Below are 55,242 nucleotides of genomic sequence, written 5' to 3' on the forward strand. Positions count from 1 at the left end.
CCATCGTGGCGTGCGCCCGGCTGATCGCCTCGGTTTTACCCTGTTCCTGGCGGCGCTGATCCACCTAGCCCTGCTGCTGGGCGTCGGGTTTGCCACGGTCGAGCCCAAGCAGATCAGCCAGACCCTGGAAATCACCCTGGCCACCTTCAAGAGCGAGACCAAGCCCAAGAAGGCCGACTTCCTCGCCCAGGAAAACCAGCAAGGCAGCGGCACCCTGGAAAAAAAGGCGATCCCCAAGACCACCGAGATCGCGCCATTCCAGGATACCAAGGTACAAAAAGTCACCCCGCCGCCAGCCGCCAAGCCCGAGGTGCAGGAGACGGCGCCCAAGGCCGCCGTGACCACCGTGGCGCCAAAACCGAAAAAGGCCCCGGTCAAGGAAGAGGTCAAGCCTGATCCCAAGCCCAAGGCCCCCGAACCCACTTTCGACAGCTCACAGTTGTCCAGCGACATCGCCAGCCTGGAAGCCGAACTGGCCCAGGAGCAACAGCTCTACGCCAAGCGCCCGCGCATCCATCGCCTGAGCGCCGCTTCGACCATGCGCGACAAGGGCGCCTGGTACAAGGACGAATGGCGCAAGAAGGTCGAGCGCATCGGCAACCTCAACTACCCCGACGAAGCCCGGCGCAAACAGATCTACGGCAACCTGCGGCTGATGGTCTCGATCAACCGCGATGGCTCGTTGTATGAAGTGCTGGTACTAGAGTCCTCCGGCCAGCCGCTGCTGGACCAGGCCGCCCAGCGGATCGTGCGCCTGGCTGCGCCGTTCGCGCCGTTTACCGGGGATTTGTCGGACATCGACCGACTGGAAATCATCCGCACCTGGAAGTTTGCCCGTGGCGATCGGCTTTCGAGCAATTGAACGAGAGCGGCGTGCCTCGCCCAACTGCATGCAGTGAGCGAGTCGGGCCGCCAGGCTGGCCAGCACAAACCCGACATTAGCCATTGGCAGCAGGGCCTTGCCAGGTCCGGGCGAGGAGGAAAACCTAACTGTTCTGTCTGTGGCACCCGACGATGGCCGCCCGCACAATGCCTGACGATGCCAACCCAGGTGTACGTCATGTCGACTGTTGAAAAGCAATTGCTTTGTCGCTATCACTACGACCCCTTGGACAAACTGGTCGGCCAGCAGGTGCCAGGCCAACCCGACCTGCAGCGCTTCTACTGTCGGCACCGCCTGGCCACCGAAATCCAGGGCGCCCTGCGGTATTCACTGGTCCAGCAAGCAGACTTGCTCCTGGCTCAACAGAGCCAGCCAGGCGAGACGCGCCTGTTGGCAACCGACCAGCAGCGCTCGATCCTGCACACGCTCGACAGCGCGGGTGAACGCAACCCCGTGGCCTATTCGGCCTATGGTCATCGCCCTGCGCAAAACGGCCTGCTGAGCCTGCTCGGTTTCAACGGCGAACGCCCGGATCCCATAACGGGCCATTATCTACTGGGCAATGGCTACCGGGCTTTCAACCCAGTGCTGATGCGCTTCAACAGCCCGGACAGCTGGAGCCCCTTCAGGCCGGGTATCTTGAACAGCTATGCCTACTGCCTGGGAGACCCAATAAACAGGAGGGATGATAATGGTCATTTACCAGTAAAATGGATAATGAGAATTCCTTTCAGGAAAATTAAACTTCATTTTTTAAGCAAGAAAATCAATCGTGCCACTACAAATACAATCCGCACATTCCGCACATATAAAACATCCACAGATGAACAACTACAGAAGCTTATTAACGAAGGTATACCCGGCGCCTTGGAGAGTGCCCACCGAGGAATATCTCTTCAGAATTTAGCCGCGAATAAATTTTTTTTAACCCATCGGGCATATGGGGACCAACTTAAAAAATTTTCTTTGCCAATGCAGGAGGAAATTATTTCGCAGATTGAAGCGACTAGACTCAAATACAGCAACTACAAGGGCTCTGACAACTGGGTAAAAGGCAAAGTCTATCGTCTACAGTCACATCTAGTAAAAGACCAGCCACGCCAACCTGCAACAACATGGTCCTTGCAACTCCAAGATCTCCTAGATTCTCCTGAAACAACCAGTTCCATGATTAAGGACGTCAGCGCACAAGACATTGAGTGGATAGCCCAAAACCTATCAACTCCAGATCGCGTCCCCTACGATGAAGCGGTGAAGAGGTTCAATCAGCTGCATGAGCTGAGAAATAAAGTGCGCGGTCCTCGACAACGAGGTTAACGTCTATAAAACACATTCCTTCGAGGCGCACGCCCTTGTCAGCTCGACAAGGCGGAGCCTACCGGCCCGCGCAATGCTTGCCGGCCATGTCGCTGACACCGCTTGTCAGCCGCCCCGCCCAGCGCCACACTAGCGCCTATGAAAAACGTCAGCCCCACCTACCTCAAGCATCACTTCCTGATTGCCATGCCGCACATGGCCGATCCGAATTTTGCCCACACCTTGACCTACATCGTCGAGCACACGGCCAATGGGGCCATGGGGCTGGTAATCAATCGCCCGCAGGAATTGAACCTGGCGGACATCCTGGAGCAGTTGCGCCCCGAGGTCGAACCGCCACTCTTGTGCCAGCACGTGCCGATTTTCATCGGCGGCCCGGTGCAGACTGACCGCGGTTTCGTGCTCCACCCGTCGGGCCCCAAATACCAGGCCACCGTGGACCTGGACGGGGTGTCACTGTCCACCTCCCAGGACGTGCTGTTCGCCATCGCCGACGGCGTCGGCCCGGAGAAAAGCCTGATCGCCCTCGGCTATGCCGGTTGGGAACCCGGGCAACTGGAAGCCGAACTGGCCGACAACGCCTGGCTGACCTGCCCGTTCGACGCCGATATCCTGTTCAACACCAGCAGCGAACTGCGCCTGGAAGCGGCGGCCAGCCGGCTGGGGGTCAACCTCAGCCTGCTCACCAGCCAGGCAGGACACGCCTGATGGCGCTGCGCTTGCTGCTGGGCTTCGATTACGGCACCAAACAGATCGGCGTCGCGGTCGGCCAGGTCATTACCGGCCAGGCCCGTGAGCTGTGCACCTTGAAGGCACAGAATGGCGTTCCGGACTGGAACCAGGTCGAAGCGCTGATCAAGGAGTGGAAACCCGACGCCGTGGTGGTCGGCCTGCCGCTGAATATGGACGGTACGCCCAGCGACATGTGCCTGCGCGCCGAAAAATTCGCCCGCCGGCTCAACGGTCGCTACAACCTGCCCTTCTATACCCATGACGAACGCCTGACCACCTTCGAGGCCAAGGGCGAGCGCCTGGTGCGCGGTGGGCAGAAAGGCAGTTACCGCGACAACCCGGTGGACGCCATCGCCGCCGCCCTGCTGTTGCAAGGCTGGCTCGACGCCAACGCCGCCCTGTTCGAAACCTGATTTTTTACAAAGCGCCGCCAAGGCGCTTTCTTTTAGCGATAAGCCGCGCCGCTCACCACCGGCGCGGGAACCTGAAGGAGCCAGCATGAGCCTGCCCAATCCTGCCGAACTGATCAGCCAGATGGCGATTCGTCTCAAGGCACACCTGGAACACCGCGGCATCAGCGACCCGCGCTACATCGGCATTCGCACCGGGGGTGTCTGGGTCGCCCAGGCCTTGCTCGAAGCACTGGGCAGCCAATCACCACTGGGCACCCTGGACGTGTCCTTCTACCGCGACGACTTCAGCCAGAACGGCCTGCACCCGCAAGTGCGCCCCTCGGCCCTGCCGTTCGAGATCGAAGGTCAGCACCTGGTGCTGATCGACGATGTGCTGATGAGCGGCCGGACCATCCGCGCCGCCATGAACGAACTGTTCGACTACGGCCGCCCGGCCAGCGTGACGCTGGTGTGCCTGCTGGACCTGGACGCCGCCGAGCTGCCGATCCGGCCGAACGTGGTCGGCGCGACGCTGACGCTGGCCGCCCATGAGCGGGTCAAGCTCTCCGGGCCGTCGCCACTGCAACTCGAACTGCAAGACCTTGCCCTTTAACTGCCCTTGTAAGAGTCCATCGCGATGACGCCTCTCGAAACCAAGCGCCCGCTGCAGCTCAACGATCAGGGCCAGCTGCGGCACTTCCTGTCCCTCGACGGCCTGCGCCGCGAGCTGCTGACGGAAATCCTCGACACTGCCGACTCCTTCCTCGAAGTGGGTGCCCGGGCGGTGAAGAAAGTCCCGTTGCTGCGCGGCAAGACCGTGTGCAACGTGTTCTTCGAAAACTCCACCCGCACCCGCACCACCTTCGAGCTGGCGGCCCAGCGGCTGTCGGCGGACGTGATCACCTTGAACGTGTCCACGTCCTCGGCGAGCAAGGGCGAAACCCTGCTCGACACCCTGCGCAACCTCGAAGCCATGGCCGCCGACATGTTCGTCGTGCGCCACGGTGATTCCGGCGCCGCGCACTTCATTGCCGAGCACGTCTGCCCACAGGTGGCGATCATCAACGGCGGCGACGGCCGTCACGCCCACCCGACCCAGGGCATGCTGGACATGCTGACCATCCGTCGACACAAGGGCAGCTTCGAAAACCTGTCGGTGGCCATCGTCGGCGACATCCTGCACTCGCGGGTGGCCCGTTCGAACATGCTGGCCCTCAAGACCCTCGGCTGCCCGGACATCCGCGTGATCGCGCCGAAGACCCTGCTGCCCATCGGCGTCGAGCAATACGGCGTGAAGGTCTACACCGACATGACCGAAGGCCTCAAGGATGTGGACGTGGTGATCATGCTGCGCCTGCAACGCGAACGCATGACCGGCGGCTTGCTGCCCAGCGAAGGCGAGTTCTACCGCCTGTTCGGCCTGACCACCGCCCGTTTGGCCGGGGCCAAGCCGGACGCCATCGTCATGCACCCGGGACCGATCAACCGCGGCGTGGAAATCGAATCAGCGGTGGCTGACGGGCCACACTCAGTGATCCTCAACCAGGTGACCTACGGCATCGCCATCCGCATGGCCGTGCTGTCCATGGCCATGAGCGGGCAAACGGCCCAGCGCCAATTCGACCAGGAGAACGCCCAGTGAAGCTCAGCATTCTCGGCGCACGCGTGATCGATCCAGCCAGTGGCCTGGATCAAGTGACTGATATCCATATCGATGCCTGCAAGATCGTCGCCCTGGGCGCCGCTCCGGTCGGCTTCGTGGCCGTCGAGGTCCTCGACGCCCATGGCCTGGTGGCCGCCCCTGGCCTGGTGGACCTGAACGTCGCCCTGCGCGAACCGGGCTACAGCCGCAAAGGCAGCATCGTCAGCGAAACCCGGGCCGCCGCCGCCGGGGGCGTGACCAGCCTGTGCTGTCCGCCGCAGACCAAACCGGTGCTGGACACCTCGGCCGTCGCCGAACTGATCCTCGACCGTGCCCGCGAGGCCGGCAACACCAAGGTCTTCCCGATTGGCGCACTGAGCAAGGGCCTGGACGGCGAGCAACTGGCCGAACTCATCGCCCTGCGCGACGCCGGGTGCGTGGCGTTCGGCAACGGCCTGAACAGTTTCCGCAACACCCGTACCCTGTGCCGTGCCCTGGAATACGCGGCGACCTTCGGCCTGACGGTGATCTTCAACTCCCAGGACCACGACCTGGCCGAAGGTGGCCTGGCCCACGAAGGCCCGACCGCCAGTTTCCTCGGCCTGCCGGGCATCCCGGAAACCGCCGAAACCGTGGCCCTGGCCCGGGACCTGCTGTTGGTCGAGCAAAGCGGCGTACGCGCCCACTTCAGCCAACTGACCAGTGCTCGCGGTGCGGCACTGATCGCCCAGGCCCAGGCCCGCGGCTTGCCGGTGACCGCCGATGTGGCGCTGTACCAGTTGATCCTGACTGACGAAGCGCTGATCGATTTCAACAGCGTCTACCACGTCCAGCCGCCACTGCGCACCCGCGCCGACCGCGATGGCCTGCGCGAGGCGGTGAAATCCGGGGTGATCTCGGCCATCTCCAGCCACCACCAACCCCATGAGCGCGATGCCAAGCTGGCACCGTTCGGCGCCACCGAGCCGGGCATCAGCAGTGTCGAACTGCTGCTACCGCTAGCCCTGACGCTGGTGGAAGACGGCTTGCTGGACCTGCCGACCCTGCTGGCACGCCTGAGCGACGGCCCGGCCCAGGCGCTGCAATTGCCGGCGGGGAAACTGGCGGTGGGCGCCGCGGCGGACCTGGTGCTGTTCGACCCCGCCGCGTCCACCGTGGCCGGGGAAGCCTGGCGCTCCAAGGGTGACAACTGCCCGTTCATCGGCCATAGCCTGCCGGGTGCGGTGCGTTACACCCTGATGGATGGGCGGATTACTCACCAGGCCTGATACCGCGCCGCACCTATCGCGAGCAAGCTCGCTCCCACAGGTGGATCTTTGGTGAACACATGATGTGTGAACACCTCAATCCAGTGTGGGAGCGAGCTTGCTCGCGATGCAGGCGACCAGGTCTTACTGAAAAGCCCCACGCTTCTGCGCATTACGGATCGACACCTGATCATTCAGCGTCCAGAAGTCATATAGCACCCCCAGGAAAAATACCCCGCCAGTCAGCAAGTAAAGGATCCCGCTGAGCCATTTGCCCTGGTACATGCGGTGTACACCCAGCACCCCGAGAAACGTCAGCAGAATCCACGCCACGCTGTACTCGATAGGCCCCGGGGTAAACCGCAGGTCCGCTTCGCGATCCATGGCCGGGATCAGGAACAGGTCGATCAGCCAACCAATGCCCAGCAGGCCGAAGGTGAAGAACCAGATCGTGCCCGTGACCGGCTTGCCGTAATAGAAACGGTGGGCGCCGGTAAAACCGAAAATCCACAGCAGATACCCAATGACTTTGCTGTGGGTATCGCGGATTGCGTCCTGCTGATAGCTGTTCATGAATGGCCTCTTTTGCCTCGATAGATAAATTTTTTCGGAGTTTTTGTGACTTTTTCGTGTCCAGCCGACAAGCGGTCCTGGGCGATTCGAACCGGCGAAAGCCCCGTGATATAGGGGTTCTGTCGGACAATCAGGTCAACTTGTCGCATTTCGCCGGGTTTTTCGCTGCGTTTCGAATCGACAAACGGCCTCGGAATGGCAAAAAAAGCTGTTATAAAGTTGCGCGCCAACCTTTAAGAGCCTTGCCTAATGCGTCCATTTTTCAAGACATGGCTAACCATTTGCCTATTATTGCCACTGGCCGCCCACGCCACCAATCGTGAGCAACGTCTTCCCAACGTCAACGGCTATACCCCGAAATCCCATGTCTCTGCCTCCTTGAGCAAGGACAAGCCAAGCGCCCAGCGCGTGAGCACGACCAACAGCAAGCTGGTCCCGCCGATGGCGACCAAAGCGAGCAGCAATGTGTTGAGTCGCGCCGTGAATGTACTGGGCACACCTTATCGTTGGGGCGGCAGTAGCCCAAGTAAAGGTTTCGATTGCAGCGGACTGGTGAAATACGCCTTCAACGACGCCACCTTCGACCTGCCGCGCACCTCCAACGCCATGGCCGCCGGTCATGGCGAGAAAGTCGAGCGCAAGGACCTCAAGCCCGGTGACCTGATCTTCTTCAAGCTCAAGAGCCGCCGGGTCAACCACGTGGCCATCTACCTGGGCAACGACCGCTTCATCCACGCCCCGCGCCGTGGCAAGTCGGTGAGCATCGACACCTTGAACAAACCGTACTGGAACACCCATTACGTGGTGGCCAAGCGCGTGCTGCCGAAAGAGCCGGGTGGGATGCGCGTGGTTCAGCGCTGATCTGAAGCGCTCACCGGCCCCCCCTGTGGCGAGGGAGCTTGCTCCCGCTGGGTGGCGCAGCCGCCCCAAAACAGACCCATGATCTCTGTGGACCCAATTATTTTGGGTCCGCTTCGCGGCCCAGCGGGAGCAAGCTCCCTCGCCACAGGGACCGTATCAGGCCTTACTGACCGTTTCCCCGCCTCAGAAATTATCCGGCGTACGCGCCCGCTCCCGCGCATGTTCGCGGCTGATCAAGCCTTTGTTCACCAGTTCCTTCAGGCACATATCCAGAGTCTGCATTCCCAGCGAACCCCCCGTCTGGATGGCCGAGTACATCTGCGCCACCTTGTCTTCACGGATCAGGTTCCGAATGGCCGAGGTGCCCAGCATGATTTCATGCGCCGCGATCCGGCCGCCGCCGATCTTCTTGACCAGCGTCTGGGAAATCACCGCCTGCAGTGATTCCGACAGCATCGAACGAACCATGGACTTCTCGTCGCCGGGGAACACGTCCACCACCCGGTCAATGGTCTTGGCCGCCGATGTGGTGTGCAGGGTGCCAAACACCAGGTGCCCGGTTTCCGCGGCTGTCAGCGCCAGGCGAATGGTCTCCAGGTCGCGCATCTCCCCCACCAGGATCACGTCCGGGTCCTCCCGCAGGGCCGAACGCAGGGCCGTGGAGAAACCCTGGGTGTCGCGGTGCACCTCACGCTGGTTGATCAGGCATTTGCGCGGTTCGTGAACGAATTCGATAGGGTCTTCGATGGTGAGGATGTGATGGTGCTTGTGGCTGTTCAAGTAATCGATCATGGCCGCCAATGTGGTGGACTTGCCTGAACCGGTCGGCCCGGTCACCAACACCAGTCCGCGAGGCGCCTCGGTCACTTTGCGAAATACCTCGCCCATCCCCAGGTCTTCCATGGTCAGGACTTTCGACGGAATGGTCCGAAACACGGCCCCCGCACCGCGATTCTGGTTGAAGGCGTTGACCCGGAACCGCGCCACGCCCGGCACATCGAAGGAAAAATCGGTCTCCAGAAACTTTTCGTAATCTACCCGTTGCCGGTCGTTCATGATGTCGTAGATCAGTTCATGAACCTGCTTGTGGTCCAATGCCGGCAGGTTGATGCGCCTGACATCGCCATCGACGCGGATCATCGGTGGCAGCCCGGCGGACAGGTGCAGGTCCGACGCGCCCTGCTTGGCGCTGAACGCCAGTAACTCAGTGATATCCATAGCGCTCCTCAATTCCAGTAGAATGCCGCGAACCTCACCGCTGGCGCTTCTTTATGTCCACGATAGCAGACAACATCGCTCAGGTTAGTTCGCGCATCCGCGCTGCGGAGCAGGCCGCCCAGCGTGCCGAACACAGTGTTCAGCTGCTGGCCGTGAGCAAGACCAAGCCCGTCCAGGCCCTGCGCGAAGCCTATGCCGCCGGCCTGCGGGACTTCGGCGAGAACTACCTGCAAGAAGCCTTGGGCAAACAGCTCGAACTGACCGACCTGCCCTTGATCTGGCACTTCATCGGCCCCATTCAATCGAACAAGACGCGCGCTATCGCCGAACATTTCGACTGGGTGCATTCCGTGGATCGCTTGAAAATTGCACAGCGTCTGTCCGAGCAGCGTCCGGCCGACTTGCCACCGCTGAACATCTGCATTCAGGTCAACGTCAGCGGTGAAGCCAGCAAATCCGGCTGCACCCCAGCGGACCTGCCCGCCCTGGCCAGCGCTATCAGCGCCCTGCCCCGCCTGAAACTGCGCGGATTGATGGCGATTCCCGAACCCACCGAAGACCGCGCCGCCCAGGATGCTGCCTTCGCCGCGGTCCAACGCTTGCAAGCCAGCCTGGCGCTACCGCTGGACACCCTTTCCATGGGCATGAGCCACGACCTTGAGTCAGCGATTGCCCAAGGCGCCACCTGGGTGCGCATCGGAACGGCCCTGTTCGGCGCCCGCGACTACGGTCAATCCTGAAACATGGCCGACTCATCTCTTTATAAGGACCTGTCATGAGCAACACGCGTATTGCCTTCATCGGCGCCGGCAATATGGCCGCCAGCCTGATCGGCGGCCTGCGGGCCAAGGGCCTGGACGCTTCCCTGATCCGCGCCAGCGATCCGGGTGAAGAGACCCGCAACCGGGTGAGCCGCGAACACGGCATCCAAACCTTCGCCGACAACGCCCAGGCCATCGACGGCGCGGACGTCATCGTGCTGGCGGTCAAGCCGCAAGCGATGAAAACCGTCTGCGCGGCCCTGCGCCCAAGCCTCAAGCCTCATCAACTGGTGGTGTCGATTGCCGCCGGCATCACGTGCGCCAGCATGAACAACTGGCTCGGCGAGCAGCCGATCGTACGCTGCATGCCCAACACCCCGGCACTGCTGCGCCAGGGCGTCAGCGGCCTGTTCGCTACTTCCCAAGTGTCCGCCGCACAACGCCAGCAGGCCGAGGAACTGCTGTCGGCTGTCGGCCTGGCACTGTGGCTGGACACCGAACAGCAATTGGACGCCGTCACCGCCGTCTCCGGCTCGGGCCCGGCGTACTTTTTCCTGCTGATCGAAGCCATGACCGCCGCCGGTGAGAAACTCGGCCTGCCCCGGGAAACCGCTGCCCAACTGACCTTGCAGACCGCACTAGGCGCCGCACACATGGCTGTCTCCAGCGACGTCGACGCGGCCGAGCTGCGCCGCCGCGTGACCTCGCCGGCCGGCACCACCGAAGCGGCCATCAAATCGTTCCAGGCCGGGGGCTTCGAAGCCCTGGTGGAAAAAGCACTCGGCGCCGCCGCGCACCGCTCGGCCGAAATGGCCGAACAACTGGGCCAATAAGGAGTTATTCATGATTGGATTGAACACTGCAGCGGTCTACGTGCTGCAAACCCTCGGCAGCCTGTACCTGCTGATCGTGCTGCTGCGTTTCGTGCTGCAACTGGTGCGCGCGAACTTCTACAACCCGCTCTGCCAGTTCATCGTCAAGGCCACCCAGCCGCTGCTCAAGCCACTGCGCCGGATCATCCCAAGCGTGTTCGGCCTGGACATGTCCTCGCTGGTACTGGCGATCCTGGTGCAACTGGCGCTGATGGCCCTGACCCTGCTGCTGACCTACGGCACCACCGGCAACCCGTTGCAACTGCTGATCTGGTCGCTCATTGGCGTGACCGCGCTGTTCCTGAAGATTTTCTTCTTCGCCATGATCATCAGCGTGATCCTGTCGTGGGTCGCGCCGGGCAGCCATAACCCAGGTGCCGAACTGGTCAACCAGATCTGCGAACCGGCCCTGGCGCCGTTCCGTCGTATCGTGCCGAACCTTGGCGGCCTGGATATCTCGCCGATCCTGGCGTTCATGGTGCTCAAGCTGATCGACATGCTGGTGATCAACAACCTGGCGGCGATCACCATGATGCCGGAAATCCTGCGCCTGCTGATCTGACCCCAGTGAGCTACTTTCGCTGGGATGGCGACGACCTGATCCTGGAGTGTCACCTGCAACCGGCCGCCCGCAGCGATGATTTCGCCGGGCTGCACGGTGACCGCCTGAAGATCCGCCTCACCGCCCCGCCGGTCGAGGGCAAGGCCAACGCGTACCTGATGGCGTTCCTGGCCAAGGCGTTTGGCGTGTCCAAGAGCCAGGTCAGCCTGATCAGTGGCGAGTTGAACCGGCAGAAGCGGGTGCGGATTCATTCGCCGAAGAAGCTGCCGGAGTTGCCGGGCCTCGTCCGGCCCACCTGATGAATGACCAACCCTGTGGCGAGGGAGCTTGCTCCCGCTGGGCTGCGAAGCAGCCCCCAACCAGGCAACGCGCTATTACCTATGGTACGGGACATCGGCCTGATAGGGCCGCTTCGCGCCCCAGCGGGAGCAAGCTCCCTCGCCACAAGGAAACTCATCCGGCACAGGGTTTTCACTCAAGGAACAATCAGCGCCGCCCGTTGCTTGCCGCCTGCCACAGCGGTCTTTAGACTTACGCCTCATTTCAACGCGAGCAGGGTCGATGCCAGCTGCCTTTCCCCCCGATTCCGTTGGTCTGGTGACGCCGCAAATGGCGCATTTCAGCGAGCCCCTGGCCCTGGCCTGCGGCCGTTCGTTGCCAGCCTATGACCTGATCTACGAAACCTACGGCACCCTCAATGCCACGGCGAGCAATGCCGTGCTGATTTGCCACGCCTTGTCGGGGCATCACCACGCCGCCGGCTACCACAGCGTCGACGACCGCAAGCCCGGCTGGTGGGACAGCTGCATCGGCCCGGGCAAGCCCATCGATACCAGCAAGTTCTTCGTGGTCAGCCTGAATAACCTGGGCGGCTGCAACGGCTCCACCGGCCCCAGCAGCCTCAACCCGGACACCGGCAAACCTTTCGGTGCCGACTTCCCGGTGCTGACCGTGGAAGACTGGGTCCACAGCCAGGCACGCCTGGCCGACCGCCTCGGGATCGGCCAGTGGGCCGCCGTGATCGGCGGCAGCCTGGGGGGCATGCAAGCTTTGCAGTGGACCATCACCTACCCGGACCGCGTGCGCCACTGCCTGGCAATCGCCTCGGCGCCCAAGCTGTCGGCGCAGAACATCGCCTTCAACGAAGTGGCGCGCCAGGCGATCCTCACCGACCCCGAATTCCACGGCGGCTCGTTCCAGGAACACGGCGTGATCCCCAAGCGCGGGCTGATGCTGGCGCGGATGGTCGGGCACATCACCTACCTGTCCGACGACTCCATGGGCGAGAAATTCGGCCGTGGCCTCAAGAGCGAAAAGCTCAACTACGACTTCCACAGCGTCGAGTTCCAGGTCGAGAGCTACCTGCGTTATCAGGGTGAAGAGTTCTCCGGGCGTTTCGACGCCAACACCTACCTGTTGATGACCAAGGCACTGGACTACTTCGATCCGGCAGCGAACTTCGACGATAACCTGGCGAAAACCTTCGCCAATGCCACCGCCAAGTTCTGCGTGATGTCGTTCACCACCGACTGGCGCTTCTCCCCGGCGCGCTCGCGGGAGCTGGTGGACGCGCTGATGGCCGCGCGCAAGGACGTCTGCTACCTGGAAATCGACGCGCCCCAGGGTCACGACGCCTTTTTGATCCCGATCCCGCGCTACCTGCAGGCGTTCGGCAACTACATGAACCGTATAACGCTGTGAGGATGCCATGAGAGCCGATCTGGAAATCATCCAGGAATGGATCCCCGCCGGCAGCCGCGTGCTCGACCTGGGCTGCGGCAACGGCGAACTGCTGACCTGGCTGCGGGACAACAAGCAAGTCAGCGGCTACGGCCTGGAAAACGACCCGGACAACATTGCCGAGTGCGTCGCCAAGGGCATCAACGTGATCGAGCAGGACCTGGACAAGGGCCTGGGCAACTTTGCCAGCAATAGCTTCGACATCGTGGTCATGACCCAAGCCCTGCAAGCGGTGCACTACCCGGACAAGATCCTCGACGAAATGCTGCGGGTTGGGCGCCAGTGCATCATCACCTTTCCCAACTTCGGCCACTGGCGTTGCCGCTGGTACCTGGCGAGCAAGGGCCGCATGCCGGTCTCGGAGTTCCTGCCCTACACCTGGTACAACACGCCGAACATCCACTTCTGCACCTTCGAGGATTTCGAAGCGCTGTGCCGCGAGCGTGAAGCCAAGGTCATCGATCGCCTGGCCGTGGACCAGCAGCACCGCCACGGGTGGGCCAGCAAGCTATGGCCTAATCTGTTAGGTGAAATAGGCATCTATCGGGTCAGCAGCCCAGGCCTTACCGATTATCAGGTCGCGGTGTGAGCCCCGGCCTCACCAGGAGCACGACATGAACCGTCTAGCGTTGTTTCTCATCACCGCTTGCCTGAGCGTTGGCGCCATGGCCGCCGATGTCATCAAGGGCGAGCGCAAGGAAGTGTTCGGTGATATCACCGTGCACTACAACACCTTCAACTCCACCTTCCTGACACCGGATATCGCCAAGGCTGCCGAGCTGATTCGCAGCAAGAACCAAGGCGTGATCAATGTCTCGGTGATCAAAAGCGGCAAGCCATTGATCGCCGACGTCAGCGGCACGGTGAAGGACCTGACCAGCAAGACAGTCCCCCTCTCCTTCCGCCAGATCACCGAACGAGGCGCGATCTATTACATCGCCCAGTATCCAGTGGACCAACAGGAAACCCGCACCTTCGAGATCAAGGTGAAAACCGGCGACAAGATCAACACCATCAACTTCAACCAGGAACTGTTCCCGGGCCAATGATCAATTTCACCCAACTCGTACTGGCCAGCCACAACGCCGGCAAACTCAAGGAACTGCAGGCCATGCTCGGCGGGTCGGTGCAGTTACGCTCGATTGGTGAGTTCAGCCAGGTGGAACCGGAAGAAACCGGCCTGTCGTTCGTCGAGAACGCCATCCTCAAGGCCCGCAATGCCGCACGCATCTCGGGCCTGCCAGCGCTGGCCGACGATTCCGGGCTGGCCGTGGACTTCCTGGGCGGCGCGCCAGGCATTTACTCGGCCCGTTACGCTGACGGCAAAGGTGACGCGGCGAACAACGCCAAGCTGCTCGACGCCCTCAAGGACGTGCCCGAAGCCGAGCGCGGCGCGCAGTTCGTGTGTGTGCTGGCCCTGGTCCGCCATGCCGATGATCCGCTGCCGATCCTCTGCGAAGGCCTGTGGCACGGGCGCATTCTCACCGAAGCCAGCGGCGAGCACGGTTTTGGCTATGACCCGTTGTTCTGGGTGCCGGAGCGCAACTGCTCCAGCGCCGAACTGGGCCCGGTGGAAAAAAACCAGCTGAGCCACCGCGCCCGTGCGATGGCCCTGCTGCGTCAACGCCTGGGCCTGCAATGACCATTGATTCTCCCGCACCGCTGATTCACGGCGGTGCACCAACACCTCGGGTGCCACTGCCAGTGCTGCCGCCCCTGGCGTTGTACGTCCACATCCCGTGGTGCGTGCGCAAATGCCCGTATTGCGACTTCAACTCCCACACCGCCAGCCCGCAGTTGCCGGAAGAGGAATATGTCGACGCCTTGCTGGCCGACCTCGACCAGGATCTGCATGCGGCCCATGGCCGCCCGTTGAGCTCGATCTTTTTTGGTGGCGGCACCCCGAGCCTGTTCAGCGCCCAAGCCCTGGGGCGGTTGCTCAAGGGGGTCGAGGCGCGGATACCTTTCGCCCAGGACATTGAAATCACCCTGGAAGCCAACCCCGGCACCTTCGAGCAAGAAAAATTCGTCGCTTACCGGGCCTTGGGCATCAATCGCCTGTCCATCGGCATCCAGAGTTTCCAGCAGGCCAAGCTCGAGGCCCTGGGACGGATCCACAACGGTGACGAAGCGGTACGCGCCGCCGGCATGGCCCGTCAGGCCGGGTTCGATAACTTCAACCTGGACCTGATGCATGGCCTGCCCGACCAGTCCCTCGACGACGCCCTGGGCGACCTGCGCCAAGCCATCGCCTTGAAGCCGACCCACCTGTCCTGGTACCAACTGACGCTGGAGCCGAACACGGTGTTCTGGAACCAGCCGCCGACCTTGCCCGAAGACGACACGCTGTGGGACATCCAGGAAGCCGGGCAAGCCCTGTTGGCCGAGCACGGCTACGCTCAATACGAAGTCTCGGCCTACGCCCAACCCGGTCAGGCGGCGCGGCATAACCTCAATTATTGGAGTTTCGGCGACTTCATCGGCATCGGTGCCGGAGCCCACGGCAAGCTCAGCCATCCGGACGGGCGCATCGTACGCACCTGGAAGACCCGCCTGCCCAAGGACTATCTCAACCCGGCCAAGCGCTTCCTGGCAGGGGAGAAAACCCTGACCAACGAAGAGCTGCCGTTCGAGTTCCTGATGAACGCCCTGCGCCTGACCGAAGGCGTTGACGCGCAACTATTTCCGCAGCGCACCGGCCTGCCCCTGCAAAGCCTGGCCGAAGGCCGGCGCGAGGCCGAACAAAGCGGGCTGTTGCAGGTCGAACCGACACGTCTGGCGGCCACCGAGCGCGGACAGCTGTTTCTCAACGACTTGCTGCAGACATTTTTGAGCTAATTACCCAAACAAGGAAATCGAATGGATCTGGTACTCGACCTGCTCGCCACCGTGTCCCGCTGGAGCCGCAGCAACCTGTCGGAAATCTCCCTGGCCTTGGTAGGCTGCCTGCTGGTGTTGTTTGGTGCCGACATCAAGGGCTGGGTCGAGCAACGCCTGGGCAGCATCGCCGGCGCCTTGCGCGTACCGTTGATCGCCCTGCTGTGCATGATCGGCAGCGGCGCGGCACTGATCTATGCCACGCCGTGGGTCGTCCGGGGCTTGAGCCAGTTCAACAACTACAGCCTGGCGCCGGTGTTGTTGGTGGTGCTGGTGTTGATTGGCGTGGTGGCGGATCGGCGCTGATCCCTCAGACACCACAAAACAACTGTGGGAGCGAGCTTGCTCGCGATGGGGCCATAACATCCAACATCAATGTTGACTGCTATGCCGCCATCGCGAGCAAGCTCGCTCCCACAGGAGATCCCATTTCAACAGGATCTTCGGGTTTTACGCCAACTTCTCGAACTTCAAATCCCAAACCCCATGCCCCAGCCGCTCGCCACGGCGCTCGAACTTGGTGATCGGCCGTTCAGCCGGGCGCGGGACGCACTTGCCGTCTTCGGCCAGGTTGCGATAGCCCGGCGCGACGTTCATCACTTCCAGCATGTATTCGGCGTAGGGTTCCCAGTCCGTGGCCATGTGCAGCACACCACCGACCTTCAACTTGCTGCGCACCAGCTCAGCGAACGACGCCTGGACGATACGGCGCTTGTGGTGACGGCTTTTATGCCAAGGGTCCGGAAAGAACAGCATCAGTCGGTCGAGGCTGTTGTCGGCCACGCAGCGGTTGAGCACTTCGATGGCGTCGCAATCGTAGACCCGCAGGTTGGTCAGCCCTTGGGTCAGCACGCCGTTGAGCAGCGCACCGACACCGGGACGGTGGACTTCCACACCGATGAAATCCTGCTCCGGCGAAGCGGCGGCCATTTCCAGCAACGAATGCCCCATGCCGAAGCCGATTTCCAGCGAGCGCGGGGCCGAGCGGCCGAACACCTGGTCAAAATCCACCGGCGCATCGGCAAGCGGCAGGACAAACAGCGGCGCACCCTGCTCCAGGCCGCGCTGCTGGCCTTCAGTCATGCGCCCGGCGCGCATCACGAAACTCTTGATGCGGCGGTGCTGGCGCTCTTCGCCTTCTTCCGGCAGGACCGGCGTGTCGTTCGATTCAGTCATCAATGGCTCTTACTTGATCAGACCATCCAGCGGCGAGGAGGCGCTGGCGTAAAGTTTTTTCGGCATGCGGCCAGCCAGGTACGCCAGGCGACCGGCGACAATCGCGTGTTTCATCGCTTCGGCCATCAGGATCGGCTGCTGGGCGTGGGCGATGGCGGAATTCATCAACACCGCTTCGCAGCCCAGCTCCATGGCGATGGTGGCGTCGGAGGCGGTACCGACACCGGCATCCACCAGCACCGGGATCTTGGCTTCTTCCAGGATGATCTGCAGGTTGTACGGGTTGCAGATCCCCAGGCCCGTGCCGATCAGGCCGGCCAGCGGCATGACCGCGATGCAGCCGATTTCCGCCAACTGGCGGGCGATGATCGGGTCATCGCTGGTGTAGACCATCACGTCGAAACCTTCCTTGACCAGGGTTTCGGCGGCCTTGAGGGTTTCGATCACGTTGGGGAACAGGGTTTTCTGGTCCGCCAGCACTTCCAGCTTCACCAGGTTGTGGCCGTCGAGCAGTTCACGGGCCAGGCGGCAGGTGCGCACGGCCTCGATGGCATCGAAGCAGCCGGCGGTGTTCGGCAGGATCGTGTAGCGATCCGGCGGCAGGATATCCAGCAGGTTCGGTTCGCCCGGATTCTGGCCGATGTTGGTCCGGCGCACGGCGACGGTCACGATTTCGGCGCCCGAGGCTTCGATGGCCAGGCGGGTTTCTTCCATGTCGCGGTATTTGCCGGTGCCTACCAGCAAGCGCGACTGGTAGGTACGACCGGCCAGGACGAAGGGCTTGTCGCTACGAACGATGCTCATGGGAAATCCTCTGTTGGGGTGAGGTTCTTGCGAAAGGCTGCGAAACCGAGGCGACTAGCCGCCGCCGATGGCGTGGACCACTTCGACGCTGTCGCCGTCGTTCAAGGTGGTTTCGGCGTGCTGGCTGCGCGGGACGATATCCAGATTGAGTTCCACCGCCACCCGACGCCCGGTGAGTTCCAGACGGGTCAGCAGGGCCGCAACGGTTTCACCGTCGGGCAGATCAAGGGGTTCGCCGTTCAACTGAATGCGCATGCCGGATGCCGCCATCATTTTTAGGGGCTGGCATTCTAGCCCGATCAGTCTGGGGGACCCAAGCCATTCGTCATGAAATGGACCGCCCGGTCAGCCCAGCCGCCCGGCGGCAAGGCTCGGCTTTCAGGACGCACCTCAACCACCCGTGTCGTAAACGGGGACTAACCCTGAAACAACTTCACGGTTCAAGCCGCGCCATACCCCACCTATATTCTTTGCCTCCAAATGAATCTCACAAAAGGAAGAACCACGAGAGGCGCCTGTGGCCAGCACTCAGCATATTCCCGCCATCGACGGCTTGCGCGCATTTGCAGTCCTGAGCGTGATCATTTTCCACGCCGACTTTCTGAAGGCTTTGCCCGGTGGATTTACCGGCGTCGATATCTTCTTCGTCATCTCGGGCTACGTCATCAGCCAGTCGCTGTCCGCTCGCGCCAACCTGAGCTTCGTGGCCTATCTGGCGGATTTCTATCGCCGACGATTCCTGCGTATCGTGCCGGCCTTGCTATCAATGCTGCTGGTGTGCGGGATGCTCTCGGCGATGTTCGTGCCGCAAGCCTGGCTCAGCGCCCAGAATGACCGCACCGGGCTGGCCGCCTTCTTCGGCCTGAGCAACTTCGTGCTGGCGTGGAACACCGACACCTACTTCTCACCTTCCACTCAGCTTAACCCCTACACCCACACATGGACCCTGGCGGTAGAAGAGCAGTTCTACCTGGTTTTTCCTCTCATCCATTTCCTCTGGTTGCGCTACCGGGAACGCAGCAAACTGGTCTGGACCTTGCTGCCTCTGCTGGCGCTGGTATCACTGGCCTATAGCGCCTTTGAGACACGGGACCACCCTCATGAAGCCTTCTATCTGCTGCCCAGTCGATTCTGGGAGTTGGCCGCAGGAGCGATCCTCTTCCAGATGATCGCAACAGGACGCCTCGCTCCAACATCGCCTTTCGTATCCCAGGTCGCCTTGCTCGGCGGACTCGCATTGGTGACCAGCGGATTGTTTCTCGCCGATGAAAGACAGTTCCCCTTCCCCTGGGCGCTCATCACGGTTTCGGGCACGCTGTTGATCATTGCAGCCGTGGCGCAGGAAACCGCGCCCTCATCGCGGCTGTTGCGATTGCTGCAATCGTCGCCCGCGACCTACATCGGCCGGCTGTCCTACTCCCTGTATCTCTGGCATTGGCCGGTTCTGGTGCTCCTGCGCTGGACCACCGGCCTGGAGCTGCTGGTCGTGCAATTGGCCTACCCGGTGATCGTCATGGCATTGGCTGCTGCCTCCTATCACTGGGTCGAGACCCCGCTGCGCACCGGCGATTCGATGTTCCAACGCCGCGCCTGGATCACCATTACCTCAGGGCTTTGCGCGCTCGCCCTGTCATGGTCAGGTGCGCGCTGGGTCAGCGAAAACCCCGAAGCCGTGTCACTGAGCCAGACCCGCGATGCCTACACCTGGTTCTCCAGGCGGCTACCGCAACGGCCGGCCAGCGAATCCATCAATGACTCGCCATTGCAGGGTCGCCAGTTGTTTGTTTTCGGTGATTCGCACGCGGCGGCCTATCGCACAATGCTGAGCCTCGCCTCACGACAACTCGGCATCAGGGTCGTGGAATACGAGCGCGGCGGCTGCCCGGTGGCCAGTCTTATCGCACCCGACCCACAGGGTGCCTGCGCCCCAGCCCGGGAAAAGGCCTTGCGCGACATCGAGGCGCGGGCCAAACCGGGTGATATCGTCTTTCTCGCCTCTTTACGCATGCCGGAGCTGGCAGGGCGCGAATGGGCACGGGGCGAGGAAACCGTGTTCAATGACGTGCTTGCTGAGCTCACGCCCGGGAAGATGGAGGAGGCTCGGATTTCTGCTGAAACGGTCCTGAGGCGCTTGATGGCTGCCGAGGTGCGGGTGCTGATCAATGCGCCCATGCCGCTGTTCAAAGCCCCGCCCTATCGCTGCTCGGACTGGTTCAACCGGATGAACCCGATCTGCACCCCCGGGTTCACCATCACGCGAGATCGACTTGATCAGCTACGGGCAGCTCAAATGGCGCTGCTCGACCGCTTGGCCCGTCAATATTCGATGCTACGCATCTGGGATCCGCTGCCGCTGCTGTGTCCAGGCCCGACTTGTTCGGCCTATCGCGACGACAAACCGATTTTTCGCGACGGTGATCACCTCAGCGGCCATGGCAATCGCCTCCTTGCGCCTTCTTTCATGAAAGCCCTGCTCAATGGCTGAAAGCGTGCAAATTGTCGGCACCGTTAACCGAGGCGCCAGGCGGCAAGACCCAGGCACAGCCAACCGATCAGGAACGCCACGCCGCCGAACGGTGTGATGATGCCCAGCTTGCTGATGCCCGTAAGCGTCAACAGGTACAGGCTGCCGGAGAACAACAGGATGCCCACCACAAAAGAGACCCCAGCCCAAGTGACGATGCGCCCGGGGATGTGCGTGGCCAGCAGCGCAACGCCCAGCAACGCCAGGGTATGCACCAGTTGATAGGTGACCCCGGTGTGGAAAATCGCCAGGTACTCGGCGCTCAGGCGGTTTTTCAGGCCGTGGGCGGCAAATGCTCCCAGTGCCACGCCCGTGAAGCCGAAAAAAGCAGCCAGCATCAGAAAGCTACGCAACATGAGAACTCCAATCAGACTCGGTGGGCAGGGTCTGTATAATGGCCCGCTCGACGGGTTCGGCCAAGCCATCTCTATGCTGCGTTTACTGTTTCGACGATTCGTTAAAGCCCTGCTCTGGTTCGCCGTCGGCAGTGTTGTGCTGGTGCTGTTGTTTCGCGTGGTGCCGCCACCGTTCACGGCGCTGATGATCGAGCGCAAGGTTGAATCCTGGTTCAGCGGCGAACCGATCGACCTGCAGCGCACCTGGCAGCCTTGGGACCAGATCTCCGATAGCCTGAAAGTGGCAGTGATTGCTGGCGAAGACCAGAAATTCCCCGAGCATTGGGGCTTCGACATCGGCGCGATCCAGGCGGCGTTCGCCCACAACGGCCGTGGCGGTTCGATTCGCGGCGCCAGCACCCTCAGCCAGCAAGTGTCCAAGAACCTGTTCCTGTGGTCGGGCCGCAGCTGGCTGCGCAAGGGGCTCGAGGCTTGGTTCACCGCACTGATCGAGGTGTTCTGGCCCAAGCAGCGGATCCTTGAGGTGTACCTCAACAGCGTCGAGTGGGATGACGGTGTGTTCGGGGCCGAAGCCGCAGCACGGCATCATTTTCGCGTCAGCGCCGACGCGCTGTCCCGGCAGCAGGCCAGCCTGTTGGCGGCGGTCTTGCCTAACCCGCGGAAATGGAGCGCCAGCCGGCCGAGCCCTTACGTGCTGCGCAGGGCGAGCTGGATTCGCCAGCAGATGAGCCAGTTGGGGGGCGACAGTTATTTGCTGGGGCTCAATGATTCGCGGCGAGCACCTTGGGCGCAGTAGCCACTCGCTTTATGATCGTTCCCACGCTCCGCGTGGGAATGCAGCCTGAGACGCTCCGCGTCCCCTCAAGAGCCGAACGCAGAGCGTCCGTGGAGGCATTCCCACGCAGAGCGTGGGAACGATCACACAAACAAAAACGCCCCGATCATCGCTGATCGGGGCGTTTTTATGGCTGCTATCGCAGGTCAAGCCGCAATCGACACCTTGAGCTTGTTCATCGCGCTCTTCTCAAGCTGACGAATCCGCTCGGCCGACACGTTGTACTTCTGCGCCAGGTCGTGCAGCGTGGCTTTTTCCTCGGCCAGCCAGCGCTGGTAGAGGATGTCGCGGCTGCGCTCGTCCAGCACTTCCAGGGCTTCGTGCAGGTTGGTGTTGGAGTTGTCGCTCCAGTCGGCATCTTCCAGTTGACGTGCCGGGTCGTACCGGTGGTCTTCCAGGTAGTTGGCCGGCGATTGGAAAGCGCTGTCGTCGTCCGCTTCGGCGGCCGGGTCGAAGGCCATGTCATGGCCGGTCAGGCGGCTTTCCATCTCGCGCACTTCCCGCGGCTCTACGCCCAGGCTTTCAGCCACGCGGTGGACTTCTTCGTTGTTCAGCCAGGCCAGGCGCTTCTTCTGGCTGCGCAGGTTGAAGAACAGCTTGCGCTGGGCCTTGGTGGTCGCGACTTTCACGATGCGCCAGTTGCGCAGGATGAACTCGTGGATTTCCGCCTTGATCCAGTGCACGGCAAACGATACCAGGCGCACGCCCATTTCCGGGTTGAAGCGCTTGACCGCCTTCATCAGGCCGACGTTGCCTTCCTGGATCAGGTCGGCCTGGGCCAGCCCGTAGCCGGAATAGCTGCGGGCGATATGTACGACAAAACGCAGGTGGGCGAGCACCATCTGCCGAGCCGCCTCAAGATCCTGCTCATAATAGAGACTCTCGGCCAGTTCACGCTCCTGCTCGGGGGTCAGCAAGGGGATGCTGTTCACCGTGTGCACATAGGCCTCCAGGTTCGCACCCGGGACCAGAGCATAAGCAGGTTGCAAAGAAGTGGTCATACGAAAAAACCTCCGACTCACATAACTCGTGCAGTTCAGCACTGCGAAAATTGACCGGGAACCGTAGGACAAGTTCCCACAAAAACCGAAAGGTCAATACGCGCAAAAAAACTCTATTTTGGCGCAAGCTCACGCAAGTGGCGTGCGACCGCAATCCATGCACCGATATAACCCAACAGCACCGCGCCAAGCAAGAGCGATAGACCGTCGGCGACTGGCACTCCGGCCAGCGCAAAATCACTGCCGTACAAACCGGCCAGCCCCACAACCGCATCGTTCAGCCAGTCCAGGCCAAACGCCAATACGCCCCAGGATAGAATCCCGGCACCGAAGCCATACAGCGCCCCCATATAAAGGAAGGGCCTGCGTACATAACTGTCCGTACCGCCGACGAGTTTAATCACTTCTATCTCGGTGCGGCGGTTTTCAATATGAAGACGAATGGTATTGCCTATCACCAAAAGTAATGCAGAAACCAGCAGCACCGTCAGACCGAATACAAACCGGTCGCCGAGCTTGAGGATCGCCGCAAGACGCTCGACCCAGACTAGATCAAGTTGCGCCTGTTGTACCTTCGGCAACTCGGAAAGTCTTTGTCTTAATGCTTCAAGGGTCGGCTTGTCGACCTCATTCGGCGTCACCAGCACCACGCCCGGTAGCGGATTCTCCGGCAGCTCCTTGAGGGCTTCGCCCAGGCCGGACTGCTGCTGGAACTCCTCAAGCGCCTCTTCGCGCCCGATGTATTCGGCATCGGCTACGCCCGGCATGGCCTTGATCTGCTCGCGCAGCGCCTGGCCTTCACCGGGGCTCGCGTCCATCTGCAGGTACAGGGAAATCTGCGCCGCGCGCTGCCAGGAACCGCCCAGGCGCTCGACATTGTTTAGCAATAATGACAGCCCCATGGGCAGACTCAGGGCAACCGCCATCACCATGCAGGTAAAGAAGCTGCCTATGGGTTGCTTGCCCAGGCGCCGCAGGCTGTCCAGCAGGCTGGCGCGATGGCTTTCGATCCAGGCACGCAGCAGCGTGGCGAAGTCCGGCCCGTCATCATCGTCGCGTTTTTTCTTTTGCGGCTGCGGATCGGAGGCCTTCGGGGCCACGCGTTCGGCCACTTTCGGGCTGCGAGTCGCACTCATACGCCAGCCTCCCCGTCACCGATCAATCGACCGCGTTGCAACGTGAGCATGCGGTGACGCATGCGCGCGATCAGCGCCAGGTCGTGACTGGCAATCAGCACGCTGGTGCCCAGGCGGTTGATGTCTTCGAACACGCCCATGATCTCCGCCGCCAGGCGCGGGTCGAGGTTACCGGTGGGTTCGTCCGCCAGCAGCAAGGCCGGGCGATGGACGATGGCACGGGCGATGCCGACGCGCTGTTGCTGACCCGTGGACAAGTCGCCCGGGTACAAGTCGGTCTTGTCCGACAGGGCCACACGCTCCAGGGCCGAGTCCACGCGCTTGATGATCTCGGCCTTGGACAGGCCCAGGATCTGCAACGGCAACGCGACGTTGTTGAACACCGTGCGATCGAACAGCAACTGGTGATTCTGGAACACCACGCCGATCTGTCGTCGCAGGTAGGGGATCTGGGCATTGCTGATGGTGCTCAGGTCCTGGCCGGCCAGCAGCAGTTTGCCGGTGGAGGGCCGCTCCATCGCCAGCAGCAGGCGTAGCAGGGTGCTTTTACCGGCACCAGAATGGCCGGTGACAAACAGAAACTCGCCCCGACGGACCCGAAAGCTCAGCTCATGCAAGCCGACGTGACCGTTCGGATAGCGTTTACCGACCTGTTCGAAACGAATCATGAGTGCTCCCGCTCGGCAAACAGTGCCTGGACAAAGGGCTCGGCTTCAAAGGTGCGCAAATCGTCAATGCCTTCACCCACGCCGATGTAGCGAATGGGCAGGCCGAATTGCTTGGCCAGGGCGAAAATCACCCCGCCCTTGGCGGTGCCGTCGAGTTTGGTCAGGGCCAGCCCGGTCAGTTCGACGGTCTGGTTGAATTGCTTGGCCTGGTTGATGGCGTTCTGGCCGGTACCGGCGTCCAGCACCAGCAGCACTTCGTGGGGTGCGTCGGCGTCGAGCTTGCCGATCACCCGGCGCACCTTCTTCAATTCTTCCATCAGGTTGTCTTTGGTGTGCAGGCGACCGGCCGTGTCAGCAATCAACACATCGATGCCACGGGCCTTGGCGGCCTGCACGGCGTCGAAGATCACCGAAGCGGAGTCCGCGCCGGTGTGCTGGGCGATGACCGGGATCTTGTTACGTTCGCCCCACACTTGCAGCTGTTCGACGGCGGCGGCGCGGAAGGTGTCGCCGGCGGCCAGCATGACTTTCTTGCCTTCGAGCTGCAGCTTCTTCGCCAGCTTGCCGATGGTAGTGGTCTTGCCAGCACCGTTGACACCGACGACCAGGATCACGAACGGCTTGTTCTGCGAGGCGATCACCAGCGGTTTTTCCACCGGCTTGAGCAGGCTGGTCAGCTCGCCCTGCAGGGATTTGTACAGTGCATCGGCGTCGGTCAGCTGCTTGCGCGCGACCTTCTGGGTCAGGCTCTGGATAATCACCGAGGTGGCCTCGACACCGACGTCGGCGGTCAGCAGGCGGGTCTCGATGTCTTCCAGTAATTCGTCATCAATGACTTTCTTGCCCAGGAACAGGCTGGCCATGCCTTCGCCGATGCTGGCGCTGGTCTTGGACAAGCCCTGCTTGAGGCGGGCGAAGAAACCGACCTTGTTTTCCTCGGTGCTACGGACGGGCTCGACGGGGGCGATGGTTTCCAACAGCGCAGGTGCCGACTCAGGTGCGGCTTGCGCAACCACGGGCGCAACGACGGCGACCGGCGGCTCAACGACAGCGTCGATGACTGGCGCCTCGACAACCTGCGTCGGCGCTGGAATCGGCGGGGTGACATGCGGCGCCGTTTCCTCGACCAGCGCGACCGGTTCTTCCGCCACCGGCAAGGTCAGCCAGGGGGTTTGCTCGGCGGACGGGGTCAGCGGCTGCTCGGCCACCGGCTCGACAACGGGCTCAGGCTCGATCGGCTGCAGCACCGGCTCGGCAATCGGCAGGACGATGGGCGCGGTTGCTTCGGCCACTGCCTCGGCGGCGGATTCAGGCAGCGGTTGTGGCTGTTCGACGACGGTTTCCTGCGGCTTCTTGCGCAGCCATCCGAACAGGCCTTTTTTCTCGCCAGCCGCAGCTGGGGTCTTCTTGTCGTCGTTGGAACCAAACATGGAGGACGGCTATCTCACGGTAGCGACGCGCCACAAGGGCGCCTCGGTGATAAATATTCAATGCTGAACAGACTGCGTTTGATCCAGCTTGTTCACGCGCAACATTTTGTCGAAGCGTCCCCAGGACGCCCCAAAGTCGATTTTTTCGAAGGACTGGTACGGCATCATCGGCGAAAACGCCGGGATCAACGAGTAAACCCGACATTTCTCCGGGGAACCCAGACAACCCCGGGCCGATAAAAGGCCCGATAGGCGTGGCCGCCAGTAAAACGGATCAGTATCCTAGCACCTCCTCGCCTGCTGAGGCTAAGGCCAAGCAGGCAACCCAACAGGTTTAAACACGAATGAATGCTCTTGCCCGCCGCGCCGCAGGCCTGCTGCTCAGCACAGTTTGTCTGCCCTTTTCAGCCTTGGCTGCCGATCCACAACCCACCCACGAATTTACCCTCGACAACGGCCTGAAAGTCGTCGTGCGCGAAGACCATCGTGCGCCGGTGGTGGTCTCCCAGGTCTGGTACAAGGTTGGCTCCAGCTACGAAACGCCAGGCCAGACCGGTTTGTCCCACGCCCTTGAGCACATGATGTTCAAGGGCAGCGAAAAAGTCGGGCCCGGCGAAGCGTCACTGATCCTGCGCGACCTCGGTGCCGAAGAGAACGCCTTCACCAGCGATGACTTCACCGCCTATTACCAGGTACTGGCCCGCGACCGCCTGGGCGTGGCCTTCGAACTGGAAGCAGACCGCATGGCCAGCCTGCGCCTGCCGCCGGAGGAGTTCAGCCGCGAGATCGAAGTGATCAAGGAAGAGCGCCGCATGCGCACCGACGACAAGCCCATGTCCAAGGCCTACGAGCGCTTCAAGGCCATGGCTTACCCGGCCAGCGGTTATCACACGCCGACCATCGGCTGGATGGCCGACCTGGACCGGATGACCGTCGGCGAGCTGCGCCACTGGTACGAATCCTGGTACGCCCCGAACAATGCGACCCTGGTGGTGGTCGGCGATGTGACGCCGGATGAGGTCAAGGCCCTGGCCCAGCGCTATTTCGGTCCGGTGGCCCGGCGTGACGTGCCGACCGCAAAGATTCCCCTGGAGCTGGCCGAACCCGGCGAACGCCAGATCACCCTGCATGTACAGACCCAACTGCCGAGCCTGATGCTGGCCTTCAACGTCCCGAGCATCGCCACGGCGACCGACAAGCGTTCGGTCAATGCCCTGCGACTGATCTCCGCCTTGCTGGACGGCGGTTACAGCGGTCGGATCCCGACCCAGTTGGAGCGCGGCGAAGAACTGGTGTCCGGCGGCTCGTCGAACTACGACGCCTACACCCGTGGGGATTCGCTGTTCACCTTGTCGGCGGCGCCCAATACCCAGAAAAACAAAACCATGGCCCAGGCCGAGGCAGGGCTTTGGCGCTTGCTCGATCAACTGAAGACCACCGCGCCGACTGCCGAAGAGCTGGAACGCGTGCGCGCCCAGGTCATCGCCGGCCTGGTGTATGAGCGCGACTCGATCACCAGCCAGGCCACCGCCATCGGCCAGCTGGAGACCGTCGGTTTGTCCTGGAAGCTGATGGACACCGAACTCGCTGAACTGCAAAGCGTGACTCCGCAAGATATCCAGAAGGCAGCCCAGCTGTATTTCACCCGCTCGCGCCTGAGCGTTGCGCATGTCCTGCCCGAGGAGAAAGCTCATGAGTGAGCGCAAATCACGGCGCCCGGTATTGATCGGCCTGGCGCTCATCGTCCTGGCCGGCGCCCTGGCGTTCTATCTGTCGCCGACCACCGACGTCACCGCCAGCCAGGCATTGGATAACGCCAAGTCCGGCAACAAGCTGCAATCGTTGGCGGAACTGGACGGTAAAGCCCCCAGCCACCGCCAGCTCGACGTGCAAACCTGGAAAACCGCCGACGGCGCCAAGGTGCTGTTCGTCGAAGCCCGCGAATTGCCAATGTTCGACCTGCGCCTGACCTTCGCCGCCGGCAGCAGCCAGGACGGCGACGCCCCTGGCCTCGCGCTGCTGACCAACGCCATGCTCAACGAAGGCGTGGCCGGCAAGGACGTCAGCGCCATTGCCCAAGGTTTCGAAAGCCTCGGTGCAGACTTCGGCAACGGCGCCTACCGCGACATGGCCGTGGCGTCCCTGCGCAGCCTCAGCGCAGCCGACAAGCGTGAGCCGGCGTTGAAGCTGTTCGCCGAAGTCGTCGGCAAACCGACCTTTCCTGCCGACTCCTTCGCCCGCATCAAGAACCAGATGCTCGCCGGTTTCGAGTACCAGAAACAGAACCCCGGCAAACTGGCGGGCCTGGAGCTGATGAAGCGCCTATATGGCGATCACCCCTACGCCCATTCCAGCGACGGCACCGCGCAAAGCATCCCAGCGATCACCCTGGCCCAGGCCCGGGCATTCCACGCCAAGGCCTACACCGCCGGCAACGCGGTGATCGCACTGGTGGGGGATTTGTCCCGCGCCGAGGCCGAAGCGGTCGCCAGCCAGGTGTCCGCTGCGTTGCCCAAGGGCCCGGCCCTGGCGAAAACCCCGGCGCCGGTGGAGCCGAAAGCAAGCGTCCAGCACATCGAGTTCCCATCCAAGCAGACCAACCTGATGCTCGCGCAACTGGGCATCGACCGGGACGACCCGGACTTTGCCGCCGTCTCCCTGGGTAACCAGATTCTTGGCGGCGGTGGTTTCGGTACCCGACTGATGACCGAGGTGCGGGAAAAACGTGGCCTGACCTACGGCGTGTATTCCGGCTTTACGCCGATGCAGGCCCGGGGCCCGTTCATGATCAACCTGCAGACCCGCGCCGAGATGAGCGAAGGCACCTTGAAACTGGTGCAGGACGTGTTCGCCGACTACCTCAAGAACGGTCCCACCCAGAAAGAACTCGACGACGCCAAGCGTGAGTTGGCCGGCAGTTTCCCCCTGTCCACTGCCAGCAACTCCGATATCGTCGGCCAGCTTGGCGCCATGGGCTTCTATGACTTGCCGCTGAGCTACCTGGAGGACTTCATGCGTCAGTCCCAGGAACTGACGGTCGATCAGGTCAAGGCCGCACTGAACAAGCACCTGAACACCGACAAAATGGTCATCGTCACCGCCGGCCCGAGCGTGCCGCAAAAGCCGCTGCCGCCCCCCACTGACAAACCTGCCGAGCAGCCGCTCGGAGTTCCGGAGCACTAATGGCCCGCCCATCGAATTCCAGCAAGAAACCCGTGCATAACGGTGTGAACCAGTTGCGTATCATCGGCGGCGAATGGCGCAGCCGGCGCTTGAGCTTCCCGGATGCCCCGGGCCTGCGCCCCACCCCGGACCGCGTGCGCGAAACCCTGTTCAACTGGCTCGCACCCTACGTGGCGGGTGCCCGGGTGCTCGACCCGTTCGCCGGCAGCGGCGCGCTGTTTCTCGAGGCCCTGTCCCGTGGCGCCGCCATGGGCCAGGCGCTGGACGCCAGCAACCTGGCTGTCTCCAGCCTGAAAGAACATTTGGGCACCCTGCGCTGCACCGTCGGCCAGGTGCAGACCGCCGACGCCCTGCGCTACCTGGACAGCCAACCGGCAACGCCTTTCGACCTGGTGTTCCTCGACCCACCTTTCAACCAAAACCTGTTGCCGACGGTCTGCACCTTGCTCGAGGAACGTCAGTGGTTGGCCGAGGATGCCTGGGTCTACACTGAAAGCGAGACCGCCCCGTCCACCTTGGGCTTGCCGGGCAATTGGCGCTTGCATCGCGAGCAGAAATCCGGACGGGTGTATTACGCGTTGTGGCAGCGTTTGGCAAAGGACATTGACTGAACGGCTGACCAGTGCATCGAGAACAATAATGATGTCCGCCGCATCTGAGCGTTTCGTCCCCGCCCCGGGCCTTGGCAACCCACACCTGCAGACTTTGTGGGGTCCGCTATGGCGCAAGACCACACACATCGAGCGCCAACGCGAGCGCCTGTGGCTGGAAGACGGTGATTTCCTCGACCTTGACTGGCACGGCCCCCACAGCGCCGAGGCACCACTGGTGCTGGTGCTTCACGGGCTGACCGGCTCTTCCAACTCACCTTACGTGGCCGGACTGCAACAGGCTCTCGGTCGCCAGGGTTGGGCCAGTGCGGCCTTGAACTGGCGTGGCTGCTCGGGTGAGCCGAACCTGCTGCCCCGCAGCTATCACTCGGGCGTCAGCGAAGACCTCGCCGCCGCCATCACCCACTTGCGCGCCCGACGCCCCCTGGCACCGCTGTTTGCGGTGGGGTATTCACTGGGCGGCAATGTGCTGCTCAAGCATTTGGGGGAAACCGGCCGCGACAGCCAGCTGCAAGGGGCGGTGGCGGTCTCGGTGCCGTTTCGCCTCGACCAGTGTGCCGACCGCATCGGCCAAGGATTCTCCAGGTTCTACCAGGCGCATTTCATGCGCCAGCTCGTGGCCTATGTGCGCAACAAGCAACGTCAGTTCCAGCACGACGGACGCCACGAAGGCCTGGCGACCCTGGCGGCGCTTGGCCCGTTGGAAAACATGCGCACCTTCTGGGACTTTGACGGCCGGGTGACGGCGCCACTGCACGGGTTCTCCGATGCCGCGGATTACTACCGCCGTGCCTCCAGCCGTTATTTCATGGCGGGCATCTGCACGCCGACCCTGGTCATCCAGGCCGCCGACGATCCTTTTGTGTTCCCTCACAGCCTGCCAGAACCGGACGAATTATCCGCCTCGACCCGGATTGAACTGCACGCCCGGGGCGGGCATGTAGGGTTTGTCGACGGAACCCTGCGGCGCCCGGGGTATTACCTGGAGCGGCGGATTCCGACATGGCTGGCCCATCTGGGTCGAGACTGAACCGTGGCTTGGTTTTCTGTGGCGAGGGAGCTTGCTCCCGCTTGAGTGCGCAGCACTCACCTGAGGGGGGCCGCTTCGCAGCCCAGCGGGAGCAAGCTCCCTCGCCACACAAAAGCGCCCTGGCCAATCACATCACTCGCCCTTCGCCACGCCCCGCTGGGGATCATTGATCCACTCGCTCCACGAGCCCGCGTACAACCGCCCCAAGGGATACCCGGCCAGGCACAAGGCAAACAGGTTATGACACGCCGTCACGCCGGAGCCGCAATAGGCCACCAGGTCGGTGGGCGAGCGCTCGTCCAGTTTTTCGGCGAAGCGCTGCTTGAGCTGGTCGGCCGGCAGGAAGCGCCCATCGGCGCCCAGGTTATCGGTAAACGCCGCGCACTGGGCGCCCGGGATATGCCCGGCTATCGGGTCGATGGGCTCGACTTCACCTTTGAATCGCGGCAACGCCCGGGCATCCAGCAGGGTCATGTCCGGTTGGCCGAGGCGTTGTTGCAGCGCTTGGGCGCTGAGCACCAAGCTCGCGTCCGGTGCCCCGCTGAAGTTCCCGCGACTGTTCTTCGGCGGATCCAGGCTCAAGGGCAAGCCGGCGGCATGCCAGGCTTTGAGCCCGCCGTCGAGGATGTACACGCCATCGCGCTTGCCCAGCCAGGCCAGCAACCACCAGCCCCGCGCGGCATAGGCACCGGGACCGTCGTCGTACAGCACGACATCACTGTCGTTATCGATTCCCCAGGCCTTGAGGCGCTCGATCAAGGCCCCCGGCTCCGGCAGCGGATGACGCCCGGTCACGCCTTTGGTCACCGCCCCGCTCAGGTCGCGCTCAAGGTCTGCGAACGACGCACCGGCGATGTGGCCCTCGGCGTAACTGCGTTGGCCATAATCCGGGTCTTCCAGGGCAAAACGGCAATCGAGGATGACCAGCCCTGGCTGTGATCGCCGCTCTTCGAGGGCTTGAGGGCTGATGAGTTGCGCAATGGGCATGGTGAACTCCTGTGGCTAAGTTGGGGGTCGATCCTACTGCCCTTCCTCCAGGGTCTGGGCCAGGGGGACGTAATACTCTTTGAACAGTGCATCCACCTCATCGCGGGCCTGATCGGTCACGAAACCGGCCTCCAACACCAGTACCTGGTACACGCCACGCTTGATGGCCTGCTCGCTCAGGTGGCTGAAGTTTTCCCGCGTGGTGCACAGGAACCGCACCCAGGACGTGAGGATGATCCAGGCATTGAGGGTCAGGGACTCGATCTGCACCCGGTCCATCTTCAGGATGCCGGCGGCAACGAAACCTTCATAAATAGCGGTGCCGTGGATCAGGCTGCGCTGGGAAAACCGTCGATAGCGCGCCGCCAGGTCCGGATCGCTGTCAAGCAGATGTTCCAGGTCCCGGTGCAGAAAACGGTAGCGCCACATGGCCGCCAGCAGCTCCTGCAAATAGAAGCGCTTGTCCTCCACCGTGGCCGCACGGCCCTGGGGCGGGCGCAGGAAGCTGTCCACCAGGTTCTCATATTCACTGAACAGCACGGCGATGATCGCCTGCTTGTTGGGGAAGTGGTAATAGAGGTTGCCTGGGGACATGTCCATGTGGGCGGCAATGTGGTTGGTGCTGACGCTGCGCTCGCCTTGCTGGTTGAACAGCTCGAGGCTGTTTTGCACGATGCGCTCGCTGGTTTTCATTCGTGGGGCCATGGTTTGGGCTTTAATTCGACGAAGGCATTGATCGGCATCTTACGACCTATCGGTCACAGGAAAAACCCATCGCCGTTACGGATGCCATTGACTTTCTAGAGTATAAGCTCTAGAAAACACCCACTCTAATAATATCCGGTGCCCGACGATGCCTGCCGACGTTGCCTACCTGCACGAGTCTCAACAACAACTGGACGAGCTGCGGTCGCTCTTCGATGCCCAGCGCCAGGCCTACGCCGCCCATCCAATGCCACCGGCCGAACAGCGCCGACAATGGCTCAAGGCACTGCGCGAGGTATTGAGCAACGAACGACAAGCCGTGATCGACGCCATCAGCCAGGATTTCAGCCACCGCAGCGCCGACGAAACACTGCTGGCCGAACTGATGCCGAGCCTGCACGGTATCCATTACTCCAGCCGACATCTCCAGGGTTGGATGAAACCCTCCCGGCGCAAGGTGGGCATGGCCTTTCAACCGGCATCGGCCAAAGTGATCTATCAGCCGTTGGGCGTGGTCGGCGTCATCGTGCCATGGAACTACCCACTGTTCCTGGCCATCGGGCCGCTGGTAGGGGCATTGGCTGCGGGCAACCGGGTGATGCTCAAGCTCAGCGAATCGACACCGGCGACCGGCTTGCTGCTCAAGCAATTGCTGGCCCGGGTCTTCCCCCAGGACCTGGTCTGCGTGGTGCTTGGCGAGGCGGAAATCGGCATGGCGTTTTCCAAGCTGCCCTTCGATCACCTGTTGTTCACCGGCGCCACCAGCATCGGCAAGCATGTCATGCGGGCCGCTGCCGAAAACCTGACCCCGGTCACTCTGGAGCTGGGTGGGAAATCGCCGGCCATCGTGTCGGTCGATGTCCCCATCAAGGATGCCGCCGAACGCATTGCCTTCGGCAAAACCCTGAATGCCGGGCAAACCTGTGTCGCCCCGGACTACGTGTTGGTACCGCAGAATCGCGTCGGCGAGTTCGTTGAGGCCTATCGCGAGGCGGTACGCGGGTTTTATCCGACCCTGGCGAACAACCCGGACTACACAGCAATCATCAACGAACGACAGCTGGCGCGACTCAACGGCTACATCAGCGACGCCACCAGCAAGGGCGCGCTGCTGATCGAACTGTTCGACCAGGGCCAAGACCGCCGCATGGCCCACAGCCTGCTGCTCAATGTCAGCGACGAGATGACCGTCATGCAGGACGAGATCTTCGGCCCGCTGCTGCCCATCGTGCCCTATGACAATCTGAGCCAGGCGCTTGCCTACATCAATCAGCGCCCCCGCCCACTGGCGCTCTACTACTTTGGCTACAACAAGGCCGAACAGAACCGTGTACTCCATGAAACCCATTCCGGCGGTGTCTGCCTGAACGACACGCTGCTGCACGTCGCCCAGGACGACTTGCCGTTCGGCGGCATCGGGCCCTCGGGAATGGGGCATTACCACGGACATGAGGGTTTCCTGACCTTCAGCAAGGCCAAGGGCGTGCTGACCAAACAGCGATTCAACGCCGCGAAGCTGATTTATCCGCCCTACGGCAAGCCTTTGCAGAAACTGATCCAGAAGCTGTTTGTCCGCTGACGCGCCTCTTCCCGGGTAATAACAATAATGAACCCAAGCCTCACCGATACACCCGCGCTGTCACGGCGCGGCCTGCTGAAGTTCAGCCTCGGCGCCAGCGCCTTCCTGGCCACCGTCGGCCTGGGCGCCAGCTTGAGCGGTTGTTCGCCCAGCCAACCGAGCAACGGCCTGGCGGCCCTGCGCGACAGCGACCTGCCATTTTTACGCAGCGTCATCCCCGTGATGCTGGACGGCGCAGTGGCCGCCGGACAGATTAGCACCGCCACGGACGCGACCCTGCGAAGCCTGGACAGCAGCCTGGCCCACCTGTCCCCCACCATGCTCAAACTCACGCGCCAACTGTTCGACGTGCTCACGCTGGGGATTACCCACGGGCCGCTGACCGGGGTCTGGGGCTCGTGGGAAAACGCCAGTGCCGATGACATCCACCAGTTCCTCGGGCGGTGGGAAAACAGTTCGCTGGATCTGCTGCGTCAAGGCCATAGCTCGTTGCTGCAACTGGTGATGATGGCCTGGTACACCCAATCCGAAGCCTGGGCGCACTGCGGGTATCCAGGACCGCCCAAGATTTGAAAGCCAGGCCCAACTCCTGTGGGAGCAAGCCCACTCCCACAGGGTTCTTCATCGTCCATCCATAATAATAAGAGAACCCTGCACATGCCCGTACCCGATCCCTTCCGCGAAGGCCTGGCCCGTGGCTGGACCACCTACAACGGTGCGCAACTGACCCAGGACCTGACCCTGGAAGCGGACGTGGCCATCGTCGGCAGCGGTGCTGGCGGCGGCACCACGGCCGAAATCCTCAGCGCCGCCGGCTACCGCGTGTTGCTGATCGAGGAAGGTCCGCTCAAGACCAGTCATGACTTCACGCTGCTCGAAGACCAGGCCTACAGCAGCCTGTATCAGGAAGGCCTGGGGCGCATGAGCAAGGACGGCGCCATCACCATTCTCCAGGGCCGGGCCGTCGGTGGCACGACGCTGATCAATTGGACCTCCAGCTTCCGCACGCCTGACCAGACCCTCGACCACTGGGCTGCCGAGCACAACGTAAAAGGCCACGGCCGCGCTGAAATGGCGCCCTGGTTTACGCAGATGGAACAACGCCTGGGCGTGGCGCCGTGGCTGATTCCGCCCAATGCCAACAACGACGTGATCCGCAAAGGTTGTGAACAATTGGGCTACGCCTGGCACGTTATCCCGCGCAACGTACGCGGCTGCTGGAACCTGGGCTATTGCGGCATGGGCTGCCCGACCAACGCCAAGCAGTCGATGCTGGTCACCACCATCCCGGCCACGCTGGACAAGGGCGGCGCGCTGCTTTATCTGGCGCGGGCCGAGCGTCTGACGCTCAAAAACGATGCCGTCATCGGCCTCGAGTGCCAAGCCATGGACGAGCGTTGCGTGGCACCGACAGGGCGGCGCATCACCGTCAAGGCGCGGCACTATGTGTTGGCGGGCGGCGGCATCAACAGCCCAGGCCTGCTGCTGCGCTCCGATGCGCCGGATCCACATCGACGCCTGGGCAAACGCACCTTCCTGCATCTGGTGAACATGTCCGCCGGGCAGTTCGACGAGGTCATCAACCCATTCTACGGCGCGCCGCAATCGATTTATTCGGATCATTTCCAATGGCAGGACGGCACCACCGGCAAAATGTCCTACAAGCTTGAAGTCCCGCCCTTGCACCCGGCCCTGGCCGCGACGCTATTGGGCGGGTTCGGTCCCGAGAACGCCTTGCACATGTCCCGACTGCCCCATACCCACGCCATGTTGGCACTGTTGCGCGACGGCTTTCATCCGGACAGCCCCGGCGGCAGCGTCGAATTGCGCAGCGACGGCACGCCCGTGCTCGATTATCCCGTTACGCCGTATGCCTGGGATGGCTTGCGCCGGGCCTTCCACAGCATGGCCGAGATCCAGTTTGCCGGCGGCGCCAAGGCGGTCATGCCCTTGCACAGCGATGCCCGCTACGTTAAGACCCTGGCCGAAGCCCGCACACTGATCGACGGACTCGACCTGGCTTTGTACCGCACACGCCTGGGCAGCGCCCACGTGATGGGCGGTTGCGCCATGGGGGAAGACCCGAAAACCGCTGTCACCGACAGCCTTGGCCGCCATCACCAACTGGGCAACCTGTCGATCCATGACGGCTCGCTGTTCCCCACCAGCATCGGCGCCAACCCGCAATTATCGGTGTATGGGCTGACCGCGCAATTAGCGACGGCCCTGGCCGAACGCCTGAAAAACCCATGAACCATTTATTGAAAAAAACAACGAACCCGTGGCGAGGGAGCTTGCTCCCGCTGGGCTGCGCAGCAGACCCATTTTGTGAGCGCTTCGCGCTCAAACGGGAGCAAGCTCCCTCGCCACGGGCTTACCGAACATCTGAATATCCGGATTATTCGCACCGTCTATAGTGCTTTCTTACGCAACAGCCGACTTGGCCGACCGAGAAGGCTGCGATACCATCCGACTCCCCAACGGACTCCCGCCAGGACGACGCGATGAACCGAGTGTTGTACCCAGGTACCTTCGACCCTATTACCAAGGGCCATGGCGATCTGGTCGAACGCGCCGCGCGCCTGTTCGACCACGTGATCATTGCCGTCGCCGCCAGCCCGAAGAAAAACCCGCTGTTCCCGCTGGAACAACGTGTGGAACTGGCCCGCGAGGTCACCAAGCACCTGCCCAACGTGGAAGTGGTCGGCTTCTCGACGCTTTTGGCGCACTTTGCCAAGGAAAAGAACGCCAATGTGTTCCTGCGCGGCCTGCGGGCGGTCTCGGACTTCGAGTACGAGTTCCAACTGGCCAACATGAACCGCCAACTGGCACCGGACGTCGAGAGCCTGTTCCTGACGCCGTCGGAGCGTTATTCCTTCATTTCCTCGACCCTGGTCCGGGAAATCGCGGCGTTGGGCGGTGATATCACCAAGTTCGTCCACCCGGCCGTGGCCGATGCGCTAACCCTGCGCTTCAAGAAATAACTCGCGGGCTGCGACCCGCTGCGCAGCCCGGCACAGCGCAGTCCATCGCGCCCGCGTGCACTGCGCTCGCCAATGCGGCACAATTGCGCCCATACGTTTTTCATATGCCCGGGCCCAACGCCCCGGCAGGAGCCCGCATGTCCCTGATCATCACCGACGACTGCATCAATTGCGACGTCTGCGAACCCGAATGCCCGAACGAGGCCATTTCCCAAGGCGAAGAGATCTACGTCATCGACCCGAACTTGTGCACCCAGTGTGTCGGCCATTACGACGAACCCCAGTGCCAACAGGTCTGCCCGGTGGATTGCATCCCCCTGGACGAGGCTCATCCGGAAACTGAAGAACAGTTGATGGCGAAATATCGCAAGATTACTGGCAAAGCTTGAGCCAGAAGCCTCTGTAGCGTTTGTGCGGGCCTCTTCGCGAGCAAGCCCGCTCCCACAGAGATCGGCTATGTCCACAGAATGTGTATCTTAAGCAAATCCCTTGTGGGAGCGGGCTTGCTCGCGAAGGGGCCATCAGCAGCACCAAGACTCAGTTGCCGGCCTCACTCCTGCCGCTCAAACCCCTCCCCCACACACCCCAGGCATCGCACGAACGTGGCCCTGGCCGGGTCCACCACCAACGCCTTCCCCGCATCGCCGACCCCGCCGCCCAGCGCGGTAAAGGGCAACGACACCACGAATGCCCCGGCGCCAATCACCGTGGCGGCGAGCAGCAGCGGACGAGCAATCAGCAGGTCGCCGAGCATGGCGAAGGCCGGCGGGTTCTGGATGGTGTAGCGCGGATCGCCGCTGCCTTCGCTTGCCAGGGCAGGCAAACCGACACTCAGCAGCAGCGCTAAAACGACAGGTCGAAGCAGTTTCATCGGGCGATCCTTCGGCTAAATCAATACTACTGACTATAGACCGTAGGACAAATCAGCTCTGACAGCGTGGACACCAGACGCTGGCGCGCTGGCCCAGGCGGATTTCCCGCAGCCCCGTGCCGCAGACTTTGCACAGCTCCCCGCCCCGGCCGTAGACGAACAGTTCCTGCTGGAAATAGCCGGGTTGGCCATCCCCGCCGATAAAGTCCCGCAGCGTGGTGCCACCGCGCTCGATGGCATGGGCGAGGATGCGCTTGATCTCGATCGCCAGCTTCAGGTAACGCGCCCGGGAAATGCCTCCGGCGGCCCGGCGCGGGTCGATGCCGGCGGCGAACAGGGCCTCGGTCGCGTAGATATTGCCCACCCCCACCACCACCGCGTTGTCCATGATGAACGGCTTGACCGCCATGGACCGCCCCCGCGAGAGCTGGAACAATCGTTCGCCATCGAACAGCTCGGTCAACGGCTCGGGACCAAGACGAATCAACAACTCGTGATTGAACGGGTCAAGGCTCCAGAGCATCGCGCCAAAGCGGCGAGGGTCGGTGTAGCGCAAGGCCAGGCCGGATTCCAGCTCGATGTCGACGTGCTCGTGCTTGGCGGCCGGCATGCCGACTTCCACCAAGCGCAGGTTGCCGGACATGCCCAGGTGGCTGATCAACGTGCCGACCTCGGCATTGATCAACAGGTACTTGGCCCGCCGCTCCACCTGCACGATGCGCTGGCCCGAAAGGCGCACGTCGAGATCTTCCGGGATCGGCCAGCGCAGGCGGCGGTCGCGGACCACCACGCGGCTGACCCGCTGGCCTTCAAGATGGGGCGCGATGCCGCGACGGGTGGTTTCGACTTCCGGCAGTTCTGGCATGAGGCTCTCGAATCAGGCGAAGCCCCGCACTCAACGAGTGGCGAGGTCGCGAATTTCCTGTTTCTGGGTCTGGAAGTCGTATTCCGACAACCCGATGTAATCGAGCACAAGGCTCCCGACGCAATCCCACTCGTGGTCTTCGGCCTGATTGCCGAGCACCCGGTGGGACGCACAGATGTTCTCGGACATCTTCAGGATCGCCAGCAGATTCTTCAACTGGCTGTTATTGCGTGAAGACTCGTCGCTGAAAATCGCCAGGGCATTGTGGTGGTTGGCGATGGCCTGGCTGACGTGATCCGGCAGGCGCCAGGATTTGGAAGTGTAGTAACCGACCACCGCATGGTTGGTGTTGAACTCACGATTCTCGGTGTCCACTACCCGGCACTCGGCGCTGGCATTGGCGTAGGCCTCTTCCAGCACGCCCATGTAGCTGGGGAACTGCTTGAGCATCAACGGCACCCCGCAATCGTGGAACAACCCCAGCGCATAGGCTTCGTCACCGTTCTCCAGGCCGACGCGCTTGGCCAGGGTCAGGCAAGTCATCGCCACATCCTGGGCGGTATCCCAGAAGCGGTTCAGGGTCACGATGGCGTCGTCGTGCAGCTCGCCCTTGATCGACTGCGCATTGATCAGGTTGATGATCGAACGGCTGCCCAGCAGATTCACCGCTCGCTGGATCGAGGTGATCTTGTTGCGCAGGCCGTAATACGGCGAGTTGACGATCTTGAGCAAGGCCCCGGAAAGACCCGGATCGTGGGAGATCAGCTTGGCGATGGTCTCCAGGTCCGGATCGGGCATGTACTGCTCCATCTGCAGATCCACCATGATCTGCGGCTGGGGCGGCACGCTGATGCCTTGCAAGGACTGTTGGATTTGTTCGGCGGAAAGTTCTTTGGACATGAGTACACACTCCGGTGTCAGGCGGGGATTCTAACCCTTAAAGATGGATCCGATACACCGCCGGGTAGATCGGCGGAACTTTCCTTCAGGCATTGGCTTCGGACCTTACAGGGCCGACAGCCAAGCCTGCATAAGGCTTGAGTCGGCAACCCAGCCACTCAGCTTGAGGAGATTTTTCATGCCTGGCTCCCTGAACAACAAACGTGTCGCCATCCTCGTGACCGACGGTTTTGAACAGGCCGAACTGACCGGCCCCCAACAGGCGCTGGAACAGGCCGGCGTCAAAGTTGACATCGTTTCGGCCCGCGAAGGCCAGGTCAAAGGCTGGAACCATGACCAGCCGGCCGACGACTTTCGGATCGACCTGACCTTCAAGGCGGCCAATGTCGAACAGTACGACGCCGTGGTGCTGCCCGGTGGCGTGCAGAACTCCGACACCATCCGCATCGACACCGATGCCCAGAAACTGGTCAAGGGCTTCGAGGCGGCGGGCAAGCCCATTGCGGTGATTTGCCATGGCGGCTGGTTGCTGGTGTCGAGCGGGCTGGTCAAGGGCAAGACCATGACCAGCTACAAGACCCTCAAGGATGACCTGGTCAACGCCGGCGCGAACTGGGTCGATAAGGAAGTGGTCAAGGACGGCACGTTGATCAGCAGCCGTCAGCCCGATGACATTCCGGCGTTCAACCGCGAGTTGATCAGCGCGTTGTCCGACTGAAACCTGCCCGATACCGTGGTGAGGGAGCCCGCTTCCTCACCACATGTCCACCACCAGCCCCGCCACGGTTGCAACACGGTATACTCCCGCTCTTTTTTCCGGAGCGACGTCATGTCCCTGCCTAGCCTGCGCCTCAAAGCCAACGCCGACCGTCGCCTGCGCGCCGGCCACCTGTGGGTCTACAGCAACGAAATCGATGTAGCCGCCACCCCGCTGCACGGCTTCAAGGCCGGTGACCAGGCCATCCTCGAAGCCGCCGGCGGCAAGCCGCTGGGCATCGTTGCGATGAGCCCCAACAACCTGATCTGCGCCCGGCTGTTGTCCCGCGACGTGAAGCTGCCGCTGGACAAATCCCTGCTGGTGCACCGCCTCAACGTGGCGTTGTCCCTGCGCGAGCGGCTGTTCGACAAGCCGTTCTATCGCCTGGTCTACGGTGATTCCGACCTGTTGCCAGGCCTGGTGGTCGACCGTTTCGGCGACATCCTGGTGGTGCAGATCGCCTCTGCCACCATGGAAGCCCACAAGGACGACGTGATCGCCGCCCTGACCCAGGTGCTCAAGCCCAGCGGCATCCTGTTCAAGAACGACTCCGCAGCCCGTGACGCCGAAGGCCTGAACCGCTACGTCGAGACCGTGTTCGGCCTGGTGCCGGAGTGGGTCGCCCTGGAAGAGAACGGCGTGAAGTTCGAAGCGCCGGTCATGGAAGGCCAGAAAACCGGCTGGTTCTACGACCACCGCATGAACCGCGCACGCCTGGCCCCGTACGCCAAGGGCAAGCGCGTCCTGGACCTGTTCAGCTACATCGGCGGCTGGGGCGTGCAAGCCGCAGCGTTCGGCGCCAGTGAAGTGTTCTGCGTCGATGCTTCGGCCTTTGCCCTCGACGGTGTCGAGCGCAACGCCGCGCTGAACGGCTTCGCCGAGAAGCTGACCTGCATCGAAGGCGACGTGTTCGAAGCCCTGAAGGAGCTCAAGGCCAGCGAAGAACGCTTCGACGTGATCGTGGCCGACCCACCCGCTTTCATCAAGCGCAAGAAAGACCTGAAAAACGGTGAGGGCGCCTATCGCCGCCTCAACGAACAAGCCATGCGCCTGCTCAGCAAGGACGGCATCCTGGTCAGCGCATCGTGCTCGATGCACCTGCCCGAAGACGACCTGCAAAACATCCTGCTGACCAGCGCTCGTCACCTGGACCGCAACATTCAACTGCTCGAACGCGGCGGCCAGGGGCCGGACCATCCGGTACACCCGGCCATTGCCGAAACCCGCTACATCAAGAGCATCACCTGCCGGCTGTTGCCCAACAGCTGAGGCCAGGCGGGGCCAGTGCCGTAGCGCTGTGCCCCGCGCACTCCAATTGCATTCTGACCGCAACCTTGGCTGCGTTTTTTTGCGTGCCTGAATAAGTCCCTGGCGCAAAAGTCAATAAGTAGCAAACGTCTGTAGGAGTCCCCCCACGTCATTACCAGAACCTTCCTACTCAATCTCCCCCTCGCCTGGCTGGCATGACGCATTAGGATTGAAAGCGACCCTCAGGTACGTCCTGGAACTGTTCGATGACTGATCCGCAAAACCACCTGGCCGCCCGCAAACCCGCCACCGTCGGCCTATTACTGACCCTGACACTGCTCGGGGTCTTTCCAATCGACGTCGTGCTGCCTTCGTTCCCCGCTCTGTCCGAGCAGTTCGAACGTCCATCGTCGGACATTGCCCTGTCTGTCAGCCTGTTCGCGGTGGGCATCGCCCTTTCGCAACTGCTGGTTGGCCCACTCTCCGACGTCATGGGGCGAAAGAACCTGCTGTTGATCGGGATCAGCGTTTCAGCGGTCGGGGCAACAGGTTGCGTGCTCGCCGATGGCTACTGGTCCTTTCTGTTCTTCCGCGTCGTCCAGGCCTTGGGCTGCGGTTGTTTCGTGCTGTCCCAGGCGTTGATACAGGACTTGTTCACAGGCCGGGAGCAGCAGCGACTGCGTATATTCCTGGTCACCTGCGGCGGCATTTTCATTTCCGTTTCGCCCCTGGCCGGCACCGGACTACAAAGCTGGATGGGCTGGCGCGGCAGCTTCCTGGTGTTCGTGGTCCTGGCGGTCGGCGTGTTTGTGGGCGCCAGCCTGTTACTCAAACCTTCCCCCGCGGGTCGCCCACGCCAGCGCCTGGACTTCATTGCGTCTTATCGAAAGGTCTGTGGCGACTTCAGCTTCATGACCTATTGGTTGACATCGGCACTGGCCTTTTCCTGCCACTTTTCGTTTATCGTCATTTCGCCGCTGCTGCTCATCGATCAGTTACAACTCTCGCCCGAGGCCTTTTCGTGGGCACTGCTGGGCTACGGACTGGCTTATATCGGCGGCGGAGCGGTGGCGACCGTGCTGAGCAATCGAATCGCCCCCCAGACGCAAATCATCACAGGCCTTGGCCTGATCCTGGCGGCGGGGATCCTGATGCTTGGGCTCTCCAGCCAATTGGGCTTGTCGGTCACCACCCTGCTGCTGCCCATGATCGTGTGCACCGCCGGAACGACCATTGCCCGGGCGGCGGCCCATACCCTGGCAATGAACAGATTCCCGGAGCAAGCCGGTACGTCCGCCTCGGCCGGTAGCGTGCTGATCTTCATCGTCGGCGGCCTGACCAGTGCTGCGATCAGCCTCACCCCGCTGGACAGGCAGATGACGCTGGCCCTGTGCCTGATGCTGCTCAGCGCCCTGGGGCTGGGGCTCAATAGCCTGGCCCGGCACCGTCACAGGGCGCTGTTGGCCGGCTGAGCGTTGCCAGTCGTCATCTCAAGCGCGACATTGGCGCCCGATCAGCGCTTTGCGTCATTTCATCCTGGCGCCAGCGGTGTAGAATCGCGACATTCATCGCCATTCATCCCCGGCGGGTTTATGAGCTCATGCTGAGGCGCGCAGCGATCCTGCAAAGTCATCGGCCACTTCCGGACACTCGGCCAATCCCCGGTGTTCCAGAACGTCAACAGAAGCTCACTTCCCCTTTGATATCTGATTAGCCGCCCGGAGTGCTCCATGCCTGATTACCGCTCGAAAACATCCACCCATGGCCGCAACATGGCCGGCGCCCGTGCCTTGTGGCGCGCCACGGGGATGAAGGATGACGACTTCAAGAAGCCGATCATCGCCATTGCCAACTCCTTCACCCAGTTCGTACCGGGTCACGTGCATCTCAAGGACCTGGGTCAGTTGGTCGCCCGGGAAATCGAACGCGTGGGCGGCGTTGCCAAGGAATTCAATACCATCGCCGTGGACGACGGCATCGCCATGGGCCATGACGGCATGCTCTATTCGCTGCCCAGCCGCGAGATCATCGCCGACTCCGTCGAATACATGGTCAACGCCCACTGCGCCGACGCCATCGTGTGCATTTCCAACTGCGACAAGATCACCCCGGGCATGCTCATGGCCGCCCTGCGCCTGAACATCCCGGTGATCTTCGTCTCCGGCGGCCCGATGGAAGCCGGCAAGACCAAGCTTGCCAGCCACGGCCTCGACCTGGTCGACGCCATGGTGATCGCCGCCGACTCCAGCGCCTCCGACGAGAAGGTTGCCGAGTACGAGCGCAGCGCCTGCCCGACCTGCGGTTCGTGCTCCGGCATGTTCACCGCCAACTCGATGAACTGCCTCACCGAAGCCTTGGGCCTGGCCTTGCCAGGTAACGGCTCCACCCTGGCCACCCACAGCGACCGCGAACAGCTGTTCCTGCAGGCCGGCCGCACCATCGTCGAGCTGTGCAAGCGCTACTACGGTGAGAACGACGAGTCGGTGTTGCCGCGCAACATCGCCAACTTCAAGGCGTTCGAAAACGCCATGACCCTGGACATCGCCATGGGCGGTTCCACCAACACCATCCTGCACTTGCTGGCCGCTGCCCAGGAAGCCGAGATCGATTTCGACCTGCGCGACATCGACCGCCTGTCCCGTCATGTGCCGCAACTGTGCAAAGTCGCGCCGAACATCCAGAAGTACCACATGGAAGACGTGCACCGCGCCGGCGGGATCTTCAGCATCCTCGGCTCCCTGGCCCGTGGCGGCCTGTTGCACACCGACCTGCCGACCGTGCACAGCAAGAGCATGGCCGAGGCCATCGCCAAGTGGGACATCACCCAGACCACCGACGAGGCCGTGCACCACTTCTTCAAGGCCGGCCCGGCGGGCATTCCGACGCAAACCGCGTTCAGCCAGTCGACCCGTTGGGAGACCCTGGACGACGACCGTGAAAACGGCTGCATCCGCAGCGTCGAGCACGCGTATTCCAAGGAAGGCGGCCTGGCCGTGCTCTACGGCAACATCGCCCTGGATGGCTGCGTGGTGAAAACCGCCGGTGTCGACGAGTCGATCCATGTGTTCGAAGGCAACGCGAAGATTTTCGAAAGCCAGGACAGCGCGGTGCGCGGCATCCTCGCTGACGAAGTGAAGGCCGGTGACATCGTGATCATTCGCTACGAAGGTCCGAAAGGCGGCCCGGGCATGCAGGAAATGCTCTACCCAACCTCCTACCTGAAGTCCAAGGGCCTGGGCAAAGCCTGCGCCTTGCTGACCGATGGCCGGTTCTCCGGCGGCACCTCGGGCCTGTCCATCGGCCACGCTTCGCCGGAGGCTGCGGCGGGCGGCGCCATCGGTCTGGTGCGCGACGGCGACAAGGTCCTGATCGACATTCCGAACCGCTCGATCAACCTGTTGATCAGCGACGAAGAGCTGGCCGGGCGCCGCGTCGAACAGGACAACAAAGGCTGGAAACCGGTGGAAGTGCGTCCACGCAAAGTCACCACGGCCCTCAAGGCCTACGCCCTGCTCGCCACCAGCGCCGACAAGGGCGCGGTGCGTAACAAGGCGATGCTCGACGGCTTGTAAGCGTCGTTAGTCGCAATAAAAAATGCCCCGCCAAGTGCGGGGCTTTTTTTGGGCGCCTGTTCGGACTCTGGAACCACATGATTCCCCGTGGCGAGGGAGCTTGCTCCCGCTCGGCTGCGAAGCAGTCGTAAACCGGCAGGTGCGGTGTGTCTGATACTCCGCATTTGGAGGTTTTGGGGCTGCTACGCAGCCCAGCGGGAGCAAGCTCCCTCGCCACAAAGGCAATACCTTGCCTCTTTGATGCCGTGTTACTGGATATCTTCCGGCTTGACGATCACCCAGTTCTTGTCCGCTGTCACCGGCAGTCCTTCCTTGGCCTGGGCGGCAGCGTGCTTGGCCATCATGCCGTTAATCTGGGTCATGTATTTGTCCTTGCGGTTGACCCACAGGTGGATGCCGCCCTTGGCTACGTCCACATCGTGGAACAACATGTAGCCGTCACTGCTCGGCGTGTCGCCAGCGACCAGCACCGGTTTTTTCCATTCGTCGATGTACGTCAGGATCGCCGCGTGCTTGCCGGCCATCCAGGTCGCCGGGGTCCACAGGTAAGGCGTGTACTCCAGGCCGAGGTTGGCCTTCTCATCATATTTGCCGGCGGTGATCTGCTTGCGCGCGGTGGTCAGCTCGCCAGTCTTGCGGTCCTTGAGCAGCGTGGTCACGCCGATGACGTTCTGCGGCTTGAGGTTGTAGCCGTACTTCGGATCGGAGGCGACCATGCGCACCAACTCTTCGGAAGCGGCGGTCATGACATAGACCTCGATGCCGTTTTCCATCAGCTTGTTGTACAGCTCGGCCTGGCCGGTGAAGACTTTCGGCGGGTTGACGTTGTACTGGACCACCTTGTCGCCATCGTAATAGGTGGTCGGCACCGGTTTACCGGACGCCATCAGCTCGTCGACATAGCCCTTGAGTTCCTTGAGGGTGAAGCCGGAGAACACCTGGGCCACCCATGGGTAGCAGACCATGTCATCCACTTCGCACAGGCGGTAGTAATAGCTGAACAGGCTTTCCTTGTGATCGGCGGTGTCCTTGAACGGCATCAGCTTCAAGGACGGGTCCAGGCTTTCCCGGGTGATGAGGCCCTTGTTCTCCATGAACGGCAGCAACGACTCTTCCAGATCGTAGCGGTAACTGGTGTTGTCCATGTCGAACACCGCGTAGTTACCCTTGTTGGCGTTGGCCGCGATCATCGTCTCCAGAGCCTTGGCTTGTTCCGCCGGCCAGTGTTTGAGATCGGTGGCCAATGCCTGGCCGGCGAGACCAAGGCTCAAGGCGACAGCGAGAAAACGAGGTGCGAGTTTCATCGGCATTTCTCCCGGGTTCAAAAGAACTCGACGCTAACAAATGCTTGTGACAGTCCTCGCCTACCCGCGACCGCCTGCGTCTTGATTGCGCCAGCGACATATCCGTAAACGTCGCTGCCTTATTCCATAAACGACAATCTACATGCGTTTTTAGTATTAATTCATTAGTTATCAGGCTGTTAGGCTTCCCGGCTCACAGTCGCGGCTTCGGGCGACTGGCACGCCTTGTCGGAGTCTTTTTGATGAATCTGCCGCTGACCCTCAATCTTCTGGTGTTCCTCGCCTTGCTGTTCGGCCTGGCACAAACCCGTCACCGCACCTGGAGCCTGGCCAGGAAAGTGCTGCTGGCACTGGTACTGGGCGTGGCGTTCGGTCTCGCCCTGCACACGATTTATGGCGCCGGCAACCCGGTGCTCAAGGCCTCGATCGGCTGGTTCGACCTGGTGGGCAACGGCTACGTGCAGTTGCTGCAAATGATCGTTATCCCGCTGGTCTTCGCCTCGATCCTCAGCGCCGTGGCCCGCCTGCATAACGCCTCGTCCCTGGGCAAGATCAGCTTCCTGACCATCGGCGCGCTGCTGCTGACCACCGCCATCGCCGCGCTGATCGGTATTGGCCTGACCAACCTGTTCGGCCTGACCGCCGAAGGCCTGGTGGCCGGCCCCCAGGAACTGGCGCGCCTGCAAGTGATCCAGAGCGACTACGCCGGCAAGGTCGCCGACCTGAATGTCCCGCAATTGCTGCTTTCGTTCATTCCGCAAAACCCCTTTGCCGACCTGGCCCGGGCCAAGCCGACCTCGATCATCAGCGTGGTGATCTTCGCCGCGTTCCTCGGGGTCGCGGCGCTGCAGTTGCTCAAGGACGACGTGGAGAAAGGCCAGAAAGTGATCAACGCCATCGACACCCTGCAAAGCTGGGTGACGCGCCTGGTGCGCCTGGTGATGAAGCTGACGCCGTACGGTGTGCTGGCGCTGATGACCAAGGTGGTGGCCGGTTCCAACCTGCAGGACATCATCAAGCTCGGCAGTTTTGTCGTGGTGTCGTACCTGGGGCTGGGCCTGATGTTCGTGGTCCATGGCCTGCTGGTGTCTGCTGCCGGGATCAACCCGTTGCGCTTTTTCCGCAAGATCTGGCCGGTGCTGACCTTCGCCTTCACCAGCCGCTCAAGCGCGGCCACCATCCCGTTGAGCATTGAAGCCCAGACCAGCCGCCTCGGCATTCCACGGACGATCGCCAGCTTCAGCGCCTCGTTCGGCGCCACCATCGGCCAGAACGGTTGTGCCGGCCTTTATCCGGCCATGCTGGCGGTGATGGTCGCGCCGACTGTGGGCATCAACCCGCTGGATCCGGTGTGGATCGCGACGCTGGTGGCGATCGTGACGTTGAGTTCGGCCGGGGTGGCCGGGGTCGGTGGCGGCGCGACGTTCGCCGCGCTGATCGTGCTACCGGCCATGGGGTTGCCGGTCGCGCTAGTGGCGTTGCTGATTTCCGTCGAACCGCTGATCGACATGGGCCGTACGGCGTTGAACGTCAGCGGCTCGATCACCGCCGGGGCGATTACCAGCCAGGTGATGCAGCAGACTGACAAGGCGTTGCTCGATGCCGAGGCGCATGGGGAGTTGGTACACGCTTGATGGGGGGCACCTGATCGATTGATCGTTCCCACGCTACGTGGGAACGATCTACGCTTGTCTCAACGTTTCTCCCACACCTCGAAGCTGTAGGCCGGCTTGTCCCCTTCAGCCGGGTTCGGCTGGTTCGAGACCAACGTCCACTGGCTCGAATCGAATTCCGGAAACCACGCATCCCCCTCCGGGCTCAAGGCCACGCGGGTCAGGTACAGCCGATCCGCCTGCGCCAGCGCCTGGGCGTACAGTTGCGCGCCGCCAATCAACATCAGCTCATCGACGCCCTGTTCCATTGCCCACGCCTCGGCCCGCGCCACCGCCGCCTCCAGCGTGGAAAAAACCTCCGCGCCTTCCAGCACCAGGCCCGGCTGACGGCTGACCACGATGTTCAGGCGTCCCGGCAGCGGTCGACCGAGGGAATCCCAGGTCTTGCGTCCCATGATGATCGGCTTGCCCAGGGTGGTGGCCTTGAAGTATTTGAAATCCCCGGGCAGGTGCCAGGGCATGCTGTTGTCGACGCCGATCACACGGTTTTCACCGAGGGCTGCGATCAGGCTTAGGGGGAGAGTTTTGTTCATGGCGGCGAGGATACCAGAGGCTCGGCGTACCCCGACAGGCTTCACAGCGGTTATGCTCAACCCTCATTCGAGCAACGGAAACCCTCGTGACAGTACTGCAGAACCTCTGGTTGACCGAGACGATACGCCTGCGTGAAGAACACGCCGGCCCGCTCGAGGACCAGGAAGCCAATCGCCTGGCCCGTGCGGCCGGCGGCGACTTAGCCACTCGCATCCACCACCGCGCCCGCTGGCTGGCCGAGCGCGATGGCCTCACCGAGGCCCTGCGCCATTGGTTGCAAGGGGCGCGCCTGGCGCTGATCGCATTGGCGCTGATCGCCATCATCAGCGGCGCCGGACTGGGGTTTGCCGCACTCGGCGACGGGCAGGCACCGGTCAATGTGTTCTGGGCCTTGGGCAGCCTGTTAGGGCTGAACCTGATCCTGCTCATCAGCTGGGCACTGGGCCTGATATTCGCTGGCGAGCAAGGTGCCACGCTGGGACGCCTGTGGTTGTGGCTCAGCGAAAAACTCGCCCGCGATGCCAAGGCCGCCCAACTGGCGCCGGCCCTGCTGCTGTTGCTGCAACGGCACAAGCTCAATCGCTGGGCTCTTGGCGTGTTGGTCAATAGCCTGTGGCTGCTGGCGATGCTCAGCGCGCTGGTCATCGTACTGATGTTGATGGCGACCCGGCGCTACGGCTTCGTCTGGGAAACCACCCTCCTCGGCGGCGAGACCTTCGTCGCCATGACCCAGGCCCTCGGTGCGCTGCCCGCCCTACTGGGTTTCAGCGTGCCGACGGTGGAAATGATCCGCGCCAGTGGCGATGCCGCCCTGAACATCGAAAGTGCGCGCCAGGCCTGGGCTGCCTGGCTGGTCGGTGTGCTGCTGGTCTATGGCCTGCTGCCGCGCTTGTGCCTGGCACTGTTGTGCCTGTGGCGCTGGCGGCTCGGTCGCGCCACGCTGCGCCTGGACCTGAACCTGCCGGGCTACGCCCAATTGCGTGAACGGCTGATGCCCAGCAGCGAGCGACTGGGCGTCAACGACGCCGCCCCCGCGCAATTGCATCCCATCGAAAATGCTGTCAGTGCAATAAACAGCGACGGCGCGCTGCTGGTGGCAATCGAGTTGGACGATCGGCCCTGGCCGCCCAAGCTGCCCGAAACCGTGAAAAGCGCCGGCATTCTCGACAGCCGCGAGTCGCGCCACAAACTTCTCGAACAATTGTCGCGCTTTGCGCCGGCGCGCCTGGCAATTGCCTGCGACCCACGCCGTTCGCCGGACCGCGGCAGCCTGGCGCTGATCGCCGAGCTGGCCCGCAGTGCCGGCGCCACCCGCGTCTGGCTGTTGCAGGCGCCGCCTGGCGAAGCGCTGGACGCCGAGCGCCTGGGCGACTGGCACACCGCACTGCAACAGTTGCAGTTGCCCTTCGCCGACTGCATGCCCTTGAACTGGCTGGAGACCGGCCATGACTGAACCCATGAAGCCGCTGAAGCTGGCGGTGGTCGGCCACACCAACGTGGGCAAGACCTCGCTGCTGCGCACCTTGACCCGCGACGTCGGCTTCGGCGAAGTGTCCCATCGCCCGAGCACCACCCGCCATGTCGAAGGTGCGCGCCTGTCGGTGGACGGCGAAGCGCTGCTGGAACTGTACGACACGCCGGGCCTGGAAGACGCCATCGCCCTGCTCGATTACCTCGAGCGCCTGGAGCGTCCTGGCGAACGCCTCGATGGCCCGGCGCGCCTGGCCCGCTTTCTCGAGGGCAGCGAGGCGCGGCAACGCTTCGAACAAGAAGCCAAAGTGCTGCGACAACTGCTCGCCAGCGACGCCGGGCTTTATGTGATCGACGCCCGGGAGCCGGTGCTGGCCAAGTACCGCGATGAATTGGAAGTCCTCGCCAGTTGTGGCAAGCCGCTGCTGCCGGTGTTGAATTTCGTCAGCAGCGCCCACCATCGCGAGCCCGACTGGCGCGAAGCGCTGGCGCGCTTGGGGCTGCACGCCCTGGTGCGTTTTGACAGTGTGGCTCCGCCCGAGGACGGCGAGCGACGCCTGTATGAGAGCCTCGCGCTGTTGCTGGAAAGCGCCCGTGGGCAACTGGAACGCCTGGTCGCCGATCAACAGGTCCAACGCCTGGCCCGCCAGCAGAGCGCGGCGCGCTTGATCGCCGAACTGCTGATCGACTGCGCCGCCTGCCGACGCAGCGTCGCCAGCGACGCCGAACTGGAACGCGAGGCCATCAGTGAACTGCGCAAAGCGGTGCGTCAGCGCGAGCAGCGCTGCGTCGAGGCCCTGCTCAAGCTTTACGCTTTTCGTCCCCAGGACGCCGCTGCCAGCGATCTGCCGCTGCTCGACGGGCGCTGGGGCGATGACCTGTTCAACCCCGAGACTCTCAAGCAACTGGGCGTACGCGTCGGCGGTGGGATCGCGGCGGGTGCGGCGGCCGGGGCTGGCGTGGATTTGCTGGTGGGCGGCCTGACCCTTGGCGCCGCCGCCCTGGCCGGGGCCATTGTCGGCGGCACCCTGCAAACCGCCCGCAGCTATGGCAACCGGCTGATGGGCAAGCTCAAGGGGCAACGGGAATTGACCGTGGACGACAGCGTGCTGCGCCTGTTGGCCCTGCGCCAACGCCAACTGCTGCAAGCCCTCGACCAGCGCGGCCATGCGGCGATGGACAGCATCCGCATCGCCACACCCCAGGACAAGACCTGGCGCGAGGGCAAGCTGCCCGACGCCTTGAACAAGGCGCGGGCGCATCCGCAGTGGTCGTCGCTGAACCCTCAACCGCGATTGAGCCAGGCAGAACGCCAGGAACTGATTGAGCAGTTGGCTGAGCAGCTCTAGACACCTCCTGCCTGAACCGTGGATAGGGTGGCCACCGTTTGTGGCGAGGGGATTTATCCCCGCTGGGGTGCGAAGCAGCCCCAAAACCTGACACCTCGGTTCCTCAGATTAATAGCGCTCAACCATTTTGGGGGCGCTTCGCACCCCAGCGGGGATAAATCCCCTCGCCACAAAAGGCTGCGCCGACAATCGTCAGCCGTCGATCAAGGCCTTGAGGGCCGCCGCCGCTTCAGGCAATTCCAGCTCGCTGAACACTTGCACGCCATGGCGCTTGAGCAGCGCCGCCGTCACGCCTTCGCCGCTGACCTTCACACCGCTGAACGTCCCGTCATAGGTCAACAGGTTGCCGCACGACGGGCTGTTGGCCTTGAGCACGGCGATGCGGATGCCGTGTTCGCGCACCAACGCCAGCGCTTGATGCGCACCGGACAAAAACTGCGCACTCACATTTTCGCCGTCGGTGGTGATGACCAGTGCCTGGCCGTCGAGCACTTGCCCGCCCTGCCCGCCAGGAATCTCCGCCGCCGCCCGAGGCGTAGGCAAACCGCCGGCGACTTCCGGGCACAGCGCCACGATCCGGCCTTCGTCGAGCCATTGCTGCAATTGATCGAACGGCCCACTGGCGCCGCCGTCGTAGCGCACGCGATGCCCGAGCAGGCAGCGACTGACCAGGATCTTTTCCATCTTCAGAACAACTCGTTGCCGCGACGGCGGAACCAACCGGTCAAGGACAGGCGATCACGCGTGGCCGGCAGTACTTCATGGGGAATGTCCCCCGACAGGAACACCACCAGGCAACCGCCGATGGGCACCACGTCCTGTTCCAGGCTTTCGTCCAGGTACATGCGCAACTGGCCGCCGTGTTCCGGCAACCAGTCGTCATTGAGGTAAAGCACCGCCGACACTGTCCGTCGGTCGTCATCGCGGAAGCGGTCGACGTGCTTGAGGTAGAACGCGCCAGGCGGATAGAGGGCGAAGTGGCTTTCGAAGTCTTCCAGGCCCAGGAACAACCCGCGATTCATCGCCTCGCGCAGGCTGTCCATCAGCGCCAGGTAATGGTCGCAGGCTTGCGCCTGGCCGGGTTCGATCCACTGAATGTGATCACCCCGGATCCCTTCGCGGATCTCCGAGAACGGCCCGCGCCCGACCGCTGCCGGGGCCAGTTCGCCCTCGGCGGCACGCTGGCGGCATTCGGCCGCCAGGGCGCGGGTCAGCGCCTCCGGCAGGAAGAGGTCCTGCTGCGACCAGCCGCGCTCGGCCAGGTCGTCGACGATACGTAACAGCAGCGGGTGATCAGAAGGTATTTGCATGGCGCGCATAGTATGCCTGTGCCTGTAAAACCAACAGCGACGCTCGGCAGGTTTTTTGCCGCCAGATAGCACCGTCGTACGAACTTGATACGAATTCTCGACAAGACCCCACACCCCACGGAGAATAGTCGGCTGCTGACAGGAGTCCCTATGCGCCGTTTGCTTTTCTCACTGTTGATGTTCTGCGTTTTGCCCGCCTGGGCAGACAGCTACGACCAGTTGTACAAGGTCGCCGGTTGGCCGGAACAGCGGGCGCATTTCAATGACGCCTTGAGCGCCGCCCAGCAGCGCTATCAGAGCAGCCTGCCGCCGGCGGTGTTCCAGGCCCTGGTGAACAACAGCAATCAACGTTTCGCCCCCCAGGCCATGGACCAGCGGGCCGAGGCGCAAATGCGCAAGAATTTGCGTGACCCCAGCCCGGCCCTGAGCTTTTTCCAGTCGCCCCTGGGCCGCAAGGTCGTGGCGGCCGAGTTGCTGGCGACCCGGCGTGATCAATTGGCGAAAAACGCCAAGGGCCTGCCGAAGATGCCAGCCAGCGACAACCGCTTGTTGATCATCGGCCACCTGGCCCAGGCCCTGCCCGCCCGCGAGGCCGGCGCCGAAGTCAGCCTGGCGATCGCCGGCGTGGCGGCCGACAGCCTGAGTTCGATGATCCCGGGGCTGCTGGGCGGCGGCCAGGCCCAGGGCATGCTCGACAGCCAGCGCCAGCGGTTAATGGAACAGATCGGCGCGGACCTGAACAACACGCTGCTGTACGTCTACCGTGACCTGACGGATACCGAGCTGGAAGAGTTCGCCACCTTCGCCGAATCGACCGAGGGCCAGGCTTATTATCAAGCGGCCCTGGCGGCGATTCGGGCGGGGTTGGCGGTGGGGCAGAATCTCGGGCAGTAGTTCAGCGCCGCCATCGCGAGCAAGCTCGCCCACATTGGATCTCGCAGCTCAACACTCTGTGGGAGCGAGCCTGCTCGCGATAGCAATAGCCCGGTCACCGCCGAACCCGGCTCATCCGCTTCGTCAAAAATCCAAACATCTCCTGCCGCAAAGCCAGCGCCTCATTCGCCAAGTGATGGCGTCCCTCGGGCAACATCAACACCTGCGGCCGATCGAACTTGCTGCGTAGCACTTGCAGGTTGTGCACCCAATCCACCGTCATGTCCGCCTGTCCCTGCACGATCAATGGCTGGCGCGGGCTGCTCGGGGCGGCTTCGATACGCTTGATCCATTGCCCCAACGCGCCCACCCAGGCGGTGGGCAGGCGTAGTGGTTGCAGCGGGTCGGCTTGCAGGAACGGCAGGAAGTCCGGGTCGGTGGAGTTCTCGCTGAAACGTCGGGCAATCCCCCTTACGAAGGGTTTGAGCAGGTAATAACTCAGGCGCGACCAGCCCCAGGCCCGTGGCCGCACCAGGGGTGACAGCAGGATGACCTGGCCCTGGGCCGGGCTCTGTGCGCCCTGGTTGAGCACGTGATCGACGACAATGGCCCCGCCGGTGCTTTGCCCGCACAGGTGCCAGGGTTGCGGCAGGTCGAGTGTCCCGGCCTCGGCCAACAGGCCCTGCAGGGTGGCCTGGTACTCGGCAAAATCCTCGATGCTGGCGCGCTCGCCACTGGACAGGCCGTGGCCCGGCAGATCACAAGCGATCACCGCGAACTTCTGCTCCAGAGCCCACTCGATCAAGTGGCGATACAGCCCCATGTGATCGTAATAACCGTGGAACACAAACAAGGTCGCCACGGCTTTTTCCGGCCACCAGACCTGGCTGACCAGCTCATACCCACCCACCTCGAAACGCCCCAATCCCTTGCGCACGCTGCGTTGGGGAAAGTCCAGGCCATAGAACCGCTGGTAGGCCTGGGCTTGCTCGGACAGGGCTTGCCACTGGGCCAGCGGCTTCAGGCTGGCACGCAGGAGATCGGGGGCGAAAGTGGCAGGCATCAAGATTTCCAGGCATAGGCGCATCGCGCGAAACAGACTTTGTAGGCCTGCGATATTCATCTGTCGCGGCAGGCATGGCAAGCTACGCGGCTTCAGAGGATCGACTCCATGCGCCCGTCCCACCGCACAGCCTTGCTCGCCAGCCTGCTCGCCCTCGGATGCGCCGTCGTATTGTGGATAGCCTACGACTGGTTCCAAGGCCGTTTCCTGCGCGCTTTCAGCCAACACACCGCGGTGTTTTCCGGCGACCCGCTGCGCCTGCCTGCCGATCTGGCCGGCCCCGGCGCAATACGCCTGGTGCATTTCTGGGACCCGGCGTGCCCGTGCAACGTCGGCAACCAGCAACACCTTGCCGAGTTGGTCGATAAATATGTACCGCAAGGCGTCGAGTTTTATGCGGTACAAAAAGCCGGCAGCCAAGGTCAGCTGCCGGCCACGTTGAGCCACTTGAAAACCCTCCCGGCGCTCCCCGGTTCAAGCCAGATTCCTGCAAGCCCGGCCGTAGCGATCTGGGATCGCAGCGGCAAACTGGCGTACTTCGGCCCCTACAGCGAAGGCCTGACCTGCAACTCGAACAACAGCTTCATCGAGCCGATTCTCGAGGCGTTGAGTGTCGGCCGGGAAGTTAGTGCGACACACACGTTGGCGGTGGGCTGTTATTGCCCATGGGCGGTTTCAAACTGACGAATTAACTACAACGCGTATTACACCTACCCCTCTTGGGCGGCGACAAAGTTGAGACTAGTGCTCGCTTCTAGAGCTCTTGC

General features: G+C 62.5%; 58 protein-coding genes (1 of these 58 cut by a window edge). 38 read left to right on the forward strand and 20 right to left on the reverse strand.

Going from position 1 to position 55,242, the window contains the following annotated elements; genetic code table 11:
• From BM300_RS19485 to BM300_RS19515, 7 genes are all read left to right on the forward strand, one after another.
• Positions 1-862, forward strand: the 3' portion of a protein-coding gene (locus tag BM300_RS19485; protein WP_057449546.1) for an energy transducer TonB. It extends 35 nt beyond the left edge of the window; 862 of the gene's 897 nt are visible here — the last part of the coding sequence; its start codon lies beyond the left edge, outside the window; its stop codon occupies positions 860-862.
• Positions 863-1,060: 198 nt separating this feature from the next.
• Positions 1,061-2,200, forward strand: coding sequence for an RHS repeat-associated core domain-containing protein (locus tag BM300_RS19490; RefSeq protein ID WP_092345236.1), 1,140 nt, complete (start codon positions 1,061-1,063; stop codon positions 2,198-2,200).
• Positions 2,201-2,338: 138 nt separating this feature from the next.
• The gene (locus BM300_RS19495; RefSeq protein ID WP_003206472.1) at positions 2,339-2,908 is read left to right on the forward strand and encodes a YqgE/AlgH family protein; all 570 of its coding nucleotides are present in this window, start codon (positions 2,339-2,341) and stop codon (positions 2,906-2,908) included.
• Positions 2,908-3,345: a Holliday junction resolvase RuvX gene (gene ruvX / locus BM300_RS19500; RefSeq protein WP_003177497.1), complete on the forward strand. Its 438-nt coding sequence runs from the start codon at positions 2,908-2,910 to the stop codon at positions 3,343-3,345. The genes BM300_RS19495 and ruvX overlap by 1 nt, the downstream gene beginning before the upstream one ends.
• Positions 3,346-3,430: 85 nt before the next feature.
• The gene (gene pyrR, locus BM300_RS19505; RefSeq protein ID WP_003206474.1) at positions 3,431-3,937 is read left to right on the forward strand and encodes a bifunctional pyr operon transcriptional regulator/uracil phosphoribosyltransferase PyrR; all 507 of its coding nucleotides are present in this window, start codon (positions 3,431-3,433) and stop codon (positions 3,935-3,937) included.
• 24 nt (positions 3,938-3,961) lie between these two features.
• Positions 3,962-4,966: an aspartate carbamoyltransferase catalytic subunit gene (locus BM300_RS19510; RefSeq protein ID WP_003177495.1), complete on the forward strand. Its 1,005-nt coding sequence runs from the start codon at positions 3,962-3,964 to the stop codon at positions 4,964-4,966.
• Entirely contained in the window at positions 4,963-6,234 is a 1,272-nt protein-coding gene (locus tag BM300_RS19515) for a dihydroorotase (protein WP_072346220.1), read from the forward strand. The genes BM300_RS19510 and BM300_RS19515 overlap by 4 nt, the downstream gene beginning before the upstream one ends.
• Positions 6,235-6,357: 123 nt before the next feature.
• Here BM300_RS19515 and BM300_RS19520 read toward each other — a convergent pair whose 3' ends face one another.
• A complete protein-coding gene (locus tag BM300_RS19520; RefSeq protein ID WP_003206477.1) occupies positions 6,358-6,786 on the reverse strand; it encodes an NINE protein in 429 nt (142 codons plus the stop codon).
• 249 nt (positions 6,787-7,035) lie between these two features.
• Between BM300_RS19520 and BM300_RS19525 the strand changes: the two genes are divergently transcribed.
• Positions 7,036-7,647, forward strand: a complete 612-nt coding sequence (locus BM300_RS19525; protein WP_092463692.1) for a C40 family peptidase — start codon at positions 7,036-7,038, stop codon at positions 7,645-7,647.
• Positions 7,648-7,830: 183 nt separating this feature from the next.
• Here the strand turns inward: BM300_RS19525 and BM300_RS19530 are convergent, their stop codons facing one another.
• Positions 7,831-8,865, reverse strand: coding sequence for a type IV pilus twitching motility protein PilT (locus tag BM300_RS19530; protein WP_072346214.1), 1,035 nt, complete (start codon positions 8,863-8,865; stop codon positions 7,831-7,833).
• 53 nt (positions 8,866-8,918) lie between these two features.
• On the opposite strand from BM300_RS19530, the gene BM300_RS19535 reads away from it, so the two are divergent.
• The 10 genes from BM300_RS19535 (at position 8,919) to BM300_RS19580 (ending at position 15,983) form a co-directional block, all read left to right on the forward strand.
• Positions 8,919-9,605 (forward strand): YggS family pyridoxal phosphate-dependent enzyme, encoded by a 687-nt coding sequence (locus BM300_RS19535; RefSeq protein WP_063323964.1) that lies wholly within the window; start codon positions 8,919-8,921, stop codon positions 9,603-9,605.
• Between the two features lie 35 nt (positions 9,606-9,640).
• Positions 9,641-10,459, forward strand: a complete 819-nt coding sequence (gene proC / locus BM300_RS19540) for a pyrroline-5-carboxylate reductase (protein WP_072346212.1) — start codon at positions 9,641-9,643, stop codon at positions 10,457-10,459.
• Between the two features lie 10 nt (positions 10,460-10,469).
• A complete protein-coding gene (locus BM300_RS19545) occupies positions 10,470-11,060 on the forward strand; it encodes a YggT family protein (RefSeq protein ID WP_063323962.1) in 591 nt (196 codons plus the stop codon).
• Between the two features lie 5 nt (positions 11,061-11,065).
• Positions 11,066-11,359: a DUF167 domain-containing protein gene (locus BM300_RS19550; protein ID WP_092150072.1), complete on the forward strand. Its 294-nt coding sequence runs from the start codon at positions 11,066-11,068 to the stop codon at positions 11,357-11,359.
• Positions 11,360-11,621: 262 nt separating this feature from the next.
• Positions 11,622-12,761: a homoserine O-succinyltransferase MetX gene (locus BM300_RS19555; RefSeq protein ID WP_063323960.1), complete on the forward strand. Its 1,140-nt coding sequence runs from the start codon at positions 11,622-11,624 to the stop codon at positions 12,759-12,761.
• A 7-nt stretch (positions 12,762-12,768) separates the two neighbouring features.
• A complete protein-coding gene (gene metW / locus BM300_RS19560; protein ID WP_003206492.1) occupies positions 12,769-13,389 on the forward strand; it encodes a methionine biosynthesis protein MetW in 621 nt (206 codons plus the stop codon).
• A gap of 25 nt (positions 13,390-13,414) precedes the next feature.
• Positions 13,415-13,849, forward strand: coding sequence for a DUF4426 domain-containing protein (locus BM300_RS19565; RefSeq protein WP_092221403.1), 435 nt, complete (start codon positions 13,415-13,417; stop codon positions 13,847-13,849).
• The gene (gene rdgB / locus BM300_RS19570; protein WP_013694468.1) at positions 13,846-14,442 is read left to right on the forward strand and encodes an RdgB/HAM1 family non-canonical purine NTP pyrophosphatase; all 597 of its coding nucleotides are present in this window, start codon (positions 13,846-13,848) and stop codon (positions 14,440-14,442) included. Before BM300_RS19565 ends, rdgB begins: the two co-directional genes overlap by 4 nt.
• Positions 14,439-15,638 (forward strand): radical SAM family heme chaperone HemW, encoded by a 1,200-nt coding sequence (hemW, locus tag BM300_RS19575; protein ID WP_092463695.1) that lies wholly within the window; start codon positions 14,439-14,441, stop codon positions 15,636-15,638. Before rdgB ends, hemW begins: the two co-directional genes overlap by 4 nt.
• Before the next feature lie 21 nt (positions 15,639-15,659).
• A complete protein-coding gene (locus BM300_RS19580) occupies positions 15,660-15,983 on the forward strand; it encodes a DUF3392 domain-containing protein (RefSeq protein ID WP_003177482.1) in 324 nt (107 codons plus the stop codon).
• Between the two features lie 144 nt (positions 15,984-16,127).
• Here BM300_RS19580 and trmB read toward each other — a convergent pair whose 3' ends face one another.
• The 3 genes from trmB to thiS are packed head-to-tail and all read right to left on the reverse strand — an operon-like array spanning position 16,128 to position 17,912.
• Positions 16,128-16,853: a tRNA (guanosine(46)-N7)-methyltransferase TrmB gene (gene trmB, locus BM300_RS19585; RefSeq protein WP_018609495.1), complete on the reverse strand. Its 726-nt coding sequence runs from the start codon at positions 16,851-16,853 to the stop codon at positions 16,128-16,130.
• Positions 16,854-16,862: 9 nt separating this feature from the next.
• Entirely contained in the window at positions 16,863-17,657 is a 795-nt protein-coding gene (locus tag BM300_RS19590) for a thiazole synthase (RefSeq protein ID WP_003177480.1), read from the reverse strand.
• Between the two features lie 54 nt (positions 17,658-17,711).
• On the reverse strand, positions 17,712-17,912 hold the full coding sequence (thiS, locus tag BM300_RS19595; protein WP_018609493.1) for a sulfur carrier protein ThiS: 201 nt from the start codon (positions 17,910-17,912) through the stop codon (positions 17,712-17,714).
• A gap of 262 nt (positions 17,913-18,174) precedes the next feature.
• Here thiS and BM300_RS19600 point away from each other — a divergent pair, with 262 nt between their 5' ends.
• Positions 18,175-20,142, forward strand: a complete 1,968-nt coding sequence (locus BM300_RS19600; protein ID WP_092463698.1) for an acyltransferase family protein — start codon at positions 18,175-18,177, stop codon at positions 20,140-20,142.
• 23 nt (positions 20,143-20,165) lie between these two features.
• Here the strand turns inward: BM300_RS19600 and BM300_RS19605 are convergent, their stop codons facing one another.
• Positions 20,166-20,537 carry a DUF423 domain-containing protein gene (locus BM300_RS19605; protein ID WP_092150057.1) on the reverse strand — a complete coding sequence of 124 codons (372 nt, stop codon included), beginning with the start codon at positions 20,535-20,537 and terminating at the stop codon, positions 20,166-20,168.
• Positions 20,538-20,610: 73 nt separating this feature from the next.
• Between BM300_RS19605 and mtgA the strand changes: the two genes are divergently transcribed.
• On the forward strand, positions 20,611-21,333 hold the full coding sequence (gene mtgA / locus BM300_RS19610; RefSeq protein ID WP_092463701.1) for a monofunctional biosynthetic peptidoglycan transglycosylase: 723 nt from the start codon (positions 20,611-20,613) through the stop codon (positions 21,331-21,333).
• A gap of 185 nt (positions 21,334-21,518) precedes the next feature.
• Here the strand turns inward: mtgA and rpoH are convergent, their stop codons facing one another.
• The 4 genes from rpoH to ftsY all read right to left on the reverse strand — a co-directional run bounded on the left by rpoH (position 21,519) and on the right by ftsY (position 25,607).
• Positions 21,519-22,373, reverse strand: coding sequence for an RNA polymerase sigma factor RpoH (rpoH, locus tag BM300_RS19615; protein ID WP_003177476.1), 855 nt, complete (start codon positions 22,371-22,373; stop codon positions 21,519-21,521).
• Between the two features lie 113 nt (positions 22,374-22,486).
• Complete coding sequence (gene ftsX, locus BM300_RS19620) at positions 22,487-23,509, reverse strand: permease-like cell division protein FtsX (protein ID WP_092345230.1); 1,023 nt, start codon at positions 23,507-23,509, stop codon at positions 22,487-22,489.
• Positions 23,506-24,177: a cell division ATP-binding protein FtsE gene (ftsE, locus tag BM300_RS19625; RefSeq protein ID WP_003177474.1), complete on the reverse strand. Its 672-nt coding sequence runs from the start codon at positions 24,175-24,177 to the stop codon at positions 23,506-23,508. The genes ftsX and ftsE overlap by 4 nt, the downstream gene beginning before the upstream one ends.
• Positions 24,174-25,607 carry a signal recognition particle-docking protein FtsY gene (ftsY, locus tag BM300_RS19630; protein WP_092463704.1) on the reverse strand — a complete coding sequence of 478 codons (1,434 nt, stop codon included), beginning with the start codon at positions 25,605-25,607 and terminating at the stop codon, positions 24,174-24,176. Before ftsY ends, ftsE begins: the two co-directional genes overlap by 4 nt.
• A gap of 344 nt (positions 25,608-25,951) precedes the next feature.
• On the opposite strand from ftsY, the gene BM300_RS19635 reads away from it, so the two are divergent.
• Genes BM300_RS19635 through BM300_RS19650 form a run of 4 tightly spaced genes read left to right on the forward strand, consistent with a single transcriptional unit; the run spans position 25,952 to position 30,431 of the window.
• Entirely contained in the window at positions 25,952-27,307 is a 1,356-nt protein-coding gene (locus BM300_RS19635) for a M16 family metallopeptidase (protein ID WP_072346190.1), read from the forward strand.
• Positions 27,300-28,790, forward strand: a complete 1,491-nt coding sequence (locus tag BM300_RS19640; RefSeq protein ID WP_092463706.1) for a M16 family metallopeptidase — start codon at positions 27,300-27,302, stop codon at positions 28,788-28,790. Before BM300_RS19635 ends, BM300_RS19640 begins: the two co-directional genes overlap by 8 nt.
• A complete protein-coding gene (gene rsmD / locus BM300_RS19645) occupies positions 28,790-29,401 on the forward strand; it encodes a 16S rRNA (guanine(966)-N(2))-methyltransferase RsmD (RefSeq protein WP_092150048.1) in 612 nt (203 codons plus the stop codon). The genes BM300_RS19640 and rsmD overlap by 1 nt, the downstream gene beginning before the upstream one ends.
• 31 nt (positions 29,402-29,432) lie before the next feature.
• Complete coding sequence (locus BM300_RS19650) at positions 29,433-30,431, forward strand: hydrolase (RefSeq protein WP_092221582.1); 999 nt, start codon at positions 29,433-29,435, stop codon at positions 30,429-30,431.
• 132 nt (positions 30,432-30,563) lie between these two features.
• Here BM300_RS19650 and BM300_RS19655 read toward each other — a convergent pair whose 3' ends face one another.
• A complete protein-coding gene (locus BM300_RS19655; RefSeq protein WP_092463709.1) occupies positions 30,564-31,418 on the reverse strand; it encodes a sulfurtransferase in 855 nt (284 codons plus the stop codon).
• Between the two features lie 33 nt (positions 31,419-31,451).
• Positions 31,452-32,123, reverse strand: a complete 672-nt coding sequence (locus BM300_RS19660) for a TetR/AcrR family transcriptional regulator (RefSeq protein WP_092463712.1) — start codon at positions 32,121-32,123, stop codon at positions 31,452-31,454.
• A gap of 148 nt (positions 32,124-32,271) precedes the next feature.
• Between BM300_RS19660 and BM300_RS19665 the strand changes: the two genes are divergently transcribed.
• From BM300_RS19665 to BM300_RS19685, 5 genes are all read left to right on the forward strand, one after another.
• Positions 32,272-33,702, forward strand: a complete 1,431-nt coding sequence (locus BM300_RS19665; RefSeq protein ID WP_092463715.1) for a coniferyl aldehyde dehydrogenase — start codon at positions 32,272-32,274, stop codon at positions 33,700-33,702.
• Positions 33,703-33,729: 27 nt separating this feature from the next.
• Positions 33,730-34,275, forward strand: coding sequence for a twin-arginine translocation pathway signal protein (locus BM300_RS19670; protein ID WP_092463717.1), 546 nt, complete (start codon positions 33,730-33,732; stop codon positions 34,273-34,275).
• An 84-nt stretch (positions 34,276-34,359) separates the two neighbouring features.
• Positions 34,360-35,955 (forward strand): GMC family oxidoreductase, encoded by a 1,596-nt coding sequence (locus BM300_RS19675; RefSeq protein WP_072346177.1) that lies wholly within the window; start codon positions 34,360-34,362, stop codon positions 35,953-35,955.
• 251 nt (positions 35,956-36,206) lie between these two features.
• The gene (gene coaD, locus BM300_RS19680) at positions 36,207-36,686 is read left to right on the forward strand and encodes a pantetheine-phosphate adenylyltransferase (protein WP_003177462.1); all 480 of its coding nucleotides are present in this window, start codon (positions 36,207-36,209) and stop codon (positions 36,684-36,686) included.
• Between the two features lie 137 nt (positions 36,687-36,823).
• A complete protein-coding gene (locus BM300_RS19685; RefSeq protein WP_003206534.1) occupies positions 36,824-37,075 on the forward strand; it encodes a YfhL family 4Fe-4S dicluster ferredoxin in 252 nt (83 codons plus the stop codon).
• Positions 37,076-37,236: 161 nt separating this feature from the next.
• On the opposite strand, the gene BM300_RS19690 is transcribed toward BM300_RS19685, so the two are convergent.
• Genes BM300_RS19690 through BM300_RS19700 form a run of 3 tightly spaced genes read right to left on the reverse strand, consistent with a single transcriptional unit; the run spans position 37,237 to position 39,268 of the window.
• Positions 37,237-37,557 (reverse strand): multidrug transporter, encoded by a 321-nt coding sequence (locus BM300_RS19690; RefSeq protein ID WP_092150036.1) that lies wholly within the window; start codon positions 37,555-37,557, stop codon positions 37,237-37,239.
• Between the two features lie 52 nt (positions 37,558-37,609).
• Positions 37,610-38,422: a bifunctional DNA-formamidopyrimidine glycosylase/DNA-(apurinic or apyrimidinic site) lyase gene (gene mutM / locus BM300_RS19695; protein ID WP_072346173.1), complete on the reverse strand. Its 813-nt coding sequence runs from the start codon at positions 38,420-38,422 to the stop codon at positions 37,610-37,612.
• 30 nt (positions 38,423-38,452) lie between these two features.
• Positions 38,453-39,268 (reverse strand): HDOD domain-containing protein, encoded by an 816-nt coding sequence (locus BM300_RS19700; RefSeq protein ID WP_170845996.1) that lies wholly within the window; start codon positions 39,266-39,268, stop codon positions 38,453-38,455.
• A gap of 232 nt (positions 39,269-39,500) precedes the next feature.
• Here BM300_RS19700 and BM300_RS19705 point away from each other — a divergent pair, with 232 nt between their 5' ends.
• From BM300_RS19705 to ilvD, 4 genes are all read left to right on the forward strand, one after another.
• Positions 39,501-40,040, forward strand: coding sequence for a type 1 glutamine amidotransferase domain-containing protein (locus BM300_RS19705; RefSeq protein WP_092463720.1), 540 nt, complete (start codon positions 39,501-39,503; stop codon positions 40,038-40,040).
• Between the two features lie 111 nt (positions 40,041-40,151).
• A complete protein-coding gene (locus BM300_RS19710; RefSeq protein ID WP_003206543.1) occupies positions 40,152-41,348 on the forward strand; it encodes a class I SAM-dependent rRNA methyltransferase in 1,197 nt (398 codons plus the stop codon).
• A gap of 245 nt (positions 41,349-41,593) precedes the next feature.
• Positions 41,594-42,799, forward strand: a complete 1,206-nt coding sequence (locus BM300_RS19715; protein ID WP_092463723.1) for an MFS transporter — start codon at positions 41,594-41,596, stop codon at positions 42,797-42,799.
• 258 nt (positions 42,800-43,057) lie between these two features.
• Positions 43,058-44,899 (forward strand): dihydroxy-acid dehydratase, encoded by a 1,842-nt coding sequence (gene ilvD / locus BM300_RS19720; RefSeq protein WP_092150030.1) that lies wholly within the window; start codon positions 43,058-43,060, stop codon positions 44,897-44,899.
• A gap of 248 nt (positions 44,900-45,147) precedes the next feature.
• Here ilvD and BM300_RS19730 read toward each other — a convergent pair whose 3' ends face one another.
• Entirely contained in the window at positions 45,148-46,203 is a 1,056-nt protein-coding gene (locus BM300_RS19730) for an HAD family hydrolase (RefSeq protein WP_092150027.1), read from the reverse strand.
• A 242-nt stretch (positions 46,204-46,445) separates the two neighbouring features.
• Here BM300_RS19730 and BM300_RS19735 point away from each other — a divergent pair, with 242 nt between their 5' ends.
• Positions 46,446-47,837 (forward strand): L-cystine transporter, encoded by a 1,392-nt coding sequence (locus BM300_RS19735; RefSeq protein WP_092463726.1) that lies wholly within the window; start codon positions 46,446-46,448, stop codon positions 47,835-47,837.
• Between the two features lie 59 nt (positions 47,838-47,896).
• Here BM300_RS19735 and BM300_RS19740 read toward each other — a convergent pair whose 3' ends face one another.
• Positions 47,897-48,409 carry a dihydrofolate reductase gene (locus BM300_RS19740; RefSeq protein WP_092150021.1) on the reverse strand — a complete coding sequence of 171 codons (513 nt, stop codon included), beginning with the start codon at positions 48,407-48,409 and terminating at the stop codon, positions 47,897-47,899.
• An 86-nt stretch (positions 48,410-48,495) separates the two neighbouring features.
• Here BM300_RS19740 and BM300_RS19745 point away from each other — a divergent pair, with 86 nt between their 5' ends.
• Positions 48,496-49,863, forward strand: coding sequence for a DUF2868 domain-containing protein (locus BM300_RS19745; protein ID WP_092463729.1), 1,368 nt, complete (start codon positions 48,496-48,498; stop codon positions 49,861-49,863).
• A complete protein-coding gene (locus BM300_RS19750) occupies positions 49,856-51,229 on the forward strand; it encodes a GTPase/DUF3482 domain-containing protein (protein ID WP_063323937.1) in 1,374 nt (457 codons plus the stop codon). The genes BM300_RS19745 and BM300_RS19750 overlap by 8 nt, the downstream gene beginning before the upstream one ends.
• Positions 51,230-51,421: 192 nt before the next feature.
• Here the strand turns inward: BM300_RS19750 and BM300_RS19755 are convergent, their stop codons facing one another.
• Entirely contained in the window at positions 51,422-51,913 is a 492-nt protein-coding gene (locus BM300_RS19755) for a 2-thiouracil desulfurase family protein (protein ID WP_092463732.1), read from the reverse strand.
• A 2-nt stretch (positions 51,914-51,915) separates the two neighbouring features.
• Positions 51,916-52,548 (reverse strand): 2OG-Fe(II) oxygenase, encoded by a 633-nt coding sequence (locus BM300_RS19760; protein WP_072349205.1) that lies wholly within the window; start codon positions 52,546-52,548, stop codon positions 51,916-51,918.
• A gap of 141 nt (positions 52,549-52,689) precedes the next feature.
• Here BM300_RS19760 and BM300_RS19765 point away from each other — a divergent pair, with 141 nt between their 5' ends.
• A complete protein-coding gene (locus tag BM300_RS19765; RefSeq protein WP_063323934.1) occupies positions 52,690-53,433 on the forward strand; it encodes a DUF2059 domain-containing protein in 744 nt (247 codons plus the stop codon).
• 94 nt (positions 53,434-53,527) lie between these two features.
• Here BM300_RS19765 and BM300_RS19770 read toward each other — a convergent pair whose 3' ends face one another.
• The gene (locus tag BM300_RS19770; RefSeq protein WP_092150009.1) at positions 53,528-54,475 is read right to left on the reverse strand and encodes a phospholipase BipL; all 948 of its coding nucleotides are present in this window, start codon (positions 54,473-54,475) and stop codon (positions 53,528-53,530) included.
• Between the two features lie 108 nt (positions 54,476-54,583).
• On the opposite strand from BM300_RS19770, the gene BM300_RS19775 reads away from it, so the two are divergent.
• Positions 54,584-55,159, forward strand: a complete 576-nt coding sequence (locus BM300_RS19775) for a DUF6436 domain-containing protein (protein WP_092150006.1) — start codon at positions 54,584-54,586, stop codon at positions 55,157-55,159.
• Positions 55,160-55,242 lie beyond the last annotated feature (83 nt).

Origin of the sequence: Pseudomonas sp. NFACC46-3 (assembly GCF_900114515.1) — a bacterium.
GTDB classification, from domain to species: Bacteria; Pseudomonadota; Gammaproteobacteria; order Pseudomonadales; family Pseudomonadaceae; genus Aquipseudomonas; species Aquipseudomonas fluorescens_Q.

Coding starts and splice junctions, on each gene's coding strand:
- BM300_RS19565 (WP_092221403.1), top strand. CDS start 13,415: ATGAACCGTCTAGCGTTGTTTCTCATCACCGCTTGCCTGAGCGTTGGC.
- BM300_RS19580 (WP_003177482.1), top strand. CDS start 15,660: ATGGATCTGGTACTCGACCTGCTCGCCACCGTGTCCCGCTGGAGCCGC.
- BM300_RS19715 (WP_092463723.1), top strand. CDS start 41,594: ATGACTGATCCGCAAAACCACCTGGCCGCCCGCAAACCCGCCACCGTC.
- BM300_RS19705 (WP_092463720.1), top strand. CDS start 39,501: ATGCCTGGCTCCCTGAACAACAAACGTGTCGCCATCCTCGTGACCGAC.
- ftsX (WP_092345230.1), bottom strand. CDS start 23,509: ATGAGTGCGACTCGCAGCCCGAAAGTGGCCGAACGCGTGGCCCCGAAG.
- BM300_RS19665 (WP_092463715.1), top strand. CDS start 32,272: ATGCCTGCCGACGTTGCCTACCTGCACGAGTCTCAACAACAACTGGAC.
- mutM (WP_072346173.1), bottom strand. CDS start 38,422: ATGCCAGAACTGCCGGAAGTCGAAACCACCCGTCGCGGCATCGCGCCC.
- BM300_RS19640 (WP_092463706.1), top strand. CDS start 27,300: ATGAGTGAGCGCAAATCACGGCGCCCGGTATTGATCGGCCTGGCGCTC.
- ftsY (WP_092463704.1), bottom strand. CDS start 25,607: ATGTTTGGTTCCAACGACGACAAGAAGACCCCAGCTGCGGCTGGCGAG.
- rdgB (WP_013694468.1), top strand. CDS start 13,846: ATGATCAATTTCACCCAACTCGTACTGGCCAGCCACAACGCCGGCAAA.
- BM300_RS19755 (WP_092463732.1), bottom strand. CDS start 51,913: ATGGAAAAGATCCTGGTCAGTCGCTGCCTGCTCGGGCATCGCGTGCGC.
- rpoH (WP_003177476.1), bottom strand. CDS start 22,373: ATGACCACTTCTTTGCAACCTGCTTATGCTCTGGTCCCGGGTGCGAAC.
- ftsE (WP_003177474.1), bottom strand. CDS start 24,177: ATGATTCGTTTCGAACAGGTCGGTAAACGCTATCCGAACGGTCACGTC.
- BM300_RS19555 (WP_063323960.1), top strand. CDS start 11,622: ATGCCAGCTGCCTTTCCCCCCGATTCCGTTGGTCTGGTGACGCCGCAA.
- BM300_RS19685 (WP_003206534.1), top strand. CDS start 36,824: ATGTCCCTGATCATCACCGACGACTGCATCAATTGCGACGTCTGCGAA.
- proC (WP_072346212.1), top strand. CDS start 9,641: ATGAGCAACACGCGTATTGCCTTCATCGGCGCCGGCAATATGGCCGCC.
- BM300_RS19760 (WP_072349205.1), bottom strand. CDS start 52,548: ATGCGCGCCATGCAAATACCTTCTGATCACCCGCTGCTGTTACGTATC.
- BM300_RS19770 (WP_092150009.1), bottom strand. CDS start 54,475: ATGCCTGCCACTTTCGCCCCCGATCTCCTGCGTGCCAGCCTGAAGCCG.
- BM300_RS19690 (WP_092150036.1), bottom strand. CDS start 37,557: ATGAAACTGCTTCGACCTGTCGTTTTAGCGCTGCTGCTGAGTGTCGGT.
- BM300_RS19660 (WP_092463712.1), bottom strand. CDS start 32,123: ATGGCCCCACGAATGAAAACCAGCGAGCGCATCGTGCAAAACAGCCTC.
- trmB (WP_018609495.1), bottom strand. CDS start 16,853: ATGACTGAATCGAACGACACGCCGGTCCTGCCGGAAGAAGGCGAAGAG.
- BM300_RS19655 (WP_092463709.1), bottom strand. CDS start 31,418: ATGCCCATTGCGCAACTCATCAGCCCTCAAGCCCTCGAAGAGCGGCGA.
- BM300_RS19510 (WP_003177495.1), top strand. CDS start 3,962: ATGACGCCTCTCGAAACCAAGCGCCCGCTGCAGCTCAACGATCAGGGC.
- BM300_RS19775 (WP_092150006.1), top strand. CDS start 54,584: ATGCGCCCGTCCCACCGCACAGCCTTGCTCGCCAGCCTGCTCGCCCTC.
- BM300_RS19675 (WP_072346177.1), top strand. CDS start 34,360: ATGCCCGTACCCGATCCCTTCCGCGAAGGCCTGGCCCGTGGCTGGACC.
- rsmD (WP_092150048.1), top strand. CDS start 28,790: ATGGCCCGCCCATCGAATTCCAGCAAGAAACCCGTGCATAACGGTGTG.
- BM300_RS19545 (WP_063323962.1), top strand. CDS start 10,470: ATGATTGGATTGAACACTGCAGCGGTCTACGTGCTGCAAACCCTCGGC.
- BM300_RS19635 (WP_072346190.1), top strand. CDS start 25,952: ATGAATGCTCTTGCCCGCCGCGCCGCAGGCCTGCTGCTCAGCACAGTT.
- BM300_RS19750 (WP_063323937.1), top strand. CDS start 49,856: ATGACTGAACCCATGAAGCCGCTGAAGCTGGCGGTGGTCGGCCACACC.
- BM300_RS19590 (WP_003177480.1), bottom strand. CDS start 17,657: ATGAGCATCGTTCGTAGCGACAAGCCCTTCGTCCTGGCCGGTCGTACC.
- coaD (WP_003177462.1), top strand. CDS start 36,207: ATGAACCGAGTGTTGTACCCAGGTACCTTCGACCCTATTACCAAGGGC.
- BM300_RS19495 (WP_003206472.1), top strand. CDS start 2,339: ATGAAAAACGTCAGCCCCACCTACCTCAAGCATCACTTCCTGATTGCC.
- BM300_RS19710 (WP_003206543.1), top strand. CDS start 40,152: ATGTCCCTGCCTAGCCTGCGCCTCAAAGCCAACGCCGACCGTCGCCTG.
- BM300_RS19520 (WP_003206477.1), bottom strand. CDS start 6,786: ATGAACAGCTATCAGCAGGACGCAATCCGCGATACCCACAGCAAAGTC.
- hemW (WP_092463695.1), top strand. CDS start 14,439: ATGACCATTGATTCTCCCGCACCGCTGATTCACGGCGGTGCACCAACA.
- BM300_RS19670 (WP_092463717.1), top strand. CDS start 33,730: ATGAACCCAAGCCTCACCGATACACCCGCGCTGTCACGGCGCGGCCTG.
- BM300_RS19740 (WP_092150021.1), bottom strand. CDS start 48,409: ATGAACAAAACTCTCCCCCTAAGCCTGATCGCAGCCCTCGGTGAAAAC.
- thiS (WP_018609493.1), bottom strand. CDS start 17,912: ATGCGCATTCAGTTGAACGGCGAACCCCTTGATCTGCCCGACGGTGAA.
- BM300_RS19525 (WP_092463692.1), top strand. CDS start 7,036: ATGCGTCCATTTTTCAAGACATGGCTAACCATTTGCCTATTATTGCCA.
- BM300_RS19765 (WP_063323934.1), top strand. CDS start 52,690: ATGCGCCGTTTGCTTTTCTCACTGTTGATGTTCTGCGTTTTGCCCGCC.
- BM300_RS19490 (WP_092345236.1), top strand. CDS start 1,061: ATGTCGACTGTTGAAAAGCAATTGCTTTGTCGCTATCACTACGACCCC.
- BM300_RS19730 (WP_092150027.1), bottom strand. CDS start 46,203: ATGAAACTCGCACCTCGTTTTCTCGCTGTCGCCTTGAGCCTTGGTCTC.
- BM300_RS19605 (WP_092150057.1), bottom strand. CDS start 20,537: ATGTTGCGTAGCTTTCTGATGCTGGCTGCTTTTTTCGGCTTCACGGGC.
- ruvX (WP_003177497.1), top strand. CDS start 2,908: ATGGCGCTGCGCTTGCTGCTGGGCTTCGATTACGGCACCAAACAGATC.
- metW (WP_003206492.1), top strand. CDS start 12,769: ATGAGAGCCGATCTGGAAATCATCCAGGAATGGATCCCCGCCGGCAGC.
- BM300_RS19735 (WP_092463726.1), top strand. CDS start 46,446: ATGAATCTGCCGCTGACCCTCAATCTTCTGGTGTTCCTCGCCTTGCTG.
- BM300_RS19530 (WP_072346214.1), bottom strand. CDS start 8,865: ATGGATATCACTGAGTTACTGGCGTTCAGCGCCAAGCAGGGCGCGTCG.
- BM300_RS19535 (WP_063323964.1), top strand. CDS start 8,919: ATGTCCACGATAGCAGACAACATCGCTCAGGTTAGTTCGCGCATCCGC.
- BM300_RS19650 (WP_092221582.1), top strand. CDS start 29,433: ATGTCCGCCGCATCTGAGCGTTTCGTCCCCGCCCCGGGCCTTGGCAAC.
- mtgA (WP_092463701.1), top strand. CDS start 20,611: ATGCTGCGTTTACTGTTTCGACGATTCGTTAAAGCCCTGCTCTGGTTC.
- ilvD (WP_092150030.1), top strand. CDS start 43,058: ATGCCTGATTACCGCTCGAAAACATCCACCCATGGCCGCAACATGGCC.
- pyrR (WP_003206474.1), top strand. CDS start 3,431: ATGAGCCTGCCCAATCCTGCCGAACTGATCAGCCAGATGGCGATTCGT.